We start from the raw sequence: 57671 nt of genomic DNA, 5'->3' as shown, positions 1-57671 counted from the left end.
GCGCACAGACGCATCGAGGCCAGCATTTCCAGTCCTTCGATATAGCCTTTCGCGTGTTTTTTCGGGCCGTTCAGCACCATCCAGCCCTGACGGAAGCCGGCGACGCGGTAAGTTTTCGACAGTCCGTTGAAGGTCACCGTCAGCAGATCCGGCGCCAGAGCGGCAATCGAGTGATGCTGGGCTTCGTCGTAGAGGATCTTGTCGTAGATCTCATCGGCGAAAATAATCAGGTTGTGCTGGCGGGCGATCTCCACGATCTCCTGCAGCAGCTCTTTGGAGTAGACCGCGCCGGTGGGGTTGTTGGGGTTGATGATCACGATCCCGCGGGTGCGAGGCGTGATTTTGGCGCGGATATCGTCAAGATCCGGAAACCAGTCAGAGGATTCGTCACACAGATAGTGCACCGCTTTACCACTGGAAAGAGACACCGCCGCCGTCCACAGCGGGTAGTCCGGAGCGGGAACCAGCATCTCATCGCCACTGTTTAACAGCGCCTGCATCGCCTGCACAATCAGCTCGGACACGCCGTTGCCGATGTAAATATCTTCCACGGTGACATCGCGCATTCCCCGCGCCTGGTAATGCTGCATGATAGCTTTACGCGCCGAGTACAATCCTTTCGAATCGCAGTATCCCTGGGCGGTAGGCAGATTGCGGATGACGTCGACGAGGATCTCGTCAGGGGCCTCGAAGCCGAAGGGTGCCGGGTTGCCGATGTTCAGTTTCAGAACCTTATTGCCTTCTTCTTCAAGACGTTTCGCTTCTTTCAGAACCGGTCCGCGGATGTCATAACAGACGTTCTCTAACTTGCTGGATTTTTCGATGGGGGACATGAATCTTGACCTTTTAGCTGTTATCGCCACTCCCTGCCGTGGAAGTCAGCACGGAACAATGTACTCCGCCTCCCCGCTGTTTTGAAGGCTTTGCAGGAGAAGATTTTGCTAATGCAGGATTTTAAGCGTAATTGATTTATCTGTTGGTTGCTGGTTTTTCCTATTGTTTATGCCTTTTCATGGCATTTTTTCGGTCGTCTATGTTGATGTAGTGCCTTTTTTACCATCATTTATCTGGTTTGTTGGTTAGGTAAACGGGGCGCTGGAGAATGGGGGGCGGCTAGAAAACGCTATTCTTAATCTCATAGCGGTTGATTTGTAATTTTGATGTTAAATAATTTTAATAAAAAACTGCGCGTAAGCGCATTATTATTATTTTTGACAGGTAATAATCTGAGGTTTGTTAATTTATATAAAATGTTGAAAAAAATTTAAAATTATCTCAGTTAATCCTTATTAAGGCTTATAAAAAGGATGGGAATCGGTTAGAATATCGCCGTTAATATCAGTGGTAGTCGGCATGAATTATGGCTGAATTGATATTTAATATATTGTTATTACAGGATTTTATTGTTCGTCGTTCGCCAAAAAGAAGTCCGGCGAAAGAGAGGCTTTCTCACCACTACTGCGCGATTTTCCGGGGCGACGTAAGACGCCTGGCTGGCCGTGGTAATAAATAATAATGAGAAATACGAACAATATATTACTCCGGTGTTCTGCGCATTTGCTCAGACGAGTACTTTGGCATGTAATAACGTTCGTCCAGTTGTTTATCCGCCATCAGACGGTGAGCACGAGGCTCAGGGAATAGCCGGAAACCTGGCGTAAAGCATCAACAAGGCAGGTCAGCGTTAGCCACCTGTAAGTGAAGAAAGATGATTAATACAACACGTCCGATACTCAACCTCGATCTCGATCTGCTGCGCACCTTTGTAGCAGTCGCTGATTTGAACACCTTCGCCGCCGCCGCCGCCGCAGTGTGTCGTACCCAGTCCGCGGTCAGCCAGCAAATGCAACGCCTGGAGCAACTGGTTGGCAAGGAGCTTTTCGCTCGTCACGGACGCAATAAACTGCTGACCGAGCAGGGCATCCAGTTGCTGGGCTATGCCCGCAAAATCCTGCGCTTTAACGATGAAGCCTGCATGTCGCTGATGTATGGCAGCCTGCAGGGGGGACTGACCATCGGCGCGTCGGAAGAAACCGCTGATACTATCCTGCCGTTTCTTTTAAACCGCATCGGCTGCTTCTATCCCAGAATGACGCTGGAGATTAAAGTCCATCCCCATGCCGTCATCATGGCGATGCTGAGCGCGGGGGAGGTCGATCTGGCATTAACCACCCATCAGCTTCCCGGTTTTACCGCTTTCACGCTGAGAACGTCGCCTACCCTCTGGTACTGTGCAGCGGACTACGTGCTGGCGAAAGGGGAATCGATCCCCCTCATCTTGCTCGAAGAGCCTGGCCCGTTCCGTGAGGACATCATCGCCGCGCTGGAGGCTGCCCGCGTCTCCTGGCATCTGGCTCACGGCGCCTCGTCGCTCTCCGGGGTGAAAGCGGCGGTGAAAGCCGGGCTGGGGGTCACCGCGCGTCCGGTCGAAATGATGAGCCCGGATTTGCGCGTGGCCGGCATCAGCGATGGCCTGCCGGTCCTGCCGGATACCCGGTACGTCGTTAGCTGCAATCCGCAGACGGTGGGCGAACTACCGCAGGCGATTTTTCAGTCTCTGAGCCAGGAGAGCGATCCCTGGCGCGCCGGGCCGGCACTTACTCCGGAAGAGGGAGGAAGCACCTTCATTTTGTGAGGTTATTTTGCTAACAAAGATCACAAAAACTGGTAACAGAATGTAAGTGCCCAAAAAGAGCCTCAAGGGTGGGTTTCCCGTCTGGTGGCTCTTTTTTTTGCACTATTATTGATGTTTTGAATCTTTTTTTTATTTCTTTGCAAGAAAATCAGCATATTGGCGTGACCTGGCGCTCACCTTGCCGACTTTTCCCAGCACTTTCAACACTTCCTGCTAATGTTAAAAAACCGGATGGATTGTTGCCGATTTCCTGGGGTAATTAACAAAACCGTGTCGCAGATCAAGAAAATACCCCTCTTTGGGGGGAGGAATCGAGGCTAAATCCTGTCAAAATAGCAGGGATTTTTGATTTACGACGGAAACGGACACGATTCAACAACACTAAAACCGAACAGTATGCAAGGTTATTTCGCATAAAAGGGCATTTAATGTTAATGAAAAGATTCCAATGTAAATTAATGTTATGAAAACTTTTGTTAAAGTTGACAAAAGGTTAAAGAAAGGGGTAAAAAGCCACGGCATCTGGGCTTCTCACATCTTCCAGGGACGCTTTTTTGCACGGTTATTTTTTATTCCTCCCGTGAAACGCTGTGGCGTTCATCTGCCAGTAAGAGCAGAGGGTTTTGGCGCTACACTTTTTTGGTTAAGCAATGCGTATGTCAACATCCACTGAAGTCATCGCTCATCACTGGGCATTCGCTATATTTCTCATCATCGCTATCGGCCTGTGCTGCCTGATGCTCGTCGGCGGCTGGTACCTTGGCGGCCGCGCGCGCGCGCGTAGCAAAAACACGCCGTTTGAATCGGGGATCGACTCCGTTGGTTCGGCCCGCTTACGTCTTTCTGCGAAGTTTTATCTGGTTGCCATGTTCTTCGTTATCTTCGACGTGGAAGCCCTGTATCTCTACGCATGGTCGACCTCCATCCGCGAGAGCGGTTGGGTCGGCTTTGTGGAAGCCGCAATTTTCATTTTAGTGCTACTGGCTGGTCTGGTTTATCTCGTTCGCATCGGCGCACTGGACTGGACGCCTGCGCGTTCCCGTCGCACGCTGGTTAACCCGGAAACAGACAGTCCCACTAACCGTCATATGCAGTAAAAGCGAGGCAATAAGATGGATTATACGCTCACCCGCATAGATCCTAACGGTGAGAACGACCGTTACCCCCTGCAGAAACAGGAGATCGTTACCGACCCCCTGGAGCAGGAAGTCAACAAAAGCGTGTATATGGGGAAACTCGAACACGCGCTGCATGACATGGTGAACTGGGGCCGTAAGAACTCAATTTGGCCGTATAACTTCGGCCTTTCTTGCTGTTATGTGGAAATGGTGACGTCATTCACTGCGGTGCATGACGTTGCGCGCTTTGGGGCCGAAGTTCTGCGCGCCTCTCCGCGTCAGGCGGACCTGATGGTGGTCGCCGGAACCTGCTTCACCAAAATGGCACCGGTGATTCAGCGTCTCTATGATCAGATGCTGGAGCCGAAGTGGGTGATTTCCATGGGCGCCTGCGCGAACTCCGGCGGCATGTACGACATCTATTCCGTCGTCCAGGGCGTGGATAAATTCATCCCGGTCGATGTGTACATCCCGGGCTGCCCGCCGCGTCCGGAGGCCTATATGCAGGCGCTGATGCTGCTGCAGGAGTCCATTGGTAAAGAACGTCGTCCGCTCTCATGGGTGGTTGGCGATCAGGGCGTCTATCGCGCCAATATGCAGTCGGAACGCGAGCGTAAACGCGGCGAACGTATTGCAGTGACCAATCTGCGGACGCCGGACGAGATTTAATTTGCGCCTGCGGGCGGGAGAAACACTTCGCAAATCAATCTACAACAGCGCGAAGTCTCGCCCGGCAGTCACCACGGACCTTTTGCAATGGTGAACAATATGACCGATTTAACCGCGCATGACGCCGCACCAGCCTGGCAAACCCGCGATCACCTTGATGACCCGGTGATCGGCGAACTGCGCAACCGCTTTGGGCCGGATGCCTTTACCGTTCAGCCAACCCGCACCGGCGTACCGGTGGTATGGGTCAAGCGCGAGCAGCTGCTTGAGGTGGGTGATTTCCTGAAGAAATTGCCGAAGCCTTACGTGATGCTGTTTGACCTGCACGGTATGGACGAACGTCTGCGCACGCACCGCGATGGCCTGCCCGCCGCGGATTTTTCCGTTTTCTATCACCTGATTTCCATCGACCGCAACCGCGACATCATGCTCAAGGTGGCGCTGTCTGAAAACGATCTGCATCTGCCAACCTTCACCAAACTGTTCCCCAACGCCAACTGGTATGAGCGTGAAACCTGGGAAATGTTTGGTATTACCTTTGATGGCCACCCAAATCTGCGTCGCATCATGATGCCGCCGACCTGGGAAGGCCACCCGCTGCGTAAAGACTACCCGGCGCGCGCCACCGAATTCGATCCGTTTGAGCTGACCAAAGCCAAACAGGATCTGGAGATGGAAGCGCTGACTTTCAAACCGGAAGAGTGGGGCATGAAACGCGGCACCGACAACGAGGACTTCATGTTCCTCAACCTCGGTCCGAACCACCCGTCCGCGCACGGTGCCTTCCGCATTATTCTGCAGCTGGATGGCGAAGAGATCGTCGACTGCGTGCCGGATATCGGTTACCACCACCGCGGCGCCGAGAAGATGGGCGAGCGCCAGTCCTGGCACAGCTACATCCCGTACACCGACCGTATCGAATACCTTGGCGGCTGCGTCAACGAGATGCCGTACGTGCTGGCCGTAGAAAAACTGGCCGGGATCACCGTGCCGGATCGCGTCAACGTGATCCGCGTGATGCTCTCCGAACTGTTCCGCATCAACAGCCACCTGCTGTATATCTCAACCTTTATTCAGGACGTCGGCGCGATGACGCCGGTCTTCTTCGCCTTTACCGATCGGCAGAAAATCTACGATCTGGTGGAAGCGATCACCGGTTTCCGTATGCACCCGGCGTGGTTCCGCATCGGCGGCGTCGCGCACGATCTGCCGCGCGGCTGGGATCGTCTGCTGCGTGAGTTCCTCGAGTGGATGCCGAAGCGTCTGGACTCCTATGAAAAAGCCGCCCTGCGCAACACCATTCTGAAGGGCCGTTCCGTCGGCGTGGCAGCCTATACCGCCAAAGAGGCGCTGGAGTGGGGCACCACCGGCGCAGGCCTGCGCGCCACAGGTATCGGCTTCGACGTGCGTAAATGGCGTCCTTATTCTGGCTACGAAAATTTCGACTTCGAAGTCCCGACCGGCGGTGGCGTTTCTGACTGCTACACCCGCGTGATGCTGAAAGTCGAAGAGCTGCGCCAGAGCCTGCGCATTCTTCAGCAGTGCCTCGACAATATGCCGGAAGGGCCGTTCAAAGCGGATCACCCGCTGACCACGCCGCCGCCGAAAGAGCGCACGCTGCAGCATATCGAAACCCTGATCACCCACTTCCTGCAGGTATCGTGGGGCCCGGTCATGCCGGCCAACGAATCCTTCCAGATGATTGAGGCGACCAAGGGGATTAACAGTTACTACCTGACCAGCGACGGCAGCACCATGAGCTACCGTACCCGCGTCCGCACGCCGAGCTTTGCGCACCTGCAGCAGATCCCGTCGGCGATCCGCGGCAGCCTGGTATCCGACCTGATCGTCTATCTGGGTAGTATCGATTTTGTTATGTCAGACGTGGACCGCTAATTATGCACGAGAATCAACAACCACAAACCGAGGCTTTTGAGCTGAGTGCGGCAGAGCGTGAGGCTATTGAGCACGAGAAGCACCACTACGAAGACCCGCGTGCGGCGTCCATCGAAGCGCTGAAAATCGTTCAGAAACAGCGCGGCTGGGTGCCGGATGGCGCGATCTACGCCATTGCCGATGTGCTGGGCATCCCGGCCAGCGACGTCGAAGGCGTGGCGACGTTCTATAGCCAAATTTTCCGCCAGCCGGTTGGCCGTCACGTGATCCGCTACTGCGACAGCGTGGTGTGTCACATTACCGGCTATCAGGGGATTCAGGCCGCCATCGAGAAGAAGCTGAACATCAAGCCAGGGCAGACCACCTTTGATGGCCGCTTTACCCTGCTGCCGACCTGCTGCCTGGGCAACTGCGACAAGGGACCGACCATGATGATTGATGAGGACACTCACAGCCATCTGACGCCGGAGGCAATTCCTGACCTGCTGGAGCAGTACAAATGAAAACCGTAATTCGTACTGCGGAAACGCATCCGCTCACCTGGCGCCTGCGCGACGACAAGCAGCCGGTCTGGCTGGACGAGTATCGCAGCAAAAATGGCTATGAAGGGGCGCGAAAAGCGCTGACCGGCATGGCGCCGGACGAGATCGTCACGGCGGTAAAAGACGCTGGCCTGAAAGGGCGCGGCGGCGCGGGCTTCTCCACCGGTCTGAAGTGGAGCCTGATGCCGAAAGACGAATCCATGAACATCCGTTACCTGCTGTGTAACGCCGATGAGATGGAGCCGGGCACCTATAAAGACCGCCTGCTGATGGAGCAGCTCCCGCACCTGCTGGTGGAAGGCATGCTGATCTCCGCCTTTGCGCTGAAGGCTTATCGCGGCTACATCTTCCTGCGCGGAGAGTATATCGAAGCGGCCCAGCATCTGCGCCGCGCGATTGCCGAAGCCACCGAGGCGGGCCTGCTGGGGAAAAATATCCTCGGCACTGGTTTTGACTTCGAGCTGTTTGTCCACACCGGGGCAGGACGCTATATCTGCGGCGAAGAGACGGCGCTGATCAACTCCCTGGAAGGCCGCCGCGCTAACCCGCGCTCCAAGCCGCCGTTCCCGGCGAGCTCCGGCGTGTGGGGTAAGCCGACCTGCGTCAACAACGTGGAAACCCTGTGCAACGTGCCGGCGATTCTGGCTAACGGCGTCGAGTGGTACCAGAACATCTCCACCAGTAAAGATGCCGGCACCAAGCTGATGGGCTTCTCCGGCCGCGTGAAGAACCCGGGCGTCTGGGAGCTGCCGTTCGGCACCACTGCCCGCGAGATCCTTGAAGATTACGCCGGCGGTATGCGCGATGGCCTGAAGTTTAAAGCCTGGCAGCCGGGTGGGGCAGGGACCGACTTCCTCACCGAAGCGCACCTCGATCTGCCGATGGAGTTCGAAAGCATTGGTAAAGCGGGCAGCCGTCTGGGCACCTCGCTGGCGATGGCCGTTGACCACGAGATCAACATGGTCTCGCTGGTGCGCAACCTCGAAGAGTTCTTTGCCCGCGAGTCCTGTGGCTGGTGTACGCCGTGCCGCGATGGTCTGCCGTGGAGCGTGAAGATCCTGCGCGCCCTGGAGCGCGGCGAAGGTCAGCCTGGCGATATCGAAACGCTTGAGCAACTGTGTCGATTCCTGGGCCCAGGGAAAACCTTCTGCGCGCACGCGCCGGGCGCGGTTGAGCCGCTGCAGAGCGCGATTAAATATTTCCGCGAAGAATTCGAGGCTGGCATTAAGCAGCAGTTCAGCAATACCCATGCAATCAACGGGATTCAGCCGAACCTGCTTAAGACGCGCTGGTAATCTAAAGGTTTTTTTATTTTTGGAAGCACGCTAATGGCTACGATTCATGTAGACGGCAAAGAATACGAGGTCAACGGAGCGGACAACCTGCTGGAGGCTTGTCTCTCTCTTGGGCTTGATATTCCCTACTTTTGCTGGCATCCGGCGCTAGGGAGCGTCGGTGCTTGCCGCCAGTGTGCGGTGAAGCAATATCAGAACGCGGAAGACACGCGTGGTCGCCTGGTGATGTCCTGTATGACTCCGGCATCCGACGGCACCTTTATTTCTATCGACGACGGCGAAGCGAAGCAGTTCCGCGAAAGCGTGGTGGAGTGGCTGATGACCAACCACCCGCACGACTGCCCGGTCTGCGAAGAGGGCGGCAACTGCCACCTGCAGGATATGACGGTGATGACCGGCCATAGCTTCCGCCGCTATCGTTTTACCAAGCGTACCCACCGCAACCAGGATCTGGGGCCGTTTATTTCTCACGAAATGAACCGCTGCATCGCCTGCTACCGCTGCGTGCGCTACTACAAAGATTATGCCGACGGCACCGATCTGGGCGTCTATGGCGCCCACGACAACGTCTACTTCGGCCGCCCGGAAGATGGCACCCTGGAAAGCGAATTCTCCGGCAACCTGGTGGAAGTCTGCCCGACCGGCGTCTTCACTGATAAAACGCACTCTGAGCGTTATAACCGTAAGTGGGACATGCAGTTTGCGCCGAGCATCTGCCAGCAGTGTTCCATTGGCTGCAACATCAGCCCGGGCGAACGCTATGGCGAGCTGCGTCGTATCGAAAACCGCTATAACGGTACCGTTAACCGCTACTTCCTCTGCGACCGCGGTCGTTTCGGCTATGGCTACGTAAACCTGAAAGACCGTCCGCGTCAGCCGGTTCAGCGCCGCGGCGACGATCTGATCGCGCTCAACGCCGAACAGGCGATGCAGGGGGCGGCGGATATCCTGCGCCAGTCGAAGAAAGTGATCGGCATCGGCTCCCCGCGCGCCAGCATTGAAAGCAACTTCGCGCTGCGCGAGCTGGTGGGCGCCGACAACTTCTATACCGGCATCGCCAAAGGCGAACAAGCGCGCCTGCAGATGATGCTGAAAGTGCTGCGCGAAGGTGGGATCCACACCCCAAGCCTGCGCGATATCGAATCCTACGACGCGGTACTGGTGCTGGGCGAAGACATTACCCAGACCGGCGCGCGCGTCGCGCTGGCGGTGCGTCAGGCGGTGAAAGGGAAAGCACGCGAAATGGCGGCGGCACAGAAAGTGGCCGACTGGCAGATTGCGGCAATTCTCAACATCGGACAGCGTGCCAAGCATCCGTTATTTGTCACTAATATCGACGACACTCGCCTCGATGACATCGCGGCGTGGACCTACCGCGCGCCGGTGGAAGATCAGGCGCGTCTGGGCTTCGCTATCGCCCATGCGCTGGATGACAGCGCGCCGGCGGTTGATGGCCTGAGCCGCGAACTGCAGGGTAAAGTCGATGTCATCGTCCAGGCGCTGGCCGGGGCGAAAAAACCACTGATTATTTCCGGGACCAACGCCGGCAGCATGGAGATCATCCAGGCCGCTGCTAACGTGGCGAAAGCCCTGAAAGGCCGTGGCGCCGACGTCGGCGTGACCATGGTTGCCCGCGCAGTGAACAGCGTCGGTCTGGGTATGATCGGCGGCGGCTCGCTCGAGGAGGCGCTCGACGAACTGGAAAGCGGCGCCGCAGACGCAGTTATCGTGCTGGAAAACGACCTTCACCGTCATGCTTCCGCCGCCCGCGTCGACGCAGCGCTCTCCAAAGCGCCGCTGGTGATGGTGGTTGACCATCAGCGCACGGCGATTATGGACAAAGCGCACCTGGTGCTCTCCGCAGCAAGCTTTGCGGAAAGCGACGGTACCGTGGTGAACAACGAAGGCCGCGCCCAGCGTTTCTTCCAGGTCTACGACCCGGCCTACTACGACGCGAAAACCGTGATGCTGGAAAGCTGGCGCTGGCTGCATTCTCTGCACAGCACCGTTAACAACCGTCAGGTTGACTGGACGCAGCTGGACCACGTTATCGATGCCGCGATTGCCGCACTGCCGCAGCTGGCGGGCATAAAAGATGCCGCGCCGGATGCGACCTTCCGCATTCGTGGGCAGAAACTGGCGCGTGAACCGCACCGCTACAGCGGCCGCACGGCGATGCGCGCTAACATCAGCGTCCACGAGCCGCGTCAGCCGCAGGATAAAGACACGATGTTCGCCTTCTCCATGGAAGGGAACAACCAGCCGTCTGCCCCGCGTTCGCAGATCCCGTTCGCCTGGGCGCCGGGCTGGAACTCCCCGCAGGCATGGAACAAGTTCCAGGATGAAGTGGGCGGGAAACTGCGCCATGGCGATCCGGGCGTCCGCCTGTTTGAAGCTTCCGCCAGCGGGCTGGAATACTTCACGGCGGTGCCGGCCAGCTTCCAGGCGGAAGAGGGGAAATGGCGTATCGCACCTTATTATCACCTGTTTGGCAGCGATGAGTTGTCACAGCGCGCGCCGGTGTTCCAGAGCCGGATGCCTGAGCCGTACATCAAGCTGAACCCGGCGGATGCCGCGAAGCTTGGCGTCAACGCCGGGGCGATGCTCTCCTTTAGCGTGGAAGGCCAGACCCTGCGTCTGCCGCTGGTTATCTCTGAAGGTCTGACCGCAGGACAGGTTGGCTTACCGATGGGCATGCCGGGCATTGCGCCGGTACTGACCGGATCGCGTATTGATTCACTGCAGGAGGCGAAAGCATGAGCTGGTTAACGCCGGATCTTATCGACATTCTGTTAAGCATCCTGAAGGCCGTGGTCATTCTGCTGGTGGTGGTCACCTGCGGCGCGTTCATGAGCTTCGGCGAGCGTCGTCTGCTCGGTCTGTTCCAGAACCGCTACGGGCCAAACCGGGTGGGCTGGGGCGGTTCGCTGCAGCTGGTCGCCGACATGATCAAGATGTTCTTTAAAGAGGACTGGATCCCGCGCTTTTCCGATCGCGTGATCTTTACTCTGGCGCCGGTTATCGCCTTTACCTCGCTGCTGCTGGCCTTCGCTATCGTGCCGGTCAGCCCGACGTGGGTGGTGGCTGACCTGAACATCGGGATCCTGTTCTTCCTGATGATGGCAGGCCTGGCGGTTTACGCGGTGCTGTTCGCCGGTTGGTCGAGCAACAACAAATACTCCCTGCTGGGGGCGATGCGTGCTTCCGCGCAGACCCTAAGCTACGAAGTGTTCCTCGGCCTCTCCCTGATGGGCGTGGTGGCGCAGGCGGGGTCATTCAACATGACCGATATCGTCAACAACCAGGCGCATCTGTGGAACGTTATCCCGCAGTTCTTCGGCTTCGTGACGTTCGCCATCGCCGGCGTGGCGGTGTGTCACCGTCACCCGTTCGACCAGCCGGAAGCGGAGCAGGAGCTGGCCGATGGTTACCACATTGAATACTCCGGCATGAAGTTCGGTCTGTTCTTCGTGGGTGAATACATCGGTATCGTCACCGTTTCAGCGCTGATCGTCACACTGTTCTTCGGCGGCTGGAATGGCCCGTGGTTACCTCCTTTCATCTGGTTCGCGCTGAAAACCGCGTTCTTCATGATGATGTTCATTTTGATCCGCGCATCATTACCGCGTCCGCGCTATGACCAGGTAATGTCCTTTGGCTGGAAGGTATGCCTGCCGTTAACGCTGGTCAACTTGTTGGTAACGGCGGCTGTCATTCTCTGGCAGGCGCAATAAGGGGTGAATTGAACATGACCTTAAAAGAATTATTGGTGGGGTTCGGCACCCAGGTCCGGAGTATCTGGATGATTGGCCTGCATGCCTTCGCCAAACGTGAAACCCGGATGTACCCGGAAGAGCCGGTCTATTTGCCGCCGCGTTATCGCGGCCGCATCGTGCTGACGCGCGATCCGGACGGTGCAGAGCGCTGCGTCGCCTGTAACCTGTGTGCGGTAGCCTGCCCGGTGGGCTGTATTTCGCTGCAGAAAGCAGAGACGGTAGACGGCCGCTGGTACCCTGAGTTCTTCCGCATCAACTTCTCACGCTGCATCTTCTGCGGTCTGTGCGAAGAAGCGTGCCCGACCACGGCGATCCAGTTGACCCCTGACTTCGAGCTGGGTGAATACAAACGTCAGGATCTGGTGTACGAAAAAGAGGATCTGCTGATTTCCGGTCCGGGCAAATACCCGGAATATAACTTCTACCGGATGGCGGGTATGGCAATCGACGGCAAAGATAAGGGCGAAGCGGAAAACGAAGCTAAGCCGATCGACGTCAAGAGCCTGTTACCGTAAGGAGAGGGCAATGGAATTCGCTTTTTATATCTGTGGCCTGATCGCCATCCTCGCAACCTTGCGGGTCGTCACCCACACCAATCCGGTGCATGCGCTGTTGTACCTGATCATTTCGCTGTTAGCGATTGCCGGGGTGTTCTTCTCGCTGGGCGCGTACTTCGCCGGGGCGCTGGAGATTATCGTCTACGCTGGGGCCATTATGGTGCTGTTCGTCTTCGTGGTGATGATGCTCAACCTGGGCGGCAGCGAAATCGAACAGGAACGCAAATGGCTGCAGCCGGGGATCTGGATTGGCCCGGCCATCCTCTCCGCAGTGCTGCTGGTGGTTATCGTTTACGCCATTCTGGGGATTAACGACCAGGGTATCGACGGCGCGGCAATCAACGCTAAAGAAGTGGGTATTGCGCTGTTTGGGCCGTACGTCCTGGCGGTGGAGCTGGCCTCCATGCTGCTGCTGGCGGGCCTGGTGGTCGCCTTCCACATCGGTCGCGAAGAGCGCGCCGGCGAGGTGCTGAGCAACCGCGTGAACGACAGCGACAAAAGAAAAACGGAGGAACACGCATGATCCCCTTAACACATGGACTGATCCTCGCGGCCATCCTGTTTGTGCTTGGTCTGACGGGGCTGGTGATCCGCCGCAATCTGCTGTTTATGTTGATCAGCCTGGAAATCATGATTAACGCCGCCGCGCTGGCCTTTGTGGTGGCGGGCAGCTACTGGGGCCAGGCAGATGGTCAGATTATGTATATCCTCGCCATCAGCCTTGCGGCTGCGGAAGCGAGTATCGGTCTGGCGCTGCTGCTGCAGCTCCATCGTCGCCGCCAGAACCTGAACATCGATTCAGTAAGTGAGTTGCGTGGATGAACATGCTTGCCTTAACCATTCTTTTGCCATTGATTGGCTTTGTGCTGCTGGCCTTCTCCCGCGGGCGCTGGTCGGAAAACCTTTCCGCCACCGTTGGCATGGGCTCGGTAGGCCTGGCGGCGCTGGTCACCGCCTATGTCGGCGTCGACTTTTTCGCTAACGGCAAACAGGCGGTCAGCGTGCCGCTGTGGACCTGGATGTCGGTAGGGGATTTCAACATCGGCTTCAACCTGGTGCTGGACGGCCTGTCGCTGACCATGCTCTCCGTGGTGACCGGCGTCGGCTTCCTGATCCACATGTTCGCCTCCTGGTATATGCGCGGTGAAGAGGGCTACTCCCGCTTCTTCGCCTACACCAACCTGTTTATCGCCAGCATGGTGGTTCTGGTACTGGCCGACAACCTGCTGCTGATGTACCTGGGTTGGGAAGGGGTGGGTCTTTGCTCTTACCTGCTGATCGGCTTCTACTACACCGATCCGAAGAACGGCGCCGCAGCGATGAAAGCGTTTGTGGTGACCCGCGTCGGCGACGTGTTCCTCGCCTTCGCGCTGTTCATCCTCTACAACGAACTGGGTACCCTCAACTTCCGCGAAATGGTTGAGCTGGCGCCGCAGCACTTTGCTAACGGCAGTACCACGCTGCAGTGGGCGACGCTGATGCTGCTCGGCGGCGCGGTCGGTAAATCCGCCCAGCTGCCGCTGCAAACGTGGCTTGCCGATGCGATGGCGGGTCCGACGCCGGTTTCCGCGCTGATCCACGCCGCGACCATGGTCACCGCCGGCGTCTACCTGATCGCCCGTACCCACGGTCTGTTCCTGATGACACCGGAAGTGCTGCATCTGGTCGGGATCGTCGGGGCGGTTACCCTGGTGCTGTCGGGCTTCGCCGCGCTGGTGCAGACCGACATTAAACGCGTTCTCGCTTACTCCACCATGAGCCAGATTGGCTACATGTTCCTCGCGCTGGGCGTGCAGGCATGGGACGCGGCGATTTTCCATCTGATGACTCACGCGTTCTTTAAAGCGCTGCTGTTCCTGTCGTCTGGTTCGGTGATTCTCGCCTGCCATCACGAACAGAACATCTTCAAGATGGGCGGCCTGCGCAAATCTATTCCGCTGGTGTACGTCTGCTTCCTGGTGGGGGGCGCGGCGCTGTCCGCTCTGCCGCTCATTACCGCAGGCTTCTTCAGTAAGGATGAGATTCTGGCGGGGGCGATGGCCAACGGCCATATCAACCTGATGGTGGCGGGCTTGGTCGGCGCCTTTATGACCTCGCTGTACACCTTCCGCATGATTTTCATTGTGTTCCACGGTAAAGAGCAAATTCACGCGCACGCAGGGAAGGGGATCACCCATCATCTGCCGCTGATTGTGCTGCTGGTGCTGTCCACCTTCGTTGGCGCGCTGATCGTGCCGCCGCTGGAAGGCGTCTTACCGCAGACCACTGAACTGGCGCACGGCAGCGTGATGACGCTGGAGATTGCCTCCGGGATCATCGCTATTGCCGGCATCCTGATCGCCGCATGGCTGTGGCTGGGCAAACGCACCCTGGTGACCTCTATCGCCAACAGCGCGCCTGGCCGCTTCTTCGGTACCTGGTGGTTCCATGCCTGGGGCTTCGACTGGTTATACGACAAAGTATTCGTTAAGCCATTCCTCGGCATTGCCTGGCTGCTGAAGAGCGATCCGCTGAACTCGTTGATGAATATCCCGGCGCTCCTCTCCCGCTTCGCAGGTAAAGGCCTGCTGGTGAGCGAGAACGGCTATCTGCGCTGGTATGTGGCGTCAATGAGCATTGGCGCGGTGGTGGTGCTGGCGCTGCTGATGGTATTGCGTTGAGTTTGAGAACGATTGTGTTGCCCGGCGGCCCGGTGCTTGCCGGGCCTACGGGAGCGTAGGTCGGGTAAGCATTAGCTCCACCCGACAAAACAAGCCTCAAACCGAAGTGAATTTTCTGTGAGAATTCGTTGAAAATCAGGTCGTAAAGGACAGGCATTATCGGCGAAGTCAACGTGGACGCCGCCTGCGCGGAGCAACCGGAGCGTATTAAAGTACGTGAGGATTGTGAGCACAGCCGGAGTTCGCTATGACGAGTAAGATAGCCTGAACCGGACTTAAATAAGGAATAAAAATCACCATGTTATTGCCTTGGTTGATATTAATCCCCTTTATCGGCGGCTTCCTGTGCTGGCAGACCGAACGCTTTGGCGTGAAAGTGCCGCGCTGGATCGCGCTGATTACCATGGGACTGACGCTGGTGCTTGGCCTGCAGCTGTGGATGCAGGGCGGCTATTCTCTGACGCAATCCGCGGGTATTCCGCAGTGGCAGTCTGAGTTCGTGCTGCCGTGGATCCCACGCTTCGGCATTAGCATTCATCTGGCGATCGACGGCCTGTCGCTGCTGATGGTAGTGCTGACCGGCCTGCTCGGCGTGCTGGCGGTGCTCTGTTCCTGGCGCGAAATCGAAAAATACCAGGGCTTCTTCCACCTCAACCTGATGTGGATCCTGGGCGGCGTCATCGGCGTGTTCCTCGCCATCGACATGTTCCTGTTCTTCTTCTTCTGGGAAATGATGTTGGTGCCGATGTACTTCCTGATCGCGCTGTGGGGCCACAAAGCCTCTGATGGTAAAACGCGTATCACGGCGGCCACCAAGTTCTTCATCTATACCCAGGCGAGCGGCCTGGTGATGCTGATTGCCATTCTGGCGCTGGCATTCGTCCACTTCAACGCCACCGGCGTGTGGACTTTCAACTATGAAGAGCTACTGAAAACCCCGATGTCCCACGGCGTGGAATATCTGCTGATGCTCGGCTTCTTCATCGCCTTCGCGGTGAAAATGCCGGTGGTGCCGCTGCACGGCTGGCTGCCGGACGCCCACTCCCAGGCGCCGACCGCCGGTTCCGTCGACCTTGCGGGGATCCTGCTGAAAACTGCGGCCTACGGTCTGCTGCGCTTTGCGCTGCCGCTGTTCCCGAACGCCTCCGCCGAGTTTGCGCCTATCGCCATGTGGCTGGGCGTGATCGGGATCTTCTACGGCGCGTGGATGGCCTTTGCCCAGACTGATATCAAACGTCTCATCGCCTACACCTCCGTGTCCCACATGGGCTTCGTGCTGATTGCTATCTACACCGGCAGCCAGCTGGCGTATCAGGGGGCGGTGATCCAGATGATTGCTCACGGTCTCTCCGCGGCGGGTCTGTTTATTCTCTGCGGCCAGCTGTACGAACGTCTACATACCCGTGACATGCGTCAGATGGGCGGTCTGTGGAGCAAAATCAAATGGCTGCCGGCGATGTCGATGTTCTTCGCCGTCGCCACCCTGGGGATGCCGGGCACCGGTAACTTCGTCGGCGAATTTATGATCCTGTTCGGCAGCTATAAAGTGGTGCCGGTGATCACCGTGATCTCGACCTTTGGTCTGGTATTCGCGTCCGTTTACTCGCTGTCGATGCTGCATCGCGCTTACTTCGGTAAAGCGAAAAGCGAAATCGCGGCGAAAGCGCTGCCGGGGATGTCCCTGCGTGAACTGTCTATCATCCTGCTGCTGGTGGTGCTGCTGGTGCTGTTGGGCTTCTTCCCACAGCCGATCCTCGACACCTCGCATGCTGCGATGAGCAACATTCAGCAGTGGTTTGTTAATTCTGTTTCTACTACAAGGCCGTAATTCGCCATGACAATAACTCCACAACAACTGATCGCACTGCTACCGCTGCTGATCGTCGGCTTGACGGTGGTGGTTGTGATGCTCTCCATTGCGTGGCGACGCAATCATTTTCTCAATGCCACGCTGTCGGTTCTCGGGCTTAATGCCGCGCTGGTCTCGCTCTGGTTCGTCGGCCAGAATGGGGCAATGGACGTCACGCCGCTGATCCGCGTTGACGGCTACGCGATGCTCTACACTGGGCTGGTGCTGCTGGCGAGTCTCGCCACCTGTACTTTCGCCTATCCGTGGCTTGAGGGTTACAAGGACAACAAAGAAGAGTTCTACCTGCTGGTGCTGATCGCCGCCCTGGGCGGCATTCTGCTGGCCGGTGCGAATCATCTGGCGGCGCTGTTCCTCGGCATTGAGTTAATCTCGCTGCCGCTGTTCGGCCTGGTCGGCTACGCCTTCCGCCAGAAGCGTTCGCTGGAAGCGAGCATCAAATACACCATCCTCTCCGCTGCAGCCTCCTCTTTCCTGCTGTTCGGTATGGCGCTGGTGTATGCGAACTCCGGCAACCTGTCCTTCCTTGCGCTGGGCAAGAGCCTGGCGGACAACACGCTGCACGAGCCGCTGCTGCTGGCGGGTCTCGGCCTGATGATCGTCGGTCTTGGCTTTAAGCTGTCGCTGGTGCCGTTCCACCTGTGGACGCCGGACGTTTACCAGGGGGCGCCTGCGCCGGTCTCCACCTTCCTGGCGACCGCCAGCAAGATCGCCATCTTCGGCGTGGTGATGCGTCTGTTCCTGTACATGCCGGTGGGCAACAGCGAAGCGGTGCGCGTGGTGCTGGGGCTGATCGCCTTCGCCTCTATCATCTTCGGTAACCTGATGGCGCTGAGCCAGACCAATATCAAACGTCTGCTCGGTTATTCTTCTATCTCCCACCTCGGCTATCTGCTGGTGGCGCTGATCGCCCTGCAAAGCGGCGAAATGTCGATGGAAGCCGTTGGCGTCTACCTGGCCGGCTACCTGTTCAGCAGCCTCGGCGCGTTCGGCGTGGTCAGCCTGATGTCCAGCCCATACCGTGGCCCGGACGCGGACTCGCTGTTCTCCTACCGCGGTCTGTTCTGGCACCGTCCGATCCTGTCGGCGGTGATGACGGTGATGATGCTCTCCCTGGCCGGTATCCCAATGACTCTCGGCTTTATCGGTAAGTTCTACGTGCTGGCCGTCGGTGTTCACGCCCATCTGTGGTGGCTGGTTGCCGCGGTGGTTGTCGGCTCGGCGATCGGTCTCTACTACTACCTGCGCGTGGCGGTGAGCTTGTACCTGAGCGCGCCGGAGCAGCTGAACCGTGATGCGCCGTCGAACTGGCAGTACAGCGCTGGCGGTATCGTGGTGCTGATCTCTGCCCTGCTGGTGCTGGTGCTCGGTATCTGGCCGCAGCCGCTGATTAGCATCGTGCAGCTGGCGACGCCGCTGATGTAAGTGGATTGACTCAATAAAAAAACCGCCGGAATGGCGGTTTTTTTATGCCCGGAATGTTACGCCACCGTGTAAACCATAAAGTCTTCCGCCAGCAGGGTGTCCGGGAAAATCTCCCGGCATTCCGCCAGCATCCGCAGGCAGCCCTCGGCATCGTAGCGTGAGCTAAAGTGGGTGGCGATAAGCGTGCCGACGCCTGCCTCTTTAGCCAGCGTCGCGGTCTGCTGACTGGAGGAGTGGCCGCGACTATTGGCTTTCTCCGCCATCGCCTGCTCCAGGGTGGTCTCGTGGACCATCACATCCGCCCCGCGCGCCATCTCCAGCGCCTGCGGGCAGGGGGCGGTATCGCCAAAGATGGCCAGCGTTTTACCCGGCGTGGCGGGCCCCAGGTAGCGGCTGCCGTCGATCACCCGGCCATCCGCCAGCGTCACCTGTTCACCGCGCTTAAGGCGGTGAAACAGCGGCCCGGGAGGCACGCCGTCGGCAATCAGCTGGGCGGCGTCGAGGGCGCCGGGCTTGTCGTGTTGCTCAATGCGATACCCGTAGCACTCCACCGGATGGCTAAGCGGGAACGCGGTGACCCGATAGCCCTCTTCGTCGAACACCAGACCGGGGCCGACTTCGATGATGGTCAGAGGATAGTCGGTCCACGAGCCGCTGAGGCGCAGCGCGGTGTCAATGAATTCTTTTATTCCTGTTGGTCCGTAGACCGTCAGCGGCAGCGAATTCCCCTGCATCGAGCGGCTGCACAGCAGCCCGGGCAGGCCGAACAGATGGTCGCCGTGCAAATGGGTAATAAAGATCTTATTCAGTTTGCCAGGATGATGGGGCGTATGCAGAAACTGATGCTGGGTCCCTTCGCCGCAGTCAAACAACCACATTTCGGCGCGGGTTGGCTGTTGCAAATTGAGTATTATCGACGTCATATTACGCGTGCGGGTCGGCACCCCGGCGGATGTCCCCAAAAAAGTTAATTCCATCGTCCAGTGTCCTCAGGGCGAGTCGCAAAACATCAGTATATCAATAAGGAGCAGCAGATGATGACCTGGCAGGACCTCCATCATAGTGAACTCACCGTTCCCCAGCTGTATGCGCTACTGAAGCTGCGCAGCGAAGTCTTTGTCGTGGAGCAGCAGTGCGCTTATCAGGATGTCGACGGCGATGATTTGGTTGGGGAAAATCGCCATCTTCTCGGCTGGCGCGATGGCGAACTGGTGGCTTATGCGCGGATCCTTAAAAGCGAAGAGATGTACGATCCGGTGGTGATTGGCCGGGTTATCGTCAGCCCCGCCGCGCGCGGCGAAAAGCTTGGCCATCAGCTGATGGCGCAGGCGCTGGCCAGCTGTCAGCGGCACTGGCCGCAAAAGTCGATTTACCTTGGGGCGCAGGCGCACCTGCAAGCTTTTTACGCCCACTTCGGTTTTACGCCGGTGACTGAGGTCTATGATGAGGATGGCATTCCGCACATCGGCATGGCGCGGGAAAGCCGCGCTGTTTGACCCCTCAACACTCACATTCCAACCCTGTTCCGGGCCGGCGAGCAGGTGAGATAAAACCCGCTCCCTCGTCATGGGTACTGCTATTCCGCCGTCGAACCCCTTATAATGTGGGGTTTTACTACCGTGGAGGTTTGCGTGCTGTCTGTTTCCACTGCGCTGGCCCGTTTACGTGACGGCCTGAGTGAGCCCTTTCCTGACTCACCCGGCACGCGAATTATCGATATTGCCTTTCCGCTGAATGATGCCTTCGATCCGCTGCTATGGTGCGGCCAGCAGCCGCAGTGGCCGCAGTTCTACTGGCAACAGCGCAATGGCGACGAGGAGCTGGCGGCGCTGGGGGCGGTAAAAAGCTTTCCCTCGCTCGACGCCGCGAACCGCTTTTTACACCAGGCCGGACGGCAGGATCTGCGCATCTGCGGCCTGAATGCGTTTGCCCCGCAGCAAGGCCGGCTGGTGCTGCCGCGTCTGGAATGGCGTCGGTGCGGCGGCAGGGCCGTGATGCGACTGGTGCTGCACAGCGACCTCTCACTGCGCGACGATGCCATGACGGCGCGTGATTTTCTCGCCAGCCTGACCACCGCCCAGGCGACCCCTGGCGGCGTACCGCCGCTGTTGAGCGAGCGCCACTCCTCCGATTATCCCCTGTGGCAGGCAATGATAGACCTGGCGACGCAGGCCATCGCCGCCGGCGACATGGATAAAGTGGTGCTGGCGCGGGCAACCGACCTGCAGTTTGCCGCCCCGCTGGATGCCGTGAGCATCATGGCCGCCAGCCGCAGCCGCAATCTTAACTGTTTTCATTTCCTGATGGCGTTCAATGCCCGTCAGGCGTTTTTCGGCTCCACGCCGGAGCGGCTGTGGCGCCGGCGCGGCGCGCTGCTGCGCACCGAAGCGCTGGCGGGCACCGTCGCTAATCATCAGGATGACGCGAAGGCGCAGCAGTTGGCCGACTGGTTGATGAAAGACGACAAAAATCAGCGGGAAAACATGCTGGTGGTGGAGGATATCTGCCAGCGCCTGCAGAGTGAGGCCTCGACGCTGGACGTTCTGCCGCCGCAGGTGGTGAGGTTGCGCAAGGTACAGCATCTTCGACGCTGCATCTGGACCGAGCTGGCGGAGCCTGACGACAGCCGCTGTCTGCTGCAGCTGCAGCCTACCGCCGCGGTGGCCGGCCTGCCGCGGCGGGCGGCGCTGGCATTCATTCAGCGCCATGAACCTTTTTCCCGTGAATGGTACGCCGGTTCCGCCGGGTATCTGTCGCTGGCGCAAAGCGAGTTTTGCGTGGCGCTGCGTTCGGCGAAAGTGGACAACGACACCCTGCGACTGTATGCCGGGGCGGGGATCGTCAGCGGCTCCGATGCGCTGCAGGAGTGGCAGGAGATTGACAACAAAGCGGCCGGGCTGCGCTCGCTACTCTGTCCATAAGCGGGAATGACGATGCATATCAAAACGCCGTCACTTTGGCTTATCTATACTTAGCATCAATATTTGATACCGGACAATTTCATGTCAGTAAGCGCATTTAACCGACGCTGGGCGGCGGTGATCCTGGAAGCTTTAACGCGCCACGGTGTGCAGCATATCTGCATCGCGCCGGGCTCGCGCTCGACACCCTTAACCCTGGCGGCGGCGGAAAACCGCGCCTTTATCCATCATACCCATTTTGACGAACGCGGCCTCGGCCACCTGGCGCTCGGTCTGGCGAAAGCCAGCCGCCAGCCGGTGGCGGTCATTGTGACCTCCGGGACCGCCACCGCGAACCTCTATCCGGCGCTGATTGAGGCAGGGCTCACCGGGGAAAAGCTGATTCTCCTGACCGCCGACCGTCCGCCGGAGCTGATCGACTGTGGCGCCAATCAGGCGATTCGTCAGCCGGGGATGTTCGCCTCCCATCCGTCGCAGACGATTTCTCTGCCGCGTCCCTCGCAGGATATTTCCGCCCGCTGGCTGGTCTCGACCATCGACCAGGTGCTGGGCGAGCTGCACGCCGGCGGGGTGCATATCAACTGCCCGTTCGCCGAACCGCTGTATGGCGATATGGATGATACCGGCGTGGAGTGGCAGCAGCAGCTCGGCAGCTGGTGGCAGAGCGATAAGCCCTGGTTACGTCAGGCGCTGCAGAGGGAAAGTGAGAAACAGCGCGACTGGTTCTTCTGGCGGCAAAAGCGCGGCGTGGTCGTGGCGGGCAGAATGAGCGCTGCCGAAGGGAAAAAAGTGGCCGAGTGGGCCCAAACCCTCGGCTGGCCGCTGATCGGCGATGTCCTGTCGCAGACCGGGCAGCCGCTGCCGTGCGCTGACCTGTGGCTGGGCAATGGCAAAGCGGTGAGCGAGCTGGCGCAGGCGCAGATAGTGGTTCAGCTCGGCAGCAGCCTGACCGGCAAGCGGGTTCTGCAGTGGCAGGCCACCTGCGAGCCTGATGAATACTGGCTGGTGGATAATCTGCCCGGTCGTCTCGATCCGGCACAGCACCGCGGCCGCCGTCTGCTTGCCAGCGTTGACCGCTGGCTTGAGCTGCACCCGGCGGAGAAACGCCAGCCGTGGGCGACGGCCATTCCTGAACTGGCCCGTCAGGCGTGGGAGGCGGCGGTCGCCAGCAACGAACCCTTTGGCGAAGCGCAGCTGGCGCAGCGAATTCGCCGCTATCTGCCGGAACAGGGGCAACTGTTTGTCGGCAACAGCCTGGTGGTGCGCCTGATCGACGCCCTGGCGCAGCTGCCGGCCGGCTACCCGGTTTACAGCAACCGCGGCGCCAGCGGCATTGATGGCTTGATCGCCACCGCCGCCGGCGTGCAGCGCGCCAGCGCCAGGCCAACCCTGGCCATCGTCGGCGATCTTTCGGCGCTGTACGATCTCAACTCGCTGGCCCTACTGCGCCAGGCGTCGGCGCCGCTGGTGCTGATCGTGGTGAACAACAACGGCGGGCAGATTTTCTCCATGTTGCCGACGCCGCAGGACGAGCGGCGTCAGTTCTACTTAATGCCGCAGGATGTTGATTTCAGCCACGCGGCGGCGATGTTCGGCCTGGCCTATCATCGCCCGGCTGACTGGCAGGCGCTGGATGAGGCGCTGGCCGGCGCCTGGCGCAGGGCAGGGGCGACGGTGATTGAGCTGGCGGTCAATGAGACCGACGGCACACAGACCCTCCAGCAGCTGCTGGCGCAGGTAAGCCGCCTGTGACTCTCAGCGCGGCTGTCGAACATGGCCAGCCGGGTTATCCCTGGCTGGTCTTTCTGCACGGTTTTTCCGGCGACCGCAACGAGTGGCGGGAAGTGGGCGACGCGTTTCGCGCCTGGCCGCGGCTGTATCTCGATCTGCCGGGCCACGGCGGCTCCGCGAATATCGCAGTGCAGGACTTTGCCGGGGTCAATATTCTGCTGCAGGCTACGCTTAATAGTTACAACATACTTAACTACTGGCTGATCGGCTACTCGCTGGGGGGCCGGGTGGCGATGAACTTCGCCTGCCAGCCGCGCGCGGGTCTGCGCGGCCTGATCGTCGAAGGCGGCCATCCTGGCCTGAAGGATGCCGAAGCGCGGCGGGCGCGGCGCAGCAACGACAGCGCCTGGGCGGACCGTTTTCGCCATGAGCCGTTGGCGCAGGTCTTTGCCGACTGGTATCAGCAGCCGGTCTTCGCTTCACTGAACGCCGGGCAGCGCGCGGCGCTGGTCGCCTTACGCAGCCGGAACAACGGCGCGACGCTGGCGGCGATGTTGCAGGCAACCTCCCTTGCCGGGCAGGCCGATCTGCGCGCATCCCTGCAGGCGCGCGATTTCCCCTTTCATTACCTGTGCGGCGAGCACGACGCGAAGTTTCACGCCATCGCCCAGGCGCTCGCGGCGGATCTCCATCTTATTCACCATGCCGGACACAACGCGCACCGGGACAACCCGGCGGCGGTGATTGCCTGTCTGGCGCAGATTTTGGCAAGTTAACTGAAGGACATTCTATGATCTCTCTTGATGAAGCAATGCTCTATGCCCCTGTTGAATGGCACGATTGTTCCGAAGGCTATACCGATATTCGCTACCACAAATCGGCCGACGGCATTGCCAAAATCACTATCAACCGCCCGCAGGTGCGCAACGCCTTCCGCCCGCTGACCGTCAAAGAAATGATCCAGGCGCTGGCGGATGCCCGTTATGACGACAATATCGGGGTGATTGTCCTGACCGGCGAAGGTGAGAAAGCCTTTTGCGCGGGCGGCGATCAGAAAGTTCGCGGTGATTACGGCGGCTATCAGGATGACTCCGGCGTACATCATCTCAACGTACTCGATTTTCAGCGCCAGATCCGCACCTGCCCGAAACCGGTGGTGGCGATGGTGGCCGGCTACTCTATCGGCGGCGGCCACGTGTTGCACATGATGTGCGATCTGACCATCGCGGCGGAAAACGCCATCTTCGGTCAGACCGGGCCGAAAGTCGGCTCCTTCGACGGCGGCTGGGGCGCCTCCTATATGGCGCGCATCGTCGGGCAGAAAAAAGCGCGGGAAATCTGGTTCCTCTGCCGTCAGTATGACGCCCAGCAGGCGCTGGATATGGGGCTGGTGAACACCGTGGTGCCGCTGGCGGATCTGGAAAAAGAGACGGTGCGTTGGTGTCGGGAAATGCTGCAGAACAGTCCAATGGCGCTGCGCTGCCTGAAAGCGGCGCTGAACGCCGACTGCGACGGCCAGGCCGGTCTGCAGGAGCTGGCCGGCAACGCCACCATGCTGTTCTACATGACGGAAGAGGGGCAGGAAGGCCGCAATGCCTTCAACCAGAAACGTCAGCCGGACTTCAGCAAATTTAAACGGAATCCCTAATGCGCGTATCGCAGGTTTACCGCTGGCAGATACCGATGGACGCGGGCGTGGTGCTGCGCGAACGGCGGTTAAAAACCCGCGATGGGCTGTTCATCCACCTGCGGGAGGGTGAACGGGAGGGCTGGGGGGAAATATCTCCCCTGCCGGGATTCAGCGCAGAGACCCTGGAGGAGGCGCAGGCGGCGCTATTGCTCTGGGCGCAGGCCTGGCGCGACGGCGCGGAGCCGGCGCTTCCTGCGCGGCCTTCTGTCGCGTTTGGCATCAGTTGCGCGCAGGCGGAGCTCAGCGGCGAGCTGCCGCTGGCCGCGGATTATCGCGCAGCGCCGCTCTGCTCCGGCGATCCGGATGAGCTGTTCGCCAGACTGGCGGCGATGCCCGGCGAGAAAGTCGCTAAGGTGAAAGTGGGGCTCTGGGAGGCGGTCCGCGACGGCATGGTGGTTAATCTGCTGCTGGAAGCCATCCCCGACCTGCAGCTGCGTCTGGATGCCAACCGGGCCTGGACGCCGCTGAAAGCGCAGCAGTTTGCGAAATATGTCGATCCGGCGTATCGCCAGCGCATTGCGTTTATTGAGGAGCCTTGTCAAACGCCGGCGGACTCACGGGCCTTTAGCCGCGAAACCGGGATCGCTATCGCCTGGGATGAAAGCCTGCGCGAGGCGGATTTTCGCTTCGTCGCCGAGCCTGGCGTGCGCGCGGTGGTGATCAAGCCGACGCTAACCGGCAGTTTACACCAGGTTCAGCAGCAGGTCGCCGCGGCCCATGCGCTGGGGCTGAGCGCGGTGATCAGCTCGTCAATCGAGTCCAGCCTCGGGTTAACCCAGCTGGCGCGGGTTGCCGCCTGGCTGACGCCGCAGACCATCCCCGGACTGGACACCCTGTCGCTGATGGGCGCCCAGCTGGTGCGGCCGTGGCCGGAAAGCACCCTGCCGATGATCAACATGGATACGCTGGAGGCGCTGTTGTGACCTTTTGCGACTGGCCCTGGCGCCACTGGCGCCAGCGGCGCGGAGAGGCGCAGGCGCTGCGCCTGAATGACCAGCCGCTGACCTGGCACGACCTGTGCGCCCACGTTGACGCGCTGGCGGTCGGCTTTGCCGCGCAGGGCGTAACGGCAGGTCAAGGGGTGGCGCTGCAGGCTTTTAACCAGCCGGCGACGCTGCTGGCCTGGCTGGCGCTGCTGCAGTGCGGCGCGCGGGTGCTGCCGCTGAATCCGCAGCTGCCCGCAGCGTTGCTGCAGGAACTGCTGCCAGCGTTGACCGTCCAGCATCAGCTGGTGCTTAACGGCGATGCGCTGCCGGGGGATTTACCGGCGTTAACCCTGCAGGCGGCAGCGGGAACCCATGCTGTGCCGTGGCGCAGGGATCGTTTCGCCTCAATGACGCTGACCTCGGGGTCGACCGGTCTGCCGAAGGCGGCAGTGCATGATGCCAGCGCCCATCTGGCCAGCGCCGCCGGCGTGCTGGCGCTGATGCCGTTTGCCGCAGAAGATGACTGGCTGCTGTCGCTGCCGCTGTTTCATGTCTCCGGCCAGGGGATTATGTGGCGCTGGCTGCTGGCCGGCGCGCGGCTGACGGTGCGCGATAAACAGCCGCTGGCGCAGATGCTGCAGGGCTGCACCCATGCTTCGCTGGTACCGACACAGCTGTGGCGCCTGCTGAATGACGGTGTTGCGCTCTCCCTCAAGGCGGTGCTGCTTGGCGGCGCGGCGATCCCCGTCGAGTTGACCGAGCGGGCGCGGGGGCAGGGGGTACGCACCTATTGCGGCTATGGCCTGACCGAGTTCGCTTCCACCGTCTGCGCCAAAGAGGCCGACGGCGCGGCGGATGTGGGCGCGCCGTTGCCGGGGCGGGAGATGAAAATCGTTGCCGGCGAGGTCTGGCTGCGGGCGGCGAGTATGGCCGCAGGCTACTGGCGCGACGGTCAATTGTTGCCATTGACCAACGACGAAGGGTGGTTTGCCACCCGCGATCGCGGCGAGATCATCAATGGACGGCTCACTCTCCTCGGGCGCCTGGATAATCTCTTTTTCAGCGGTGGGGAAGGGATCCAGCCTGAGGAGGTGGAACGGATCATCGTGGCGCACCCGCAGATACAGCAGGCGTTTGTCGTGCCGCTGGACGATGCGGAATATGGCCAGCGTCCGGTCGCGGTGGTGGAATGCGATGATGGCTGCGAGATCAGTGTGCTGGCGGCATGGAGCGCGGAGCGGCTGGCGCGTTTCCAGCAGCCGGTGCGTTGGCTGCGGCTGCCGGAAACGTTAAAGAACGGTGGGATTAAGATCTCGCGCCGGGCGCTGCGCGAATGGGTCAATTCGCCGGCTTAGCCGATATTGGCTTCGGCGCGACGCTGGCGCTGTTTACGCCGCAGACGCAGCAGCGGCGGCACCACCAGCACGGCGATGGCCAGCACCAGCAGCGTTTTGGTTACCCCGCTTTGCCACAGGATCGCCAGGTTGCCGTTGCTGATGGACAGCGCGCGGCGCAGGTTCTGCTCCAGCATCTCCCCCAGCACGAAGCCAAGGATCAGCGGCGACATCGGGAAGTGCATTTTGCGCATAATGTAGCCAAGCACGCCAAGCCCCACCATCAGCAACAGGTCAAAAGTGGTGCTGTGTACCGCGTAAACGCCGACGGCGGAGACCGCGGCGATGGCCGGGACCAGAAACCACAGCGGAATGGTCAGCATACGGGTGAACAGGCCGATCAGCGGAATGTTCATGATAAGCAGCATCACGTTAGCGATCAGCAGGGCGGCAATCAGACCCCAGACGATATCCGGCTGTTCGGTGAACATCGCCGGGCCGGGCGTAATGTTATACAGCGTCAGCGCGCCCATCATCACCGCGGTGGTGCCGGACCCTGGCACGCCGAGCGTCAGCATGGGAATAAAGGAACCGCAGGCGGAGGCGTTATTGGCCGCTTCCGGCGCCGCCACGCCGCGAATATCTCCCTTGCCGAAGTTATCGCTGTTACCGCTGAGTTTTTTCTCCGTCATGTAGGTAATGGCGCTGGCGATGGTCGCCCCGGCGCCGGGCAGAATACCGACGAAGAAACCCACCACCGAGGAGCGCAGCGTCGCGCCGACGCACTGTGCGGCCTCTTTGGTGTTAAACAGCATCCGTCCGGTTTTCCGCACCAGGGTTTGTCCGCCGCTGGTGCTCTCCAGCATCAGCAGGATCTCCGAAACCGAGAACAGGCCGATCACTACCACAATAAACTGTACGCCGTCGGAGAGATGGACGCTGTCGAAGGTGAAGCGGTAAACCCCAGTATTAGCGTCTACGCCCACCGTCGCCAGCCCCAGGCCGATTAACGCCGCGAGGAACGACTTCAGCGGGTTCTGCGCCATCATGCTGCCAAGACAGGCGATGGCGAAGACCATCAGCGCGAAGTATTCCGCGGGACCGAACGCCAGCGACCACTGGGCGAGCAGCGGCGCGAACAAAATAATGCCGCCGATGGCGATCAGTGAGCCAAAGAAGGAACTGACGGCGGAAATCGACAGCGCAACGCCGCCGCGACCCTGCTGGGCCATCGGATAGCCGTCGAGGGCGGTCATAATGGCGGCGGCATCGCCGGGCACGTTCAGCAGAATCGATGAAATACGCCCGCCGTATTCGCAACCGATATAGACCGTCGCCAGCAGGATCAGCGCCGACTCCGCGGGTAAATGCAGGGCGAAAGCCAGCGGCAGCAGGATCGCCACGCCGTTGATAGGCCCCAGCCCCGGCAGCAGGCCGACGATAGTCCCGACAAAGCAGCCGATCAGGGCGATCAACAGGTTCTCCGGCGTCATGGCGACGGCGAAGCCCTGCGAGAGATAGATCCAGGTATCCATAAACGCCTCCGTTAATTAAACCAGATGCCGAGGGGCAAGGTGACATCGAGCAGGGTGTCGAAGGCGTACCATAACGACACGCCCATCGCGACGCCGGCAATGCCCGCCGCCGGCAGCGTCGCGCCGAACAGCAGACCAATGATCGCCGTCAGCAGCGCGGTGGCCAACGGAAAACCGAGCCATTCAAACCCCCAGGCGTACACCACCAGCACCACGACCATGGTCAGCAGACGCTGCAGCACATGCCGTCCCGGCCACTCGACGGCGTCCGGGCGACGCAGCAGCATTAACGCCGAGCACAGCAGCATCAGGCCGATGATCCCGAGCGGGAAGGGGCGCGGGCCGACGGGTTCATAGGAGTATTCGCTATGGATCTGCCAGGCGATAAACAGACCGCCAGTACATAACAACAGCCATACTCCGGCAAAAATACGATCGCTCATGAGCGCCTCCGCGGTTTATTTTGCCAGGCCAAAGGCTTTCGCCTGTTCGCGGTAGTCGCTGACCTGCTGCTTAACGTAGGTATCGAGCGCCTTGCCGTTCATATTGAATTCAAACAGGCCGCGCAGTTCACGTTGCTTTTTGAACGCTTCGGTTTGCTGCAGTTTAGTGAATTCATCGACCCACCACTGGTACTCGGCGTCGCTGACTTTCGGGCCCATAAAGAAGCCGCGAATAATCGGCCAGACCAGGTCGTAGCCCTGCTCTTTTGCAGTGGGGACATCGGCGAGCGCCCCCGGCAGCCGTTCACTGGAGAAGACCGCCAGCACGCGGATTTTATTGCCCTGCAGATAGGGCACCATCTCGCTGAGATCGCCGGAGACTGCCTGCACATGGTTACCGAGCAGCGCGGTCACCGGCTCGCCGCCGCCTTCAAAGGCGACATAGCGCATTTTATGCGGGTCGACGTTGGCTTTTTGCGCCAGCAGCGCCGCTTTCATCCAGTCCTGACTGCCGATAGAGGCCCCGGCGCCAATCACGATACTGGAGGGGTTTTTCTCCAACGCGGTCATAAACGATTTCAGATCTTTCCATGGCGAATCGGCGCGCACGGCGATCATGCCGTAGTCGGTGCCGACGCTCGCCAGCCAGCGCACGTCATCGACGCTGTAACGGCCGAATTTACCCTGCGACAGGTTTAGCAGCGAGCCGCCGGAGAAGGCGACGACGGTCCCCGGCTCTGCCGGGCGCTGGGCGACAATGGCGTTGTAGGCCACCGCGCCCACGCCGCCGGGCATATAGGTGACGCGCATCGGTTTTTCGATGGCGCCGGTTTCCATCAGGCTCACCTGAATCAGCTTACAGGTCAGGTCAAAGCCGCCGCCCGGTTTAGCAGGCGCGATACATTCGGTGCGGGACGGGGCCTCCGCGGCGAAGGCGGATGTGGTACAGAGGCACAGCGCGATGGCGCTCAGATGACGGAGAAATGGCGTTTTCATAGGCTTCCTCAGCAGGTACAGGGCAGGTTTTTTTGATTATGTGAACCGACATATGGCGATTCGGTTGCATGATTGTTAAAACAGTTACCTTTCATTTCCCTTTCAATGCGGCAGCAACGTTACAGGATGTGATATGCGTCTCTTATTAGCCGAGGATAATCGTGAGCTGGCTCACTGGCTGGAAAAAGCGCTGGTGCAGGGCGGTTTTGCCGTGGATTGCGTCGCTGACGGGCGTGCGGCCGACCATCTGCTGCAAAGCGAGCAATATGCGTTGGCGGTGCTGGATATCGGTATGCCGGGGTACGATGGCCTTGAAGTGGTCCAGCGGCTGCGCAAGCGCGGGCAGACTCTGCCGGTGCTGTTGCTGACCGCCCGCAGCGCGGTAGCGGACCGGGTGAAAGGTTTAAATGCCGGCGCGGATGACTATTTACCCAAGCCCTTTGAGCTGGAAGAGCTCGACGCCCGCCTGCGGGCGCTGCTCCGGCGCAGCGAAGGGCAGGTGCATGAGGTGCAGCAGCTTGGTGAGCTGGCGTATTGTGACGAAGGCTATTTTTTACTCCGTGGCCAGATGCTGTCTTTGACGCCGCGCGAGCTGGCGTTATTGAAGGTGCTGATGTTTCGCCGCACCCGCCCGGTTTCGCGCCAGCAGTTATTCGAACAGGTGTTCAGTCTCAGCGACGACGTCAGTCCGGAAAGCATCGAACTCTATATTCACCGTCTGCGCAAGAAACTTCAGGCGAGCAATGTGCGTATAACCACCCTGCGCGGGTTAGGCTATCTGCTTGAGTGCGAGCGCCATGAGATGGGGTAAGCCGCAATCGCTCTATGCCCAACTGTTGCTGTTTCTCGGCCTGCCGCTGGTCCTGCTGTGGGGACTCTCCGCGTTTAATAGCTACGTCAGCGCGCTGCAGGCGGCGACGCAAGCCTACGATCGTACCCTGCTGTCGTCGGCGCGGACGGTGGCCGAACGGCTGGTGGTGCGCGGAGGGCAACTGGAGGTGAATGTGCCCTGGGTGGTGCTGGACAGCTTCGAGCTCAACATGAACGATCGCCTCTATTACAAGGTGCTTGACCCGCAGGGGAAGGTCATTTCCGGCTATGACGATCTGCCCGCGATGCCGCCCTCCACCTCGCGAACTCAGCTCTATCCGGCGCTGGCATGGTTTTATCATACCGAATATCGCGGTCAGGCAATTCGCGTGGCGCGCCTGCTGCAGCCCATCAACGAAGGGGGCATCGTGGGCATGGCGGAGATCTATATTGCCGAAACGCTGCAGTCCCGCCGTTGGCTGGCTGGACAATTACTCTTCTCATCCTGGGTGTCGCAGGGCTTACTGGTCCTGTTGACGCTGGTGCTGGCAGCCTGGCTGCTGCGCCGCGTGCTGCGGCCCATGCGCCAGCTCTCCGCGCTGATGGTGCGCCGTGAACCCGGCCTGCTGACGCCGCTGCCGGAGCTGCTGCCCTGGTCAGAAACGCGGCTGCTGATTGTCGCGTTCAACCGCTATATCGATCGCCTGCGGGTGATGATCTCCCGCCAGGAGCGCTTCAGCGCCGATGCGTCCCATCAGCTGAAAACCCCGCTGGCGGTGCTGAAAACGCAGGCTTCGGTTGCGCTGGCCAGCGACGATCCGCAACTGTGGCGCGAAAGCCTGCAGGCGATGCGCGCCACGCTGGACGATACGGTCTTGTTAACGGAGCGGTTGCTGCAGCTGGCGACGGTAAAACAGCGGGATCAGGCGTTTGCGGTGATTAACTTGCCGGAAATTGTGCGCAACAGCTGCTTTTCGCGTATTGCGCAAGCGCGGAGCAAACATATCGATCTTGGCTATGAGGGCGAGCAGTCGGCGGTACAGGTGGCAGGCGATAGCGTTCTGCTGGGGGAACTGTGCGCTAACCTGCTCGACAATGCCATTCGCTATACCCCGGAATATGGTACGGTCACGCTTAGCCTGCATCGCGACGGCGACGCCGTGCTGCTCAGCGTGGAAGACAGCGGCCCGGGAATTGACGACCAGCAGGTACACCAGGCGCTGATGCCGTTTCGCCGCCTCGATAACGCGGGCGCGATACCCGGCGCCGGGCTGGGGCTGGCGCTGGTAAACGATATCGCGCGTCTGCATCGTAGCCACCTGCAGCTTTCGCGCAGCGAAAGCCTGGGCGGACTGAAGGCGACGCTGCGCCTGCCGACCGTGGCGTCAGAGTAGCCCCTTCATGCTCAGGGTGAGGCGGGTAGCGGCGTTGAGATCGTAGTTTTTAAGCTCATCCGCTTTCACCCAGGCGTAATCGTCAAACTCCTCGTTGATCGTCACGTCACGATTGGCGCTGACGCAGTCGAAGATCAGATAGATCATATAGATCGCTTCCTGGCGCCCGTCGGGGTAAGTTTTAACACGGGTATCATCGCGGAAGCTCCACGGCGCAATATGGGTAAGGATGAGTTTTTCGCCGAGCTCTTCGCGGATTTCCCGGCGCAGCGCCTCTTCAATACGTTCCCCCGGCTCCACGCCGCCGCCGGATAAGGCCCATTGTCCGGGAAAAACGCCGCGGTCGGCAGCCATCTTGCAGAGCAGAAAATGGCCGTCATTCTCGATCAGCGGGCAAACGATGGTCCTTTGGCGCATGGTTTTTCTCCTTCAGGGGATAGGGCGGTAGGCTGATGAAACAGTTTGCGAGCCGCCTCGTTAAATCGCAACAGAAATAAAGCCCTGGCCTTGTCGAGTGCTACGTTAAGCGAAAATATCCGTATGGAGCACCGCCATGGAAAGGGCGACGAATACCCCCTCGCCGCGCCGATCGTGCGGCGTGCCCCTTTTAACGTCAATGTATTTGGCGTAAATCATATTAAACATCAATATGAATGACGCTGAATTCCCGACGCCCCGCACCGGCAACGTCCGATGCCATAAAAGACGCAACTGGTTACACTCTTGTGAAAAATCATTTCGCCAGGTCATTGATTCCTGACGAGTGCGCAGTAGAATTTTCAGGTTTTTTCGGGACTTCTTTGATTTTAATTTTCTGGATAGAGTAAATAATGAAAAAAAGCATTTTTATGGCGCTGGCTGGCGTCATGCTGGTTTCTTCGGCGGCCCATGCGATCAGCGTTACCGGCGAAGCAGGCGAGCATTACACCAACCTTGGGGTCGGCTTCGGCACCGAGTCCACCGGTCTGGCTGTTTCGGGTAACTGGTTGCACAGCGATAACGACGGCGACGCCGCGGGTTTAGGCCTGGGCCTGAATATTCCGCTGGGGCCGTTCCTCGCGACCGTGGGCGGTAAAGGGGTATACACCAACCCGAAACAGGGTGATGAAGGCTATGCGGCCGCGGTCGGCGGCGGCCTGCAGTGGAAAATCGGCGACAGCTTCCGCCTGTACGGCGACTACTACTACTCGCCGGATTCCCTCTCCAGCGGCATTGACAGCTATCAGGAAGCCAACGTCGGCGCCAGCTGGACCATCATGCGTCCGCTCAGCATCCAGGCAGGCTATCGCTATCTGAACCTGGCGGGCAAAGATGGCAACCGCGATAACACCATCGCCGACGGCCCGTACATCGGCGCCAGCGCCAGCTTCTAATCTCCTCCGGCGCGGTCTCTTCTTGCCGCGCCAGATTTTCCTCCTCGTCAGCATCCCGCTTTGCGTTATAGTATTTGCCACCTGGCAGGCAAGGAGTGAGCAATGTTGAATGTGGAAATGCTGTCCACTGGCGATGAAGTGTTGCATGGTCAAATCGTTGACACCAATGCAGCATGGCTGGCGGATTTCTTTTTTAATCAGGGTTTACCGTTAACGCGCCGTCATACCGTCGGCGACGATCTCGATGCGCTGGTGGCGATTCTGCGCGAACGCAGCGAACAGGCGGATGTGCTGATCGTCAATGGCGGCCTTGGCCCCACCAGCGACGACCTGAGCGCGCTGGCCGCGGCCACCGCGAAAGGCGAAGGGCTTATTTTGCATCCGGAGTGGCTGGATACCATGACCCGCTTCTTTGCTGAACGCGGGCGGCCGATGGCGGAAAGCAACCGTAAGCAGGCGGAAATCCCCGCCAGCGCCGAGATGATCAATAACCCGGTGGGCACGGCCTGCGGCTTTGCCATCCAGCTCAATCGCTGCCTGATGTTTTTCACCCCCGGCGTTCCCTCTGAATTCAAAGTGATGGTCGAGCAGGAGATTTTACCGCGCCTGCGCCAGCGCTTTACGCTGCCGGAACCGCCGGTATGCCTGCGGCTGACCACTTTTGGCCGCTCGGAAAGCGAGCTGGCGCAAAACCTCAATCCGCTGACGTTACCGCCTGGCGTCGTGATGGGCTACCGCTCGTCGATGCCGATCATTGAGCTGAAGCTGACCGGACCGGCTGAGCAGCGTGACGCCATGCTGGCTCTGTGGCCGGAAGTGCGTAAAGTGGCTGGCGACAGCCTGATTTTCGAAGGCACTGAAGGGTTACCGGCGCAGATTGCACGCTCCCTGCAGGAGCGGCAGCTGAGCCTGACGCTCAGCGAGCAGTTTACCGGCGGTCTGCTGGCGCTCCAGCTGTCCCGCGCCGGCGCGCCGCTGCTGGCCAGCGAAGTGGTCCCGGCGCAGGAGGAGACGCTGGCGCAGGCGGCCCGCTGGGCGGCCGAGCGGCGCATAAACCATTTTGCCGGCCTGGCCCTGGCGGTGAGCGGCCAGGAGAACGATCATCTTAACGTGGCCCTGGCCACCCCGGACGGCACCTTCGCGCTGCGGGTGAAGTTCAGCGTCACCCGCCACAGCCTGGCGGTACGCCAGGAAGTCTGCGCCATGATGGCATTAAACCTGCTGCGTCGCTGGCTGAATGGCCAACCGCTGGCCAGCGAACATGGCTGGATTAACGTGGTGGATTCCCTCTCGCTGTAAGTCGTTTCCCGGCGCACGGGCTTCTCCCTGGCGCCGGTTGTCCAGCCTGTTGTACTCTCCTGAAAAAATTCTGTGCGTTAAGTCGCAATTTTCCGCTGCGAACGGTCCAGCATACGGGAAAGCGATTGCCCCGCGATGTCGCTCACACTTTACCGCCCGGACAACCGCAACACTGATTCCAGTATTCAGGATTGGAGTCCAGTATGTTGGAATCAACGAAAGTCCCGGCGCTGACCCGCGCGATTGAGATCCTCAATTTAATTGGCCGCATCGGACCCTGCAGCGCGGCGACGATAATAGCGGAGCTGGGGATCCCGAAAAGCACGGTTTATCTGCTGCTGGGCGAGCTGAAAAAGCAGCGCTTCATCAGTATGGATAATCAGGATAACTACTGCCTGTGGACCAAACTGGTGGAGCTGGCCGGGCAGGCGCTAAGCAAAATGGACCTGCGCGAGCTGGCGCGGCCACGCCTGACCCGGCTGATGGATGAGTGCGGCCTGCTCTGCCATCTGGGCATTATCGATCAGGGTAACGCCTACTACATTCTTAAAATTGAGTCTCCCGCCACCATTAGCGTGCGTTCGCACGAAGGTAAGAGCCTGTCGCTTTATCGCTCCGGGATCGGCAAATGTTTGCTGGCCTGGCAGCCCGCCAGCGTTCAGGCGTCGATTATCGATGAACTGCAGTGGGAGCGGGCTACGCCAACGACCATCAGCAATGCTCAACAGCTGCGGGAGGAGCTGCGGCGGATCCGCGCCCGGGGCTGGAGCTTTGATAATGGCGAGGACTACCCGGATGTGCGCTGCGTGGCCGCCCCGGTTTTTAACGCCAATAACGACCTGACCGCCGCCATCTCGGTGGTGGGCACCCGTCTGCAAATCAATGAAGACAATCGCGATTATCTGGCCGGTAAGGCGATTGCCTGCGCGAAAGATATTTCACGACTGCTGGGGTGGAAAAGCCCCTTCGAACAACTCGCCTCATCATAAGGAGAACACCATGACCCTACCGAAAATTAAACACGTCCGTGCCTGGTTTACCGGCGGCGCCACGGCAGAGCAGGGCGCCGGCGGCGGCGATTACCACGATCAGGGGGCTAACCACTGGATTGACGATCATATCGCTACCCCGATGAGCAAATATAAACAGTATGAGCAGTCCCGCCAGTCGTTTGGCATCAACGTGCTGGGCACGCTGATTGTGGAAGTGGAGGCTGACAACGGGCAGACCGGCTTTGCCGTGTCGACGGCCGGAGAGATGGGCTGCTTTATCGTGGAGAAACATCTCAACCGCTTTATCGAAGGCAAATGCGTCAGCGATATCAAACTGATCCATGACCAGATGCTCAACGCTACCCTTTACTACGCGGGATCCGGCGGTCTGGTGATGAACACTATCTCCTGTGTCGACCTCGCACTGTGGGATCTGTTCGGGAAAGTGGTTGGCCTGCCGGTCTACAAACTGCTGGGCGGAGCGGTGCGTGACGAAATCCAGTTCTATGCTACCGGCGCTCGTCCGGATCTGGCGCAGGAGATGGGCTTTATCGGCGGCAAAATGCCCACCCACTGGGGGCCGCACGATGGCGACGCCGGGATCCGCAAAGACGTCGCCATGGTGGCGGACATGCGCGAAAAATGCGGCCCGGATTTCTGGTTAATGCTGGACTGCTGGATGAGCCAGGACGTTAACTATGCCACCAAACTTGCCCATGCCTGCGTCCCTTACAACCTCAAGTGGATCGAAGAGTGCCTGCCGCCGCAGCAGTATGAAGGCTATCGCGAGCTGAAGCGCCAGGCGCCGGCCGGGATGATGGTGACCAGCGGCGAGCACCACGGCACCCTGCAGTCCTTCCGCACCCTGTCGGAGACCGGAATCGATATTATGCAGCCCGACGTCGGCTGGTGCGGCGGCTTAACCACGCTGGTGGAGATAGCGGCTATTGCTAAAGCGCGCGGGCAGCTGGTGGTGCCGCACGGCTCGTCGGTGTACTCACATCATGCGGTGATCACCTTCACCAACACGCCGTTCAGCGAGTTTCTGATGACCAGTCCGGACTGCGCCACGCTGCGTCCGCAGTTCGACCCGATCCTGCTCGGCGAGCCGGTGCCTGAGAGGGGGCGCATTCATAAATCGGTCCTGGATAAACCCGGTTTTGGCGTCGAACTCAATCGCGACTGCAACCTGAAACGTCCTTATCAACACTGATCCCCCGGGCCGCCCGGCGGCCCACGCCTGAGGATATTATGATGAGCAACACTCTGCTGGAGAGCGTGGTGAAGAAAAACCGCGCCCGCTTAATCCCCTTTATGCTGGCGCTGTACGTGCTGGCGTTTCTTGACCGTTCGAATATCGGTTTCGCCAAAGAGACCTACCAGCTGGATACGGGCCTCAGCAACGAAGCCTATGCGCTGGGGGCGGGGATTTTCTTTGTGGTCTATGCCTTTCTCGGGGTACCGGCCAACCTGCTGATGCGCAAATTCGGCGCCAGAAAATGGATCGGCTGCACCACGCTGCTGTGGGGCGTGCTGTCGGCGGCGATGGCGTGGGCGGATACGGAAGCGAAATTCCTGCTGGTACGCACCCTGCTGGGCGCGGCGGAGGCGGGCTTCTTCCCCGGCATGATCTACCTCACTTCACAGTGGTTTCCCCAGCAAAACCGCGCCAGCATTATGGGGCTTTTTTATATGGGGGCGCCGCTGGCGCTGACGCTCGGTTCGCCTTTATCCGGCGCACTGCTGGAGATGCATGGGTTTATGGGCCATCCCGGCTGGTTCTGGATGTTTGTGATTGAAGGCCTGCTTGCTGTCGCCGCGGGAGCGTTCACCTTCTTCTGGCTGGACGATTCGCCGCAGCATGCCCGCTTCCTGAGCGCTGCGGAGAAACAGGCGCTGATCGGCGAGCTGGCGCGAGAGGAGGAGAAAAAGGTCACCTCGCGCCTGTCCGATGCGCTGCGTAACGGGCGGGTCTGGCAGCTGGCGCTGATTTACATGACCATTCAGGTGGCGGTCTATGGCCTGATTTTCTTCCTGCCTACTCAGGTCGCCGCGCTGTTGGGCACCAAAGTCGGCTTCATTGCGTCGGTGGTGACGGCTATCCCATGGGTGGCGGCGCTGTTCGGCACCTGGCTTATCCCTCGCTACTCCGATCGCACCGGCGAGCGGCGCAATATTGCCGCGCTGACGCTGCTGGCGGCAGCGGTCGGGATTGCGGTTTCCGGACTGGTGGCGCCGGTGCTGGCTATCATCGCGCTGTGCGTGGCGGCGGTTGGGGTGATTGCCGTGCAGCCGGTCTTCTGGACGATGCCGACGCAGCTGCTCTCCGGCACGGCGCTGGCCGCCGGGATTGGCTTCGTTAACCTGTTTGGCGCCATCGGCGGCTTTCTGGCGCCAATCGTTCGCGTGCAGGCCGAAACGCTGTTCGCCAGCAGCGCCGCCGGATTGTTAACCCTGGCCGGTGTGGCCATCGTCGGGGTGATCATCATCTTCTCATTAAGCCTCACCCGCGCGGTTCCTCAGCGCGGCAGCGTACAGCATTGATTAAAGGAATCGCTATGAACGCACTGTTATCTAACCCCTTCAAACGTGGATTATTACGCGGTGAGACGCAAATTGGCCTGTGGCTGAGCTCGACCTCCTCCTATATGGCGGAGATTGCCGCCACCTCAGGATATGACTGGCTGCTGATCGACGGCGAGCATGCCCCGAACACCATTCAGGACCTTTATCATCAGCTCCAGGCCATCGCTCCCTATGCCAGTCAGCCGGTGATCCGACCGGTGGAGGGCAGCCGCAGTCTGATAAAACAGGTGCTGGATATTGGCGCCAGAACGTTGCTGGTGCCGATGGTCGATACCGCCGAGCAGGCGCGGGAAGTCGTCTCGGCAACCCGTTATCCTCCCGTCGGTAGCCGCGGCGTGGGCGCCGGCGTGGCCCGGGCGGCACGCTGGGGCAGAGTGGAGAATTATATGGCGGAGGCGAATGACGAACTCTGTCTGCTGATTCAGGTAGAGAGCCGAACCGCGCTGGAAAATCTGGACGCTATCCTCGAGGTGGAGGGCATTGACGGCGTATTTATCGGTCCGGCGGATCTCTCCGCTTCGCTGGGGCACCCGGACGATGCCGGCCATCCTGACGTGCAGCGGGTGATTGAGCAGAGCATCCGGCGCATTCGTGCGGCGGGTAAAGCGGCCGGATTTCTGGCGGTCGACCCGGCGATGGCGGAAAAATGTCTCGCCTGGGGGGCCAATTTCGTCGCCGTCGGGGTCGATACCATGCTCTACACCGAGGCGCTGGACCGCCGGCTGGCGATGTTTAAATCCGCCAGCGCTCAGCCGCAGGGGAAAGCGAGCTATTGACGGCGCAGGCTGGCGCCGGACTCAGGCGAGCGCCTGCGCCAGCACCGTCAGCGGATGTTCGCAGCGTTTGCTGGTGGACATTTCTATCTGCCATTTGCAGGTCTCGCAGTCGGTGACGACGATGTCGGCTCCGCTCTCCTCAATCTGACGGAACAGCGGGGCGCCGATAGCCTGGGATACCGCGTAATTCTCAGTCTTAAACCCGTAGGTGCCGGCGATGCCGCAGCACTGGGAATCCAGCACCTCCAGCTGCAGGCCGGGGATCAGCCGTAGCAGTTCGAGGGTATACAGCGACCAGCCCATTTTCTCCATATGGCACGGGGTGTGATAGACCACCTTCAGCGGCAGCCGGCGCAGCGGCAGCGTTTTGCCACTATCCAGTTGTTTCCAGATCCAGCGAGTGGCCAGTTCCACTCGGTCGCGGAGGTCGCTGTTGTCAACATCCAGGAGGTGAGGGTATTCATCGCGCAGGGTAAAGGTGCAGGTCGAAGAGGTGGCAATGATCGGCAGCGCGTTTTCCCGCATCGCGGCGACGTTGCTCAGCGCCTGCTTACGTGCTTTGTCAAAAAAGCCGTTGGCGATCAGCGGCACGCCGCAGCATTTTTCCCTTGATAACAACTGCACGCCGGTGCCCAGCGCATTGACGACGCGAATCAGGTCCTTGCCCAGCTGCGGGTGGTTATAGTTGACGTAGCAACCATGAAAGAAGGCCACCTGCTCAGGGTACTGCGTCTGGTGGGCCGCGAGCTGGCGGTAAGCGCGGCGGAAGGTACCGAAGCCATATTTCGGCAGCGTGCGGCGATGATCGATATGGAGCGCTGCGTCGAGCAGGCGGCGTACCGGTTTTAAGCCGGTGGTGGCATTAACCAGTGGGGCAAAGGGGGTGGAAAGGGTGCCCATCAGGTCGGTATGGCTGAGGATGGCGTCGCGCAGGGTCGGCTTTTGCTGGCCGTACTGTGCCCGGGCGCGTTGAATGATATCGCCAATTTTCACATCCGACGGGCAGGCCACCTCACAGCGCTTGCAGTTGATGCAGTACTTGAGCGCCTCATCGTACAGCGCGCCATCCTTCAGGCGGAGGCGTTCGCCATCCGGCCCCGCCTGTTTCGGCCCGGGATAGCGCGGATTGACCCGGCTTACCGGACAGGTGGTGGTACAGACCGTGCACTTAATGCAGCTTTCAAAACGAGTATCGTTCATGGCCGGCCTCCGGCAAGGGCGTGGATCTGTCTGGCGGCGTGCAGCGCGGTGACGGCACAGACCCCGCCGCCGCAGCCGAGCTGAATGGCATCGAACCCGCCGAGCAGCGAACCGATGGCGAACAGATTGCTGAACGGCTGCCCGCCCAGCAGGGGATGCAGCAGGGCATCGGTTTTCACCCCGAAGCGCTGCCACGGCTGGGAGGCAAAGAAGTCCCGCTGGTACCAGTCGTCGCGCGGCAGGGTCTGTTGCAGATCGAGACCAAGAATGGGTTCGCGCACGCTCTCCCGCGTGGCGACAAGACCGTTGCTGAAAAAGCTGCCGCTGGCCAGCACGGTAAAACGCGGACGCAGCGCAATATCGCCGTGATTTCGCGTCCAGACGGCCTCGACGGTGCCCTGTCGATGGCTGATGTTCACCACTTCATCGCCGGCAAGCCAGGTGCCGCCGCCGCGAATAAACTGCCGCTGCAGCAGACTGTGCAGGCGCATCCCGGGAACCGAAGGCGGCAGCGTCGGCAGCAGACGCAGCGGGCAGGGCAGGCGCGCCTGCAGCCAGTGGTACAGGCGATCGTCGGCGAGACCAAAGCAGGCGGGCATGATCAGCAGCTCATGCTGCTGCGCCAGCGGCAGCAGCGCCGCGTGCAGGGCAGGCCAGTGGTTTTCATCGTCGAGGAGGCGGGCGATATTGGCGGCGCGAAATTCGGTGGGGTTGTCACGCAACACATCCAGCAGCGGTAACTCGATTTCCGCCGCCACGGCGGTAACGCCGGTTTGCCCGAGCGCGGCGGCGGCGAGATGCGGCTGAAAATCGGCAAAGCCGCTGATCCCCACCAGGCAGACCCCTTGTCGGGGGAGTGGCGCGACAGGCACCTCCTGCGGCGATAGCCACGCCGCGCGCAGCGTCCCCAGCGGCGTTACTCGCCGGTGCGGGTGGTGCGCGTCGCCCTGCATCACCGCCCCGCAGGTGGTCAGCAGGGCTTCAGTCTGTTTAGCGTATTCGAGCACCGCCCCGGCCCCGAGCCGGGAATAAGGGTGCTCAGGAAGCAGTTCAGCGAGCTGCTGCAGACCTTGCGCGAGGTCAGTGACGTTATCGCCGTTCGGCAGCGCCGAGAGCAGATCTAACGACGCGGAGGAAAAATGCAGCGCGCTTTGCCCGCGGCTGATGATAACGCTGCGCAGGCCGGACTGATTCAGCGTCAGGCCGCACAGCAGACCGGCCAGTCCGCCGCCGATAATCGCGCAGTCAAATTTCATCCTGATGCTCCTGTGGCAGTCCGCACAGGCCGAGGTAGACCCAGCGGGTGAATTCGCTTTCGCGCAGCGCGTCGCCCCAGGCGATGGGCTGCACGCCCTTCCAGCGTTCATTGAGAAACGCCGACAGCTGGGCCAACGACTGCGCGGGGGTGGTGACGTTAAAGCGCTGCAGCAGCCCGGCGGCGCGGCAGGCGCAGAGTTCCCCCTGGCAGGTCCCCATGCCAATCCGGGTACGGCGGCGCAGGTCGAGCAGGGTGTTGACCGCCAGATTTTCCACCGCGTATTTCACTTCACCAGCGGTGACGGCTTCGCATTCGCAGACCAGGCTACGGTGCTGGCGGCTGTCGCCAAGCCAGGCCGGAGTGCGATCGCCATGGCGGTAGACGGCAGAGCCGCGCAGCGGGCCAGGCAGGGAGATAATTTTTCGCAGGGTGCTTTCCGTCGGCTCCTGTGAGCCGGGCAGCGGGCTCTCGGCCGTGGTACAGGGGGTGGTGTTGCCCAGCTTACGACAGACGGCGTCGGTGGCCCACTCGGCCATCAGGCGATAAGTCATCAGCTTGCCGCCGGTGATGGTAATGAAGCCTTCCATGCCGTCACGCTGAGCATGGTCGAGCAGGACGATGCCGCGGCTGACGCTGCGTCCGCTGGGATCGTTGTCGCTGGCCACCAGCGGGCGGACGCCGGAGTAGGCGCGGAGGATCCGGGTGCGGCCCATGACCGGCGCCAGCTTTTCGCCTTCGCGCAGCAGGGTATCAACTTCCGCGGTCGTGACCCGGTTGTCGTCAATTTCATCATAAGGAATATGCATCGAGGTGGTGCCAATCAGCGAGATGGTATCCCCAGGCACCAGAATATCGGCATCGGCCGGCTTACGGCAGCGGTTGATCACCAGGTTGTTAATCCGGTGGTCGAGGATCAACAGCGATCCCTTCGCCGGGAACATGGTGATGCGCAGGTCGGCATATTCCGCAATGCGCTGCCCCCAGATCCCGGCGGCATTAACCACTACCCCGGCGTACAGCGTGCGGGCCTGGTGAAGCTGACTGTCGTATACCTGGACGCCGCAGACGCGATCGCCCTGGCGCAGCAGGCCAGTGACTTCGCAGCCGGTGAGGATCTGCGCGCCGTGTTCGCGGGCGTCGAGCATATTGGCCGCGGTGAGGCGAAACGGGTCAATGGTGCCGTCCGGAACCTGCACCGCCCCCAGCAGCGCCGGGTTGACGGCGGGCTCGCGGCGCAGCGCCTCCTGCGCAGAGAGCGGCGTGGCCTCTATGCCAGCCTGCTGGCAGGCGGCGATAAAGGTCTGCTGATATGCCAGATCGTCTTCAGGCAGGGTTATGAACAGACCGCCGGCCGGTTCGATACAGTGACGGGCGATGCGGCGCAGGATGCGGTTCTCACTGATGCATTCGCGGGCGGATTCGTTGTCGGTCACCGCATAGCGGGCGCCGCTGTGCAGCAGCCCATGATTACGGCCGGTGGCCCCGGTGGCGATATCATGACGCTCAATGAGCAGTGTGCGTAATCCGCGCCGGGCGCAATCGCGGGCGATACCGGCGCCGGTTGCTCCGCCGCCGATGATAATAACCTCGCTATCCAGACGTCCCGTCATCTTCAGCTCCTTTGCTTTCGTTTAACACCATTTAGCCACAGTCTATAAGGTTATTGTTTGATTTCGAGCATATTCGCGCGTTATTTGAGCGTGTTATGTGATTTCGTGCTCACATTGGAACCTTTTGTCATATTTCTGTAACAAATTGTGCGATGTTTCACAGTATCAGCTCTACGTATTGCCTACCATCGCGGCCAGATTCGAAGTTAGTGATTAATCTGGGATTGTTGTCGTGACGTTAGTAAAAAACAGCAAGGGCCACGGAGGCTGATATGTTAAGTATTTTTAAACCCGCCGCGCATAAAGCGCGTTTGCCAGCCGCGGAGATCGACCCGCTCTATCGTCGGTTACGCTGGCAGATTTTTATCGGCATCTTCTTTGGTTATGCCGCTTACTATCTGGTTCGTAAGAACTTTGCCCTGGCGATGCCCTATCTTATCGAGCAGGGTTTCTCCCGCGGCGACCTCGGTTTCGCCCTTTCCGGCATCTCCATTGCCTACGGATTTTCGAAATTCATCATGGGATCGGTCTCTGACCGTTCGAATCCGCGCATTTTCCTGCCGGCGGGGCTGATCCTCGCCGCGCTGGTGATGCTGGTGATGGGCTTCGTACCGTGGGCCACCTCGAGCATCATGATCATGTTCGTGCTGCTGTTCCTCTGCGGCTGGTTCCAGGGGATGGGCTGGCCGCCGTGCGGCCGTACCATGGTCCACTGGTGGTCGCAGAAAGAGCGTGGCGGAATTGTTTCAGTGTGGAACTGCGCGCATAACGTCGGCGGCGGGATCCCGCCGCTGTTGTTCCTGTTGGGTATGGCCTGGTTTAACGACTGGCACGCGGCGCTCTATATGCCGGCGTTCGCCGCTATCCTGCTGGCGATTTTCGCCTTTGCGATGATGCGCGATACTCCGCAATCCTGCGGCCTGCCGCCAATCGAAGAATATAAAAATGACTACCCGGACGATTACAGCGAAGAGCATGAACAAGAGCTGACGGCGAAGCAGATCTTTATGCAGTACATTCTGCCGAACAAGCTGCTGTGGTACATCGCGGTCGCCAACGTCTTCGTTTATCTGCTGCGCTACGGCATTCTCGACTGGTCGCCGACCTACCTGAAAGAGGTGAAGCACTTCGCGCTGGATAAATCCTCCTGGGCCTACTTCCTGTACGAGTACGCGGGGATCCCGGGCACCCTGCTGTGCGGCTGGATGTCGGATAAGGTGTTTAAAGGCAACCGCGGCGCCACCGGCGTGTTCTTTATGACCCTGGTGACCATCGCTACCATCGTGTACTGGCTGAACCCGGCGGGCAACCCGGGCGTGGATATGGCCTGTATGATTATTATCGGCTTCCTGATCTACGGCCCGGTGATGCTGATTGGTCTGCATGCGCTGGAGCTGGCGCCGAAGAAAGCTGCCGGCACCGCGGCAGGCTTCACCGGTCTGTTCGGTTATCTCGGCGGCTCCGTGGCCGCGAGCGCCATCGTCGGCTACACCGTCGATTTCTTCGGCTGGGACGGCGGCTTTATGGTAATGATCGGCGGCAGTGTGCTGGCGGTCGTCCTGCTGGTTATCGTGATGCTCGGTGAACGCCGTCATCATCAACAGCTGAAACAAGCCTAAGGAGCGGCGATGAACATGAAACTCACCACGCTAATGAGCGGCATGATGTTGGCCAGTTCGGCGCTGTGCTTCAGCGCGACAGCGGCGGATAAAATGGTTATCGCCCACCGGGGCGCCAGCGGTTATCTGCCCGAACATACCCTGCCGGCGAAAGCGATGGCCTACGCGCAGGGGGCGGATTACCTTGAGCAAGACCTGGTGATGACCAAAGACGACCGGCTGGTGGTGTTGCACGACCATTATCTCGACCGGGTGACCGACGTCGCTCAGCGCTTCCCGCAGCGGGCGCGTCAAGATGGCCGTTTCTACGCCATCGACTTTACCCTGGCCGAGATTAAGTCGCTGAAGTTTACCGAAGGCTTTGAGCCGAAAGATGGCAAGAACGTGCAAACCTACCCCGGGCGTTTCCCGATGGGCAAATCCGATTTCCGCATTCATACCTTTGAAGAGGAGATTGAGTTTGTCCAGGGGCTGAATCATTCCACCGGCAAAAACATCGGTATTTACCCGGAAATCAAAGCGCCGTGGTTCCACCATCAGGAAGGCAAAGATATTGCTGCCAGCACCCTGAAAGTGCTGAAAGAATATGGCTATACCAGCAAGCAGGATAAGGTCTATCTGCAGTGCTTTGACGCCAACGAGCTGAAGCGCATTAAAAATGAACTGGAGCCGAAGATGGGCATGGATCTTAATCTGGTGCAGCTCATCGCCTATACCGACTGGAATGAAACCCAGCAGAAACAGGCCGATGGCCAATGGGTGAACTACAGCTATGACTGGATGTTCAAGCCGGGGGCCATGGCGCAGATTGCACAATACGCCGACGGCATTGGTCCGGATTACCATATGCTGGTGGCGGAAGGCTCAAAGCCGGGGGCGGTGAAGCTGACGGCGATGGTGAAGGAGGCGCACGCCAGCCATCTGCAGGTGCATCCGTATACCGTGCGCGCGGATCAGCTGCCGGAGTACGCCAGCAACGTCAATCAGCTCTATGACCTGCTGTATCGCCAGGCGGACGTCGATGGCTTGTTTACCGATTTCCCGGATAAAGCGGTGCAGTTTCTGGACGCTAAGCAGTAAAAAGCCGGGTTTACCCGGCCTGTGAACGGCAGTTTTGTCGGGCGCATAAGCGTTACGCCGCCCGACAAAACTTACATCTCAATTTCGATATCGCCCTTCGCCCGGCAGCAGCAGGGCAAAATCTCGCCCGGCTGGATAAAGGCCAGCGGCTCGGTCAGCCAGTCAACCTGGCCGGAGACCAGACGGGTGCGGCAGGAGCCGCAATAGCCTGCGCGGCATTGATACTCGACGTCGATATTATGCGATTCAAGAGCAGCCAACAGGGAAGGGTGTTCATCCTGACACTCAAGGCGAGTGTCAGAGATTTTCAAGAAGATCCGCTTCATTACAGCTGGAAGTTGCTCAGATCGTCGGCATCGACTTCAGAGTCGATCTGGCCGACCAGGTAAGAGCTGACCTCTACTTCCTGCGGCGCCACCTGAACGTTGTCGGAGACCAGCCAGGTGTTGATCCACGGGATCGGGTTGGAGCGGGTCTGGAACGGCAGATCAAGGCCCACCGCCTGCATGCGGATATTGGTGATGTACTCGACGTACTGGCAGAGAATATCTTTGTTCAGGCCAATCATCGAGCCGTCGCGGAACAGGTAGTCCGCCCACTCTTTCTCCTGCTGGGCCGCCAGCACGAACAGATCATAGCACTCCTGTTTGCACTCTTCGGCGATTTCCGCCATTTCCGGATCGTCGCTGCCGGAGCGCAGCAGGTTCAGCATATGCTGAGTGCCGGTCAGGTGCAGCGCTTCATCGCGGGCGATCAGGCGGATAATTTTGGCGTTGCCTTCCATCAGTTTGCGCTCGGCGAAAGCGAAGGAGCAGGCGAAGCTGACGTAGAAGCGGATCGCTTCCAGGGCGTTAACGCTCATCAGGCACAGATAGAGTTTCTTTTTCAGCTCGCGCAGATTGACGGTCACGGTCTTGCCGTTGACGGTATGGGTGCCTTCGCCCAGCAGATGCCAGTAGCTGGTCATCTCGATCAGCGAATCATAATAGTGAGAGATCCCTTCCGCACGTTTCTGGATCTGCTCGTTGGTGACGATATCGTCGAACACGGTCGCCGGATCGTTGACGATGTTGCGGATGATATGGGTGTACGAGCGCGAGTGAATGGTCTCAGAGAAGGCCCAGGTTTCCACCCAGGTCTCCAGCTCCGGGATGGAGATCAGCGGCAGCAGAGCGACGTTCGGGCTGCGGCCCTGGATGGAGTCGAGCAGCGTCTGGTACTTCAGGTTGCTGATGAAAATGTGTTTTTCATGTTCCGGCAGCGCCTGGTAGTCGATGCGATCGCGGGAAACGTCAACCTCTTCCGGGCGCCAGAAGAAGGAGAGCTGCTTTTCAATCAGCTTTTCAAAGATGTCGTATTTTTGCTGATCGTAGCGGGCCACGTTAACCGGCTGGCCAAAAAACATTGGCTCAAGCAGCTGATCGTTTTTCGTCTGTGAAAAAGTGGTGTATGCCATTGAAGTGAGTCCTGTTGAACTGTATTGCCCGGCGGGAATGGGTTGGCCGGGCCTACAAAATCGTAGGCCGGGTAAGCGTAGCGCCACCCGGCAAAAATACCTTAGATCTTACAAGCGCCGCTTTCGCAGCCGTCGTCCTGAATGGACGGGGCCAGGTCATCCTGAGCGTCTTCAGCGCCATCACGGGTGTTATGATAGTACAGCGTTTTGACGCCGAATTTATAGGCGTTGAGCAGGTCTTTCAGCAACTGCTGCATCGGCACTTTTCCGGAAGGGAAGCGCGTCGGATCGTAGTTAGTATTCGCAGAGATCGACTGGTCGATAAACTTCTGCATGATACCCACCAGCTGCAGGTAGCCGTCGTTGTTCGGCATTTCCCACAGCAGCTCGTAGGCGTTCTGCAGGTTTTCGTAGTCCGGCACCACCTGGCGCAGGATCCCATCCTTCGAGGCTTTGATACTCACGTGACCGCGCGGCGGCTCGATGCCATTGGTGGCGTTGGAGATCTGCGACGAGGTCTCGGACGGCATCAGCGCGGAGAGCGTAGAGTTGCGCAGGCCGTGGGTTTTAATGGACTCGCGAAGCGCTTCCCAGTCGTAGTGCAGGGATTCGCTGACGATGCCGTCCAGGTCTTTTTTGTAGGTATCGATCGGCAGGATACCCTGCGCATAGGTGGTTTCGTTGAACCACGGGCAGGCGCCCTGTTCGATAGCCAGCTCGTTGGAGGCCTTCAGCAGGTAGTACTGAATCGCTTCGAACGTTTTGTGGGTCAGGTTGTTGGCGCTGCCGTCGGAGTAGCGTTTGCCATGCTTCGCCAGATAGTAAGCGAAGTTGATCACGCCGATGCCCAGCGTACGGCGGCCCATTGCGCCGCGTTTGGCGGCCGGGATGGGGTAATCCTGATAGTCGAGCAGCGCGTCCAGGGCACGCACCGCCAGCACCGCCAGCTCTTCCAGCTCGTCGAGGCTGTCGATAGCCCCGAGGTTGAAGGCCGACAGGGTGCACAGCGCGATTTCGCCGTTTTCGTCGTTGACGTCTTCCAGCGGTTTAGTCGGCAGAGCGATCTCCAGGCACAGGTTAGACTGGCGCACCGGGGCGACCACCGGATCGAACGGGCTGTGGGTGTTGCAGTGGTCGACGTTCTGGATGTAGATGCGGCCGGTGGAGGCGCGCTCCTGCATCATCAGCGAGAACAGCTCAACCGCTTTAATGCGCTGCTTGCGAATGCTGTCGTCCTGCTCGTACTGGGTGTACAGGCGCTCAAACTCGTCCTGATCGGCGAAGAAGGCGTCATACAGGCCCGGGACGTCGGAAGGGCTGAACAGGGTAATGTCGCCGCCCTTCAGCAGACGGGTGTACATCAGCTTATTGATCTGCACCCCGTAGTCCATGTGACGAACGCGGTTGGCGTCGGTACCGCGGTTGTTTTTCAGCACCAACAGGCTTTCCACTTCCAGATGCCACATTGGGTAGAAGAGGGTCGCCGCGCCGCCGCGAACGCCGCCCTGCGAGCAGGACTTCACCGCAGTCTGGAAATGTTTGTAGAACGGAATGCAGCCGGTGTGGAAGGCTTCGCCGCCGCGGATCGGGCTGCCCAGCGCGCGAATGCGGCCGGCGTTGATGCCGATGCCGGCGCGCTGGGAAACGTATTTCACAATCGCGCTGGAGGTGGCATTGATGGAATCCAGGCTGTCGCCGCACTCGATCAGCACGCAGGAGCTGAACTGACGGGTCGGGGTACGCACGCCGGACATGATCGGCGTCGGCAGCGAGATTTTAAAGGTCGACACCGCGTCGTAGAAACGCTTGATGTAGTCCAGACGCGTTTCGCGCGGGTAGTTAGAGAACAGGCAGGCAGCCACCAGAATATAAAGGAACTGCGCGCTCTCATAAATTTCGCCGGTGACGCGGTTCTGTACCAGATACTTGCCTTCCAGCTGCTTCACGGCAGCGTAGGAGAAGTTCATGTCGCGCCAGTGGTCGAGGAAACCGTCCATCTGCTGGAACTCTTCTTCCGTGTAGTCTTCCAGCAGATGATGATCGTATTTACCCTTCTCGACCATCTTCACCACGTGATCGTAAAGCGCCGGCGGCTCAAACTGGCCGAAGGCTTTTTTACGCAAGTGGAAGATCGCCAGACGTGCGGCGAGGTACTGGTAATCCGGCGCCTCGCGGGAGATCAGGTCCGCAGCGGCTTTAATAATGGTTTCGTGGATGTCCGCGGTTTTAATGCCGTCATAGAACTGGATATGCGAGCGCAGCTCTACCTGGGAAATCGAAACGTTATTCAGTCCTTCTGCCGCCCAATCCAGTACGCGATGGATTTTGTCGAGATTGATGCGCTCGGTGGTCCCGTCGCGCTTTGTCACCAGCAGACTCTGATTCATGTGGATTTTACCTGTCCGTGAAAGAAAATATCCCCCGTTTATCCACAGAAGGCCGTTGTGACTAACTCTGTGGATAAATACTATATGTAGGGGGTTGTCGATAAAAGGAACGCTATATGGTGAGTATTTTAGTAAGGAATCTTTTGAGTACAAGGGTTGATTTTGACGTTAAATTGAGGTTGCGGAAGGGTAATAATCCGCAAGTCCACGTCGCATAAGGCCTGGAGAAGAAGTCAATAAAACAGAAAAAAAAATGAAAATTTGATCGAGTGCTGATTTCTTCATCGGAAGAAATAATCACGCGGCTTGATGCCGCGCAATCATCATAAGCGCAGCTGCTGACGTCACGCTTTTTTGGCGCTGGTATGCAACATATAGTTAACATCAACCCCCGGCGCCAACTTGAAGGTGTTGGTCAACGGATTGTAATGCAGACCGATGATATGCTGCTCTTTCAGAGTAGTCTGATCTACCCAGCCCAGCAGTTCGGCCGGCTTGATAAATTTTTTCACATCATGGGTGCCTTTGGGCACCATCTTCATGACATATTCCGCGCCGACCACCGCCATCAGCCACGCTTTACCGTTGCGGTTGATGGTGGAGAAGAAGACCTGACCGCCAGGCTTCACCAGCCGCGCGCAGGCGTGGACTACCGACTGTGGATCAGGGACGTGCTCCAGCATCTCCATGCAGGTGACGACATCGTATTGCTGCGCGTGCTTCGCGGCATGTTCCTCAACCGTTTCCTGAACATATTCCACCTGAATACCGCTCTCCAGGGCGTGCAGTTTCGCCACCTGCAGCGGCTCTGCGCCCATGTCCAGTCCGGTGACCGTCGCGCCTTCGCGCGCCATACTCTCGGCGAGGATGCCGCCGCCGCAGCCGACATCGAGGACTTTTTTACCGAACAGGCCGCCTGAGCGTTCGGCGATATAGCCCAGCCGCAGGGGATTAATGCGGTGGAGCGGTTTGAACTCGCCCTCCAGATCCCACCAGCGCGAGGCGACGGCTTCGAATTTGGCGATTTCAGCATGATCGACGTTAGGGGCTACCGACGTTTTTTCGGCATTCATGGGCGCTTTTACTCCTTTTCTGTTCAGACCTGGGAGTATATCAGCAGCGCGCCATGAATAAACCGTATTGCTTTACCTCTCTTAGCGCGGCTGTGTTATAATTTGCGACCTTTGAATCCGGGATACAGTAGAGGGATAGCGGTTAGATGAGCGACCTTGCGAGAGAAATTACACCGGTCAACATTGAGGAAGAGCTTAAGAACTCTTATCTGGATTATGCGATGTCGGTCATTGTTGGCCGTGCGCTGCCGGATGTCCGAGATGGCCTGAAGCCGGTACACCGTCGCGTACTTTACGCCATGAACGTATTGGGCAATGACTGGAACAAAGCCTATAAAAAATCAGCCCGTGTCGTTGGTGACGTAATCGGTAAATACCACCCGCACGGCGACTCCGCGGTATACGACACCATCGTCCGTATGGCGCAGCCGTTCTCGCTGCGTTACATGCTGGTGGACGGCCAGGGTAACTTTGGTTCCATCGACGGCGACTCCGCCGCGGCGATGCGTTATACCGAAATTCGTCTGGCGAAAATCGCTCATGAGCTGATGGCCGATCTTGAAAAAGAGACGGTCGATTTCGTTGACAACTATGACGGTACGGAGCGTATTCCGGACGTCATGCCGACCAAAATTCCTAACCTGCTGGTAAACGGCGCCTCCGGGATCGCCGTCGGGATGGCCACCAACATACCGCCGCATAACCTGACGGAAGTGATCAACGGCTGTCTGGCTTATGTCGACGACGAAGACATCAGCATTGAAGGGCTGATGGCGCATATTCCTGGCCCTGATTTCCCGACCGCCGCCATTATCAACGGCCGTCGCGGCATTGAAGAGGCCTACCGCACCGGTCGCGGTAAAGTCTACATCCGCGCGCGCGCGGAAGTGGAAGTGGACGCCAAATCCGGCCGCGAAACCATCATCGTGCATGAAATTCCTTATCAGGTGAACAAAGCGCGCCTGATTGAGAAAATCGCCGAGCTGGTAAAAGAAAAACGCGTGGAAGGCATCAGCGCGCTGCGTGATGAGTCTGATAAAGACGGGATGCGCATCGTGATTGAAGTGAAGCGCGACGCGGTAGGGGAAGTGGTGCTCAACAACCTCTATTCCCAGACCCAGCTGCAGGTCTCCTTCGGTATCAACATGGTTGCGCTGCACCATGGCCAGCCGAAGATCATGAACCTGAAAGACATCATCGCCGCCTTCGTGCGCCACCGCCGCGAAGTGGTGACCCGTCGTACGATTTTCGAACTGCGCAAAGCGCGCGACCGGGCGCATATCCTCGAAGCGCTGGCCGTGGCGCTGGCCAACATCGACCCGATTATCGAACTGATCCGTCGCGCGCCGACCCCAGCTGAAGCGAAAGCGGCGCTGGTTGCCCAGGCGTGGGATCTCGGTAATGTCGCGGCGATGCTGGAACGTGCCGGTGATGACGCCGCGCGTCCGGAATGGCTGGAGCCAGAGTTCGGCGTGCGCGAGGGTAAATACTACCTGACCGAGCAGCAGGCTCAGGCGATTCTGGATCTGCGTCTGCAGAAACTGACCGGCCTTGAGCATGAAAAACTGCTCGACGAATATAAAGAGCTGCTGGAACAGATCGCGGAACTGCTGCATATCCTCGGCAGCGCCGACCGTCTGATGGAAGTGATTCGCGAAGAGCTGGAGCTGATCCGCGACCAGTTCGGCGACGAACGTCGTACCGAAATCACCGCCAACAGCGCTGATATCAACATCGAAGATCTGATCAACCAGGAAGACGTGGTGGTCACCCTGTCGCATCAGGGCTATGTGAAGTATCAGCCGTTGACCGACTACGAAGCACAGCGTCGTGGCGGTAAAGGCAAATCGGCAGCGCGCATTAAAGAAGAAGACTTTATTGACCGCCTGCTGGTGGCCAACACCCATGACACTATCCTCTGCTTCTCAAGCCGCGGTCGTCTGTACTGGATGAAGGTCTATCAGCTGCCGGAAGCCAGCCGCGGCGCGCGCGGTCGTCCGATCGTCAACCTGCTGCCGCTGGAAGCCGATGAGCGTATCACCGCTATCCTGCCGGTCCGCGAGTACGAAGAGGGCGTTAACGTCTTTATGGCCACCGCCAGCGGTACCGTGAAGAAAACCGCGCTGACCGAGTTCAGCCGTCCGCGTTCCGCTGGCATCATCGCGGTGAACCTGAACGAAGGCGATGAGCTGATCGGCGTCGATCTGACCTCTGGTCAGGACGAAGTGATGCTGTTCTCCGCGGCCGGCAAGGTCGTGCGCTTCAAAGAGGATGCCGTTCGCGCCATGGGCCGTACCGCCACCGGCGTACGCGGCATTAAGCTGGCGGAAAACGACAGCGTCGTCTCGCTGATTATTCCGCGCGGCGAAGGCGCGATCCTGACGGTGACGCAAAACGGTTACGGTAAACGTACCGCCGCGGCTGAGTATCCGACCAAGTCGCGTGCCACCCAGGGCGTTATCTCGATCAAAGTCACCGAGCGTAACGGTTCCGTGGTCGGCGCCGTACAGGTGGATGATTGCGATCAGATCATGATGATCACCGACGCCGGGACGCTGGTGCGTACCCGCGTTTCCGAAGTGAGCATCGTGGGCCGTAACACCCAGGGCGTGATCCTCATCCGCACCGCGGAAGATGAAAACGTGGTGGGTCTGCAGCGCGTCGCTGAGCCGGTAGACGACGAAGAACTGGACGCTATCGACGGTAGCGCGGCGGAAGGCGATGACGATATCGCCCCGGAAGCAGATACCGATGACGACATCGCCGAAGACGAAGAGTAATCGTCCCAGGTAAATGTTCTGAAAGGGCCGGGTATTCTCCCGGCCCTTTTTGCATTAACATTGCGGCAAAGCCGGTTTACCGCTACTTTAACCCCATTCTGTTGAGTCCCTGACGGCCGAGCATCGCCACATTGAAATATCTTGCCTCTTTCCACACAACCCTGAAGGTTTCACGTTATCTGTTCAGAGCGCTGGCGGTATTGCTGTGGCTGCTGATTGCGTTTGTCTCTGTGTTTTATATCGTCAACGCGCTACACGAGCGGGAAGCCGAGATCCATCAGGAGCTCAATCTCAATGCCGATCAGGCCCAGCGCTACATTCAGCGTACGGCGGACGTGATTAAAGAGCTCAAGTATGTCGCCGGTAACCGGCTGTCGGCAGGGGATGCGGTAGCGCAAGGGCAAAGCGGCGATATTGCGATCCCCAGCTTTGAACCCCTGTATCCTGACTCCGACTGCAGCGCAATGAGTAGTGCATGGCGTAATTCGCTCCAATCGCTGGCGTGGTTTATGCGCTACTGGCGGGATAATTTTACCGCCGCCTACGACCTTAACCGCATCTTTCTCATCGGCAGCGATAATCTCTGTATGGCCAACTTTGGCCTGAGGGACGTGCCGATTGAGCGCGATCAGGCGCTGAAAGTCCTGCATCAACGCATTGAGCAATACCGCAATGCGCCGCAAAACGAGCGCGGCAACAACCTGTTCTGGATAAGTCAGGGCGTGCGCCCCGGGGTGGGCTACTTTTACGCCCTGACGCCGATCTATATGGCCAATCGCCTGCAGGCGATGCTCGGCGTGGAGCAGACCATCCGCATGGAAAGCTTCTTTACGCCGGGCAGCCTGCCGATGAGCGTGACGATCTTCGACGATAACGGCCAGCCGCTGATCTCGCTGGCCGGCGCGGAAGGCAAAATCCAGAGCGAAGCGAAGTGGATGCAGGAGCGAATGTGGTTTGGCTACAGCACGGGTTTCCGCGAGCTGGTGCTGAAGAAAAGCCTCGCGCCGTCCTCCCTGAGCATCGTCTATTCCGTCTCGGTAGACCAGGTGCTGGAGCGGATCCGCATGCTGATCATCAACGCCATCGTTCTCAATATCCTCAGCGGCGCGATGCTGTTTGCGCTGGCGCGGATGTATGAGCGGCGCATTTTTATCCCGGCGGAAAATGACGCTCAACGGCTGGAAGAGCATGAGCAGTTCAACCGCAAAATCGTGGCCTCCGCCCCGGTGGGGATCTGTATTCTGCGCACCCTCGACGGGACCAACATTCTCAGTAACGAGCTGGCGCACAACTATCTGAACATGCTGACCCACGAGGACCGCCAGCGGCTGACGCAGATTATCTGCGGCCAGCAGGTCAACTTTGTCGATGTGCTGACCAGCAACCATACCAACCTGCAGATTAGCTTTGTCCACTCGCGCTATCGCAATGAAAACGTGGCGATTTGCGTGCTGGTGGACGTTTCCGCCCGCGTGAAGATGGAGGAGTCGCTGCAGGAGATGGCCCAGGCGGCGGAGCAGGCCAGCCAGTCGAAATCGATGTTCCTTGCCACCGTCAGCCATGAGCTGCGTACCCCGCTGTATGGCATCATCGGTAACCTCGATCTGCTGCAGACTAAAGCCTTGCCGAAAGGCGTCGATCGCCTGGTGACGGCGATGAACAACTCCTCGAGCCTGCTGCTGAAAATCATCAGCGATATTCTCGATTTCTCCAAAATCGAGTCCGAGCAGTTGAAGATCGAGCCGCGGGAATTTTCCCCGCGCGAGGTCATGAACCATATCTCCGCCAACTATCTGCCGCTGGTGGTGCGCAAGCAGCTGGGTCTGTACTGCTTTATCGAACCGGACGTTCCGGAACAGATGTCCGGCGACCCGATGCGTCTGCAGCAGGTGATCTCAAACCTGCTGAGCAATGCGATCAAGTTCACCGACACCGGCTGCATTATCCTGCACGTTCAGTGCGCAGGAGATTATCTGCAGATTAGCGTCCGCGACACCGGGGAGGGGATCCCGGCGAAAGAGGTATTGCGCCTCTTCGACCCTTTCTTCCAGGTGGGGACCGGCGTGCAGCGCAACTTCCAGGGCACCGGCCTTGGCCTGGCGATCTGCGAAAAACTGATCAGCATGATGGATGGCGATATCGCCGTGGAAACGGAGCCGGGAATGGGCAGCCGCTTTACCATCCGCATCCCGCTGTATGGCGTGCAGAACACGCCGCAGGTGACGGCGGACGGTTTCGCTGGCAAGACCTGCTGGCTGGCCATCCACAACACCTCGTTGGCGATGTTCGTCACCTCGCTGCTCAGCTATCACGGCCTGACGGTACGCCGCCATGCCGGAGAAACCCCGGACGCCGAGGATGTCTTACTCACTGACGATGAAGCGCTGAGCGGCTGGCAGGGAAGGGCGATGGTCATCTTCTGCCGTCGTCATATCGGTATTCCGCAGGAGCGGGCCGCCGGCGAGTGGCTGCATAGCGTGACGACGCCGCATGAACTGCTGCCGCTGTTGGGACGTATTTTCCACGTCGCGCTGGCCAGTGCGGAGAATAGCCGGGCGCTGATGGCGCCGGAGGCGCAGGTCGGCAATAACGACGACATGATGATTCTCGTGGTCGACGATCATCCGATCAACCGCCGCCTGCTGGCGGATCAGCTGGGATCGCTCGGCTACCAGTGCGTGACCGCCAACGACGGGGTCGACGCGCTCAACGTCCTCAGCAAGCAGCACATCGATATTGTGCTCAGCGACGTCAACATGCCTAATATGGATGGTTATCGCCTGACGCAGCGCATTCGTCAGCTTGGCCTGACGCTGCCAGTGATTGGCGTAACGGCCAATGCCCTGGCGGAAGAGAAGCAGCGCTGTCTGGAATCGGGGATGGACAGCTGTCTGTCCAAGCCGGTGACGCTTGACGTGCTGAAGCAAACGCTGACGGTATATGCGGCGCGGGTACGTAAAGGGCGGGAATAATCGGGAGCTCCGTCTCGCCGGGGCGAGACGGAGAGCGCGTCGGGATTACTCTTTGTCCGTCGAGCTCAGCGAGACGGAGGAGAGGTAGTTCAGCAGGGCGATGTCGTTTTCGACGCCCAGCTTCATCATCGCCGACTTTTTCTGGCTACTGATGGTTTTGATGCTGCGGTTAAGCTTTTTGGCGATCTCGGTCACCAGGAAGCCTTCGGCGAACAGACGCAGCACTTCGCTCTCTTTCGGCGACAGGCGTTTATCGCCATAGCCGCTGGCGCTGATTTTTTCCAGCAGACGAGAGACGCTTTCCGGGGTGAATTTCTTCCCTTTCTGCAGCGCGGCCAGCGCTTTAGGCAGATCGGTCGGCGCCCCCTGCTTGAGGACGATCCCTTCGATATCCAGATCCAGCACCGCGCTGAGGATTGCCGGGTTATTGTTCATGGTCAGAACAATGATCGACAGATCCGGGAAGTGGCGCTTGATGTATTTGATCAGCGTGATCCCGTCGCCGTATTTATCACCGGGCATGGACAGATCGGTGATCAGCACATGGGCGTCCAGCTTCGGAAGATTGTTGATAAGGGCCGTGGAGTCTTCAAACTCGCCAACGACGTTCACCCACTCAATTTGCTCAAGTGACTTACGAATACCGAACAGTACGATCGGATGGTCATCGGCAATAATTACGTTCATAGTGTTCATGTATAAGGCTACCTTCTACAGCAAACTCTTGACGTAAGCGTCAATGTCGCTGATATATTTTTCTATGCCTTGCGCATCCTTTTCGCGAATCAGATGCTCAAGCGTTTCACATAACTGCTTGCCGGGTATCAGATTAAGCATAGCAAATGCCCCTTTGAGGCGGTGGGCGGTTTGCGCCAGAGCAGCAAAATCACCCGCTTCGTTTTCAGTATACAATCTCTGAACATCATCCGGTACCGTATCGGCAAACAGTGCGTAATAGCCGCTGGCATGGAGTTCGGCGTTACTCTCGTT

49 protein-coding genes (2 of these 49 only partly in view) are annotated in these 57671 nt (G+C 59.3%); 33 read left to right on the top strand and 16 right to left on the bottom strand.

What is annotated here, in order from left to right:
* Positions 1 to 833, bottom strand: the 5' portion of a protein-coding gene (alaA, locus tag ACQUTP_RS06805) for an alanine transaminase AlaA (RefSeq protein WP_004201748.1). The gene continues 385 nt to the left of window position 1, outside the view; 833 of the gene's 1218 nt are visible here — the first part of the coding sequence; it begins with the start codon at positions 831 to 833; the stop codon falls past the left edge of the window.
* Between the two features lie 875 nt (positions 834 to 1708).
* Between alaA and ACQUTP_RS06800 the strand changes: the two genes are divergently transcribed.
* The 14 genes from ACQUTP_RS06800 (at position 1709) to nuoN (ending at position 18440) form a co-directional block, all read left to right on the top strand.
* A complete protein-coding gene (locus ACQUTP_RS06800) occupies positions 1709 to 2635 on the top strand; it encodes a LysR family transcriptional regulator (protein WP_004201747.1) in 927 nt (308 codons plus the stop codon).
* A gap of 650 nt (positions 2636 to 3285) precedes the next feature.
* A complete protein-coding gene (gene nuoA, locus ACQUTP_RS06795) occupies positions 3286 to 3732 on the top strand; it encodes an NADH-quinone oxidoreductase subunit NuoA (RefSeq protein ID WP_002913181.1) in 447 nt (148 codons plus the stop codon).
* A gap of 15 nt (positions 3733 to 3747) precedes the next feature.
* Positions 3748 to 4422, top strand: coding sequence for an NADH-quinone oxidoreductase subunit NuoB (nuoB, locus tag ACQUTP_RS06790; protein WP_002913178.1), 675 nt, complete (start codon positions 3748 to 3750; stop codon positions 4420 to 4422).
* An 87-nt stretch (positions 4423 to 4509) separates the two neighbouring features.
* Positions 4510 to 6318, top strand: a complete 1809-nt coding sequence (gene nuoC, locus ACQUTP_RS06785; RefSeq protein WP_004201746.1) for an NADH-quinone oxidoreductase subunit C/D — start codon at positions 4510 to 4512, stop codon at positions 6316 to 6318.
* 2 nt (positions 6319 to 6320) lie between these two features.
* A complete protein-coding gene (gene nuoE / locus ACQUTP_RS06780; protein WP_002913160.1) occupies positions 6321 to 6821 on the top strand; it encodes an NADH-quinone oxidoreductase subunit NuoE in 501 nt (166 codons plus the stop codon).
* Complete coding sequence (gene nuoF, locus ACQUTP_RS06775) at positions 6818 to 8155, top strand: NADH-quinone oxidoreductase subunit NuoF (RefSeq protein WP_002913158.1); 1338 nt, start codon at positions 6818 to 6820, stop codon at positions 8153 to 8155. The genes nuoE and nuoF overlap by 4 nt, the downstream gene beginning before the upstream one ends.
* A 33-nt stretch (positions 8156 to 8188) precedes the next feature.
* Positions 8189 to 10915, top strand: coding sequence for an NADH-quinone oxidoreductase subunit NuoG (gene nuoG / locus ACQUTP_RS06770; RefSeq protein ID WP_151628821.1), 2727 nt, complete (start codon positions 8189 to 8191; stop codon positions 10913 to 10915).
* Entirely contained in the window at positions 10912 to 11889 is a 978-nt protein-coding gene (gene nuoH, locus ACQUTP_RS06765) for an NADH-quinone oxidoreductase subunit NuoH (protein WP_002913156.1), read from the top strand. Before nuoG ends, nuoH begins: the two co-directional genes overlap by 4 nt.
* 14 nt (positions 11890 to 11903) lie before the next feature.
* On the top strand, positions 11904 to 12446 hold the full coding sequence (nuoI, locus tag ACQUTP_RS06760) for an NADH-quinone oxidoreductase subunit NuoI (protein WP_002913152.1): 543 nt from the start codon (positions 11904 to 11906) through the stop codon (positions 12444 to 12446).
* Between the two features lie 10 nt (positions 12447 to 12456).
* Entirely contained in the window at positions 12457 to 13011 is a 555-nt protein-coding gene (gene nuoJ / locus ACQUTP_RS06755) for an NADH-quinone oxidoreductase subunit J (protein ID WP_004201743.1), read from the top strand.
* On the top strand, positions 13008 to 13310 hold the full coding sequence (gene nuoK / locus ACQUTP_RS06750; protein WP_002913148.1) for an NADH-quinone oxidoreductase subunit NuoK: 303 nt from the start codon (positions 13008 to 13010) through the stop codon (positions 13308 to 13310). The genes nuoJ and nuoK overlap by 4 nt, the downstream gene beginning before the upstream one ends.
* Entirely contained in the window at positions 13307 to 15148 is a 1842-nt protein-coding gene (nuoL, locus tag ACQUTP_RS06745) for an NADH-quinone oxidoreductase subunit L (RefSeq protein ID WP_285755118.1), read from the top strand. The genes nuoK and nuoL overlap by 4 nt, the downstream gene beginning before the upstream one ends.
* Before the next feature lie 298 nt (positions 15149 to 15446).
* The gene (nuoM, locus tag ACQUTP_RS06740; RefSeq protein WP_004201738.1) at positions 15447 to 16976 is read left to right on the top strand and encodes an NADH-quinone oxidoreductase subunit M; all 1530 of its coding nucleotides are present in this window, start codon (positions 15447 to 15449) and stop codon (positions 16974 to 16976) included.
* A 6-nt stretch (positions 16977 to 16982) separates the two neighbouring features.
* Complete coding sequence (nuoN, locus tag ACQUTP_RS06735; protein WP_004201737.1) at positions 16983 to 18440, top strand: NADH-quinone oxidoreductase subunit NuoN; 1458 nt, start codon at positions 16983 to 16985, stop codon at positions 18438 to 18440.
* A 56-nt stretch (positions 18441 to 18496) separates the two neighbouring features.
* Here the strand turns inward: nuoN and rnz are convergent, their stop codons facing one another.
* Positions 18497 to 19417 (bottom strand): ribonuclease Z, encoded by a 921-nt coding sequence (rnz, locus tag ACQUTP_RS06730; RefSeq protein ID WP_004201736.1) that lies wholly within the window; start codon positions 19415 to 19417, stop codon positions 18497 to 18499.
* 57 nt (positions 19418 to 19474) lie between these two features.
* On the opposite strand from rnz, the gene ACQUTP_RS06725 reads away from it, so the two are divergent.
* From ACQUTP_RS06725 to menE, 7 genes are all read left to right on the top strand, one after another.
* On the top strand, positions 19475 to 19936 hold the full coding sequence (locus ACQUTP_RS06725) for a GNAT family N-acetyltransferase (RefSeq protein WP_004201734.1): 462 nt from the start codon (positions 19475 to 19477) through the stop codon (positions 19934 to 19936).
* A gap of 135 nt (positions 19937 to 20071) precedes the next feature.
* Positions 20072 to 21361 (top strand): isochorismate synthase MenF, encoded by a 1290-nt coding sequence (menF, locus tag ACQUTP_RS06720; protein ID WP_264924406.1) that lies wholly within the window; start codon positions 20072 to 20074, stop codon positions 21359 to 21361.
* Positions 21362 to 21442: 81 nt separating this feature from the next.
* Positions 21443 to 23113 carry a 2-succinyl-5-enolpyruvyl-6-hydroxy-3-cyclohexene-1-carboxylic-acid synthase gene (gene menD / locus ACQUTP_RS06715; protein WP_049004649.1) on the top strand — a complete coding sequence of 557 codons (1671 nt, stop codon included), beginning with the start codon at positions 21443 to 21445 and terminating at the stop codon, positions 23111 to 23113.
* Positions 23110 to 23868, top strand: a complete 759-nt coding sequence (menH, locus tag ACQUTP_RS06710; RefSeq protein ID WP_155008964.1) for a 2-succinyl-6-hydroxy-2,4-cyclohexadiene-1-carboxylate synthase — start codon at positions 23110 to 23112, stop codon at positions 23866 to 23868. The genes menD and menH overlap by 4 nt, the downstream gene beginning before the upstream one ends.
* Positions 23869 to 23882: 14 nt before the next feature.
* Positions 23883 to 24740: a 1,4-dihydroxy-2-naphthoyl-CoA synthase gene (gene menB, locus ACQUTP_RS06705; RefSeq protein ID WP_004201730.1), complete on the top strand. Its 858-nt coding sequence runs from the start codon at positions 23883 to 23885 to the stop codon at positions 24738 to 24740.
* Positions 24740 to 25705, top strand: coding sequence for an o-succinylbenzoate synthase (gene menC / locus ACQUTP_RS06700; protein WP_285755112.1), 966 nt, complete (start codon positions 24740 to 24742; stop codon positions 25703 to 25705). The genes menB and menC overlap by 1 nt, the downstream gene beginning before the upstream one ends.
* A complete protein-coding gene (menE, locus tag ACQUTP_RS06695) occupies positions 25702 to 27063 on the top strand; it encodes an o-succinylbenzoate--CoA ligase (protein ID WP_285755111.1) in 1362 nt (453 codons plus the stop codon). Before menC ends, menE begins: the two co-directional genes overlap by 4 nt.
* On the opposite strand, the gene ACQUTP_RS06690 is transcribed toward menE, so the two are convergent.
* The 3 genes from ACQUTP_RS06690 to ACQUTP_RS06680 are packed head-to-tail and all read right to left on the bottom strand — an operon-like array spanning position 27060 to position 30016.
* Positions 27060 to 28577 (bottom strand): tripartite tricarboxylate transporter permease, encoded by a 1518-nt coding sequence (locus tag ACQUTP_RS06690; protein ID WP_004201726.1) that lies wholly within the window; start codon positions 28575 to 28577, stop codon positions 27060 to 27062. The two genes, menE and ACQUTP_RS06690, sit on opposite strands and share 4 nt — an antisense overlap.
* An 11-nt stretch (positions 28578 to 28588) precedes the next feature.
* Positions 28589 to 29020 (bottom strand): tripartite tricarboxylate transporter TctB family protein, encoded by a 432-nt coding sequence (locus tag ACQUTP_RS06685; protein ID WP_004201725.1) that lies wholly within the window; start codon positions 29018 to 29020, stop codon positions 28589 to 28591.
* Between the two features lie 15 nt (positions 29021 to 29035).
* Positions 29036 to 30016 (bottom strand): Bug family tripartite tricarboxylate transporter substrate binding protein, encoded by a 981-nt coding sequence (locus ACQUTP_RS06680; protein WP_004201724.1) that lies wholly within the window; start codon positions 30014 to 30016, stop codon positions 29036 to 29038.
* 133 nt (positions 30017 to 30149) lie between these two features.
* On the opposite strand from ACQUTP_RS06680, the gene tctD reads away from it, so the two are divergent.
* The gene (gene tctD, locus ACQUTP_RS06675; protein WP_004201723.1) at positions 30150 to 30827 is read left to right on the top strand and encodes a transcriptional regulator TctD; all 678 of its coding nucleotides are present in this window, start codon (positions 30150 to 30152) and stop codon (positions 30825 to 30827) included.
* Positions 30814 to 32220, top strand: a complete 1407-nt coding sequence (locus ACQUTP_RS06670; protein ID WP_032456424.1) for a sensor histidine kinase — start codon at positions 30814 to 30816, stop codon at positions 32218 to 32220. Before tctD ends, ACQUTP_RS06670 begins: the two co-directional genes overlap by 14 nt.
* Here the strand turns inward: ACQUTP_RS06670 and nudI are convergent.
* Both nudI and ACQUTP_RS06660 read right to left on the bottom strand, forming a co-directional pair.
* Positions 32212 to 32637 (bottom strand): nucleoside triphosphatase NudI, encoded by a 426-nt coding sequence (gene nudI / locus ACQUTP_RS06665; RefSeq protein WP_131081183.1) that lies wholly within the window; start codon positions 32635 to 32637, stop codon positions 32212 to 32214. The genes ACQUTP_RS06670 and nudI overlap by 9 nt on opposite strands.
* 105 nt (positions 32638 to 32742) lie before the next feature.
* A complete protein-coding gene (locus tag ACQUTP_RS06660) occupies positions 32743 to 32970 on the bottom strand; it encodes a hypothetical protein (protein ID WP_048295237.1) in 228 nt (75 codons plus the stop codon).
* Positions 32971 to 33050: 80 nt separating this feature from the next.
* On the opposite strand from ACQUTP_RS06660, the gene ACQUTP_RS06655 reads away from it, so the two are divergent.
* The 6 genes from ACQUTP_RS06655 to yfaU all read left to right on the top strand — a co-directional run bounded on the left by ACQUTP_RS06655 (position 33051) and on the right by yfaU (position 39246).
* Positions 33051 to 33593: a YfaZ family outer membrane protein gene (locus ACQUTP_RS06655; protein ID WP_004201712.1), complete on the top strand. Its 543-nt coding sequence runs from the start codon at positions 33051 to 33053 to the stop codon at positions 33591 to 33593.
* 102 nt (positions 33594 to 33695) lie between these two features.
* Entirely contained in the window at positions 33696 to 34892 is a 1197-nt protein-coding gene (locus tag ACQUTP_RS06650) for a nicotinamide mononucleotide deamidase-related protein YfaY (RefSeq protein ID WP_049004647.1), read from the top strand.
* Positions 34893 to 35095: 203 nt separating this feature from the next.
* On the top strand, positions 35096 to 35881 hold the full coding sequence (locus ACQUTP_RS06645) for an IclR family transcriptional regulator (protein WP_285755108.1): 786 nt from the start codon (positions 35096 to 35098) through the stop codon (positions 35879 to 35881).
* A gap of 10 nt (positions 35882 to 35891) precedes the next feature.
* Entirely contained in the window at positions 35892 to 37097 is a 1206-nt protein-coding gene (gene rhmD, locus ACQUTP_RS06640; protein ID WP_048325204.1) for an L-rhamnonate dehydratase, read from the top strand.
* Positions 37098 to 37138: 41 nt separating this feature from the next.
* Positions 37139 to 38428, top strand: coding sequence for an MFS transporter (locus tag ACQUTP_RS06635; RefSeq protein ID WP_004201705.1), 1290 nt, complete (start codon positions 37139 to 37141; stop codon positions 38426 to 38428).
* 14 nt (positions 38429 to 38442) lie between these two features.
* The gene (yfaU, locus tag ACQUTP_RS06630) at positions 38443 to 39246 is read left to right on the top strand and encodes a 2-keto-3-deoxy-L-rhamnonate aldolase (protein WP_004201703.1); all 804 of its coding nucleotides are present in this window, start codon (positions 38443 to 38445) and stop codon (positions 39244 to 39246) included.
* A gap of 21 nt (positions 39247 to 39267) precedes the next feature.
* On the opposite strand, the gene glpC is transcribed toward yfaU, so the two are convergent.
* Genes glpC through glpA form a run of 3 tightly spaced genes read right to left on the bottom strand, consistent with a single transcriptional unit; the run spans position 39268 to position 43314 of the window.
* Positions 39268 to 40446 carry an anaerobic glycerol-3-phosphate dehydrogenase subunit GlpC gene (glpC, locus tag ACQUTP_RS06625; protein WP_023318771.1) on the bottom strand — a complete coding sequence of 393 codons (1179 nt, stop codon included), beginning with the start codon at positions 40444 to 40446 and terminating at the stop codon, positions 39268 to 39270.
* The gene (glpB, locus tag ACQUTP_RS06620; RefSeq protein ID WP_004201699.1) at positions 40443 to 41702 is read right to left on the bottom strand and encodes a glycerol-3-phosphate dehydrogenase subunit GlpB; all 1260 of its coding nucleotides are present in this window, start codon (positions 41700 to 41702) and stop codon (positions 40443 to 40445) included. Before glpB ends, glpC begins: the two co-directional genes overlap by 4 nt.
* Entirely contained in the window at positions 41692 to 43314 is a 1623-nt protein-coding gene (gene glpA, locus ACQUTP_RS06615) for an anaerobic glycerol-3-phosphate dehydrogenase subunit A (protein WP_004201696.1), read from the bottom strand. The genes glpB and glpA overlap by 11 nt, the downstream gene beginning before the upstream one ends.
* 272 nt (positions 43315 to 43586) lie before the next feature.
* Between glpA and glpT the strand changes: the two genes are divergently transcribed.
* On the top strand, positions 43587 to 44933 hold the full coding sequence (glpT, locus tag ACQUTP_RS06610; RefSeq protein WP_004201695.1) for a glycerol-3-phosphate transporter: 1347 nt from the start codon (positions 43587 to 43589) through the stop codon (positions 44931 to 44933).
* 9 nt (positions 44934 to 44942) lie between these two features.
* On the top strand, positions 44943 to 46013 hold the full coding sequence (glpQ, locus tag ACQUTP_RS06605) for a glycerophosphodiester phosphodiesterase (RefSeq protein WP_048325192.1): 1071 nt from the start codon (positions 44943 to 44945) through the stop codon (positions 46011 to 46013).
* Between the two features lie 71 nt (positions 46014 to 46084).
* On the opposite strand, the gene yfaE is transcribed toward glpQ, so the two are convergent.
* The 4 genes from yfaE to ubiG form a co-directional block, all read right to left on the bottom strand.
* Complete coding sequence (gene yfaE / locus ACQUTP_RS06600) at positions 46085 to 46339, bottom strand: class I ribonucleotide reductase maintenance protein YfaE (protein WP_004201692.1); 255 nt, start codon at positions 46337 to 46339, stop codon at positions 46085 to 46087.
* On the bottom strand, positions 46339 to 47469 hold the full coding sequence (gene nrdB / locus ACQUTP_RS06595) for a class Ia ribonucleoside-diphosphate reductase subunit beta (RefSeq protein ID WP_004140835.1): 1131 nt from the start codon (positions 47467 to 47469) through the stop codon (positions 46339 to 46341). The genes yfaE and nrdB overlap by 1 nt, the downstream gene beginning before the upstream one ends.
* A 101-nt stretch (positions 47470 to 47570) precedes the next feature.
* Positions 47571 to 49856 (bottom strand): class 1a ribonucleoside-diphosphate reductase subunit alpha, encoded by a 2286-nt coding sequence (nrdA, locus tag ACQUTP_RS06590; protein WP_004201691.1) that lies wholly within the window; start codon positions 49854 to 49856, stop codon positions 47571 to 47573.
* Between the two features lie 344 nt (positions 49857 to 50200).
* Positions 50201 to 50929 carry a bifunctional 2-polyprenyl-6-hydroxyphenol methylase/3-demethylubiquinol 3-O-methyltransferase UbiG gene (gene ubiG, locus ACQUTP_RS06585; protein WP_004201690.1) on the bottom strand — a complete coding sequence of 243 codons (729 nt, stop codon included), beginning with the start codon at positions 50927 to 50929 and terminating at the stop codon, positions 50201 to 50203.
* A 146-nt stretch (positions 50930 to 51075) separates the two neighbouring features.
* Here ubiG and gyrA point away from each other — a divergent pair, with 146 nt between their 5' ends.
* Together gyrA and rcsC are read left to right on the top strand one after the other, a co-directional pair.
* Positions 51076 to 53709, top strand: coding sequence for a DNA topoisomerase (ATP-hydrolyzing) subunit A (gyrA, locus tag ACQUTP_RS06580; RefSeq protein WP_004201688.1), 2634 nt, complete (start codon positions 51076 to 51078; stop codon positions 53707 to 53709).
* A 131-nt stretch (positions 53710 to 53840) separates the two neighbouring features.
* Positions 53841 to 56681 carry a two-component system sensor histidine kinase RcsC gene (rcsC, locus tag ACQUTP_RS06575; RefSeq protein WP_043520276.1) on the top strand — a complete coding sequence of 947 codons (2841 nt, stop codon included), beginning with the start codon at positions 53841 to 53843 and terminating at the stop codon, positions 56679 to 56681.
* A 45-nt stretch (positions 56682 to 56726) separates the two neighbouring features.
* On the opposite strand, the gene rcsB is transcribed toward rcsC, so the two are convergent.
* The gene (gene rcsB / locus ACQUTP_RS06570) at positions 56727 to 57377 is read right to left on the bottom strand and encodes a response regulator transcription factor RcsB (protein ID WP_004201684.1); all 651 of its coding nucleotides are present in this window, start codon (positions 57375 to 57377) and stop codon (positions 56727 to 56729) included.
* Positions 57378 to 57392: 15 nt separating this feature from the next.
* On the bottom strand, positions 57393 to 57671 hold the final stretch of the coding sequence (gene rcsD / locus ACQUTP_RS06565; RefSeq protein ID WP_004201683.1) for a phosphotransferase RcsD. The gene runs 2379 nt beyond the window's last position; 279 of the gene's 2658 nt are visible here — the last part of the coding sequence; its start codon lies off the right edge, out of view; its stop codon occupies positions 57393 to 57395.

The sequence above is a fragment of the Klebsiella sp. 2-CIP_Kleb. genome (assembly GCF_050378715.1).
Lineage (GTDB): Bacteria > Pseudomonadota > Gammaproteobacteria > Enterobacterales > Enterobacteriaceae > Klebsiella > Klebsiella quasipneumoniae.
Note: the sequence above shows the minus strand (reverse complement) of the source record. Positions and strands in the feature narration are given on the sequence as shown.

Excerpts from the sequence above, each read along its gene's own strand:
- menC (WP_285755112.1), top strand. The coding sequence starts at position 24,740 with ATGCGCGTATCGCAGGTTTACCGCTGGCAGATACCGATGGACGCGGGC.
- ACQUTP_RS06655 (WP_004201712.1), top strand. The coding sequence starts at position 33,051 with ATGAAAAAAAGCATTTTTATGGCGCTGGCTGGCGTCATGCTGGTTTCT.
- nuoJ (WP_004201743.1), top strand. The coding sequence starts at position 12,457 with ATGGAATTCGCTTTTTATATCTGTGGCCTGATCGCCATCCTCGCAACC.
- ACQUTP_RS06670 (WP_032456424.1), top strand. The coding sequence starts at position 30,814 with ATGAGATGGGGTAAGCCGCAATCGCTCTATGCCCAACTGTTGCTGTTT.
- nuoF (WP_002913158.1), top strand. The coding sequence starts at position 6,818 with ATGAAAACCGTAATTCGTACTGCGGAAACGCATCCGCTCACCTGGCGC.
- ACQUTP_RS06725 (WP_004201734.1), top strand. The coding sequence starts at position 19,475 with ATGATGACCTGGCAGGACCTCCATCATAGTGAACTCACCGTTCCCCAG.
- ACQUTP_RS06645 (WP_285755108.1), top strand. The coding sequence starts at position 35,096 with ATGTTGGAATCAACGAAAGTCCCGGCGCTGACCCGCGCGATTGAGATC.
- ACQUTP_RS06650 (WP_049004647.1), top strand. The coding sequence starts at position 33,696 with ATGTTGAATGTGGAAATGCTGTCCACTGGCGATGAAGTGTTGCATGGT.
- nuoN (WP_004201737.1), top strand. The coding sequence starts at position 16,983 with ATGACAATAACTCCACAACAACTGATCGCACTGCTACCGCTGCTGATC.
- nuoL (WP_285755118.1), top strand. The coding sequence starts at position 13,307 with ATGAACATGCTTGCCTTAACCATTCTTTTGCCATTGATTGGCTTTGTG.
- nuoG (WP_151628821.1), top strand. The coding sequence starts at position 8,189 with ATGGCTACGATTCATGTAGACGGCAAAGAATACGAGGTCAACGGAGCG.
- rhmD (WP_048325204.1), top strand. The coding sequence starts at position 35,892 with ATGACCCTACCGAAAATTAAACACGTCCGTGCCTGGTTTACCGGCGGC.
- menB (WP_004201730.1), top strand. The coding sequence starts at position 23,883 with ATGATCTCTCTTGATGAAGCAATGCTCTATGCCCCTGTTGAATGGCAC.
- ubiG (WP_004201690.1), bottom strand. The coding sequence starts at position 50,929 with ATGAATGCCGAAAAAACGTCGGTAGCCCCTAACGTCGATCATGCTGAA.
- ACQUTP_RS06800 (WP_004201747.1), top strand. The coding sequence starts at position 1,709 with ATGATTAATACAACACGTCCGATACTCAACCTCGATCTCGATCTGCTG.
- glpA (WP_004201696.1), bottom strand. The coding sequence starts at position 43,314 with ATGACGGGACGTCTGGATAGCGAGGTTATTATCATCGGCGGCGGAGCA.
- ACQUTP_RS06690 (WP_004201726.1), bottom strand. The coding sequence starts at position 28,577 with ATGGATACCTGGATCTATCTCTCGCAGGGCTTCGCCGTCGCCATGACG.
- tctD (WP_004201723.1), top strand. The coding sequence starts at position 30,150 with ATGCGTCTCTTATTAGCCGAGGATAATCGTGAGCTGGCTCACTGGCTG.
- nrdA (WP_004201691.1), bottom strand. The coding sequence starts at position 49,856 with ATGAATCAGAGTCTGCTGGTGACAAAGCGCGACGGGACCACCGAGCGC.
- glpC (WP_023318771.1), bottom strand. The coding sequence starts at position 40,446 with ATGAACGATACTCGTTTTGAAAGCTGCATTAAGTGCACGGTCTGTACC.
- glpB (WP_004201699.1), bottom strand. The coding sequence starts at position 41,702 with ATGAAATTTGACTGCGCGATTATCGGCGGCGGACTGGCCGGTCTGCTG.
- yfaE (WP_004201692.1), bottom strand. The coding sequence starts at position 46,339 with ATGAAGCGGATCTTCTTGAAAATCTCTGACACTCGCCTTGAGTGTCAG.
- nuoA (WP_002913181.1), top strand. The coding sequence starts at position 3,286 with ATGCGTATGTCAACATCCACTGAAGTCATCGCTCATCACTGGGCATTC.
- nuoI (WP_002913152.1), top strand. The coding sequence starts at position 11,904 with ATGACCTTAAAAGAATTATTGGTGGGGTTCGGCACCCAGGTCCGGAGT.
- ACQUTP_RS06635 (WP_004201705.1), top strand. The coding sequence starts at position 37,139 with ATGAGCAACACTCTGCTGGAGAGCGTGGTGAAGAAAAACCGCGCCCGC.
- ACQUTP_RS06685 (WP_004201725.1), bottom strand. The coding sequence starts at position 29,020 with ATGAGCGATCGTATTTTTGCCGGAGTATGGCTGTTGTTATGTACTGGC.
- gyrA (WP_004201688.1), top strand. The coding sequence starts at position 51,076 with ATGAGCGACCTTGCGAGAGAAATTACACCGGTCAACATTGAGGAAGAG.
- nrdB (WP_004140835.1), bottom strand. The coding sequence starts at position 47,469 with ATGGCATACACCACTTTTTCACAGACGAAAAACGATCAGCTGCTTGAG.
- glpQ (WP_048325192.1), top strand. The coding sequence starts at position 44,943 with ATGAACATGAAACTCACCACGCTAATGAGCGGCATGATGTTGGCCAGT.
- ACQUTP_RS06660 (WP_048295237.1), bottom strand. The coding sequence starts at position 32,970 with ATGACCTGGCGAAATGATTTTTCACAAGAGTGTAACCAGTTGCGTCTT.
- nuoM (WP_004201738.1), top strand. The coding sequence starts at position 15,447 with ATGTTATTGCCTTGGTTGATATTAATCCCCTTTATCGGCGGCTTCCTG.
- nuoE (WP_002913160.1), top strand. The coding sequence starts at position 6,321 with ATGCACGAGAATCAACAACCACAAACCGAGGCTTTTGAGCTGAGTGCG.
- nuoC (WP_004201746.1), top strand. The coding sequence starts at position 4,510 with ATGGTGAACAATATGACCGATTTAACCGCGCATGACGCCGCACCAGCC.
- yfaU (WP_004201703.1), top strand. The coding sequence starts at position 38,443 with ATGAACGCACTGTTATCTAACCCCTTCAAACGTGGATTATTACGCGGT.
- nuoB (WP_002913178.1), top strand. The coding sequence starts at position 3,748 with ATGGATTATACGCTCACCCGCATAGATCCTAACGGTGAGAACGACCGT.
- rcsB (WP_004201684.1), bottom strand. The coding sequence starts at position 57,377 with ATGAACACTATGAACGTAATTATTGCCGATGACCATCCGATCGTACTG.
- rnz (WP_004201736.1), bottom strand. The coding sequence starts at position 19,417 with ATGGAATTAACTTTTTTGGGGACATCCGCCGGGGTGCCGACCCGCACG.
- nuoH (WP_002913156.1), top strand. The coding sequence starts at position 10,912 with ATGAGCTGGTTAACGCCGGATCTTATCGACATTCTGTTAAGCATCCTG.
- nuoK (WP_002913148.1), top strand. The coding sequence starts at position 13,008 with ATGATCCCCTTAACACATGGACTGATCCTCGCGGCCATCCTGTTTGTG.
- menD (WP_049004649.1), top strand. The coding sequence starts at position 21,443 with ATGTCAGTAAGCGCATTTAACCGACGCTGGGCGGCGGTGATCCTGGAA.
- ACQUTP_RS06680 (WP_004201724.1), bottom strand. The coding sequence starts at position 30,016 with ATGAAAACGCCATTTCTCCGTCATCTGAGCGCCATCGCGCTGTGCCTC.
- nudI (WP_131081183.1), bottom strand. The coding sequence starts at position 32,637 with ATGCGCCAAAGGACCATCGTTTGCCCGCTGATCGAGAATGACGGCCAT.
- glpT (WP_004201695.1), top strand. The coding sequence starts at position 43,587 with ATGTTAAGTATTTTTAAACCCGCCGCGCATAAAGCGCGTTTGCCAGCC.